We start from the raw sequence: 49,086 nt of genomic DNA, 5'->3' as shown, positions 1-49,086 counted from the left end.
GCGATAAAATCAGATCACAAACGAAGCCTTTTTTATATCTATTTCAATTGGTTGCCGCTAAAGATCCTGTACATGAGGCTCGATTAGCGAAGCGTAATCGGACGCTCGCGATACAAATATTTCGTGATATTGCCAGTTGCCTTTAGATTCCGACTTTCACCCACAAAAATCCCCCGTTACCGGGGGATTTTTATTTCTATCGGTTATCTCAGCTCGGCGGCTTAACCCACCAAAAACGCCCTTAACCGGGCAAACTCCGCAGGCAAATTAACGGAGAGCAGCGGCAGCTCGGCATGCTTGGCCAGCGGGCCGGGCAGCGGTACATCCAGACTCAGGATCTCGTCCACCGACTCCTTGAACTTGGCGGGATGGGCGGTGCAGAGGAACACCCCCACTTCGTCCTCGGCCAGCTGTTCCCCCAGCAGATCCCAGGCAATGGCGCCATGAGGTTCGCACAGGTAATCCTGCTGGTGCAGGCGCTTGAGTGCATCGCGGGTCTGGGCATCGTCACGCATGCCTGACCCCAGGGTCTCCAGCGCCCAACCCTTGCGACGGCAAAGCTCTTCCACTCGCGGCCAGTTGTTGGGGCGACTGACATCCATGGCGTTCGACAGGGTTGCCACTGTCTGGTGCGGCTCCCACTGACCGGTTTTCAGGTAGCGCGGCACGGTGTCGTTGGCATTGGTGGCGGCGATAAAGCGCTTCACCGGCAGCCCTAGCGCCTTGGCAATCAAGCCTGCGGTGAGGTTGCCAAAGTTGCCGGACGGCACGCTGATCACCGCCTTGGCGCGATCGGCTTTCGGCAACTGGGCCACCGCCTCGAAGTAGTAGCAAACCTGCGCCAGCAGACGGCTGATATTGATGGAGTTGGCGGAGTTGAGGCCAATAGCCTTTTTCAGTGCCTCGTCGTCAAAAGCCTGTTTCACCAGCGCCTGACAGGCGTCGAAGTCGCCGTCAATGGCGATGGTGCGGATATTGCCGCCGAGGGTGCAGAAGAGCTTCTCCTGCAGGGGGCTGATCTTGCCCTTGGGATAGAGGATCACCACCTCGATCCCCTCCAGCCCGTAGAAGGCATGGGCCACGGCGGCGCCGGTGTCGCCGGAGGTGGCGGTGAGGATGGTGATCTTGTCATTTGTTCTGAACGCCGCGAGGCACTGGGCCATAAAGCGGCCGCCGAAATCCTTGAACGCCAGGGTCGGGCCATGGAACAGCTCAAGGGCATAGGTGCCATCCTTGAGTTTCACCAGCGGCGCCGGGAAGGTGAAGGCGGCATTGATCAGCTCGCTCACTTTCGCTGCGGGCACTTCGTCCCCCAGCAGGTGGCTCAGGATGCGAGCAGAGCGTTCGGCCAGCGGCAGATCGAGCAGGGCATCCACATCGGCAAGCGGCTCGAGTTGTTCGGGGAAGAAGAGCCCCTGTTCGCGACCCAAGCCCTGACGCACCGCCTGCGCGAAGCTCACCTGTTCGCTGTTGTCCTTGATGTTGTAGAGATTCATAGCTCGCTTCCTGTTACCCGTGCCCCGGCCATGTCCAGTTTGCAGACCCGGGCAAATCCATCTTCGTTCTGCACGAAATGTGCTTCCATCCAATCTTTCATCCGCTCGGCCTGCGCCAGATCCTTCATCACCACAAATACGGTGGGACCGGAGCCGGAGATGCCGGTAGCCAGCGCCCCGTTCTGGGCCGCCTGCGCCCGCACCTCGTTAAAGCCTTCGATCAGCGCCGCGCGGTAGGGTTCGGCAATCACGTCTTTCAGTACGCTCGCCGCCAGCCCCTCCTGCCCGGTGTAGCTGGCGTGGACAAAGGCAGCCAGCCGACGACCGTAGGTGAGGCAATCCTGACGGCGATATTGGGCCGGCAGGATGGCGCGGGCGGCTGCGGTGGAGACCACAGTGCCCGGGTAACAGACCACCCAGTACCACTGATCGAACACCGGAATGCCCTGACTGATAACGCCGTGCTCTTCCAGCACCAGCTGCATGCCGCCGAGATAGCAGGGGGCCACGTTGTCGTAGTGAACGGAGCCGGAGATCTTGCCTTCCATCTCCCCCATCAGCAGCAGCATGTCGTGCTCATCAAGCGGCTCGCCGTGGAAGGCGTTGAGCCCCTCAAGGGCCGCCACCACGCTGCAGGCGCTGGAACCCAGACCCGAGCCCACCGGCAGGTTCTTCTCCAGCACCATTTCAAGCGGCTTGAGTTTAAGGCCGCGCTTCTCCAGCGCCTCGCCATAGGCGACCCAGCAGTCGAACAGGATATTCTTTTTCGGATCGTCCGGCAGCTTGTGGGCGTAGCGGCCCACGGCTGAGAGGGCGAACGGAACGTCTGCCACTTTCACCTGCACCCGATCGCCGAGCAGAGAGCCATCCACGGGGGCGAGCGCAGCCCCCAGTACATCAAATCCCACGCTCAGGTTGGCGCTGGAGGCGGGCGCATAGGCGACCACGCTGCCGCCTTCACTCATATAAGAGGGGTACATGTCTGAACTCATGCTTACAACTCCTGCTTCCAGTTCTGGGTGCGCAGCACGTCGGCAAAGACGCCCGCCGCGGTCACTTCGGTACCGGCGCCATAGCCGCGCAGCACCAGCGGGATCGGCTGGTAGTAGGTGGAAAAGAAGGCGAGCGCGTTCTCCCCGTCTTTGACCTTGAACAGCGGCTCGTCGCCACCGACCGCCTTGATGGCGACCTTGCACTTGCCACCCTCGATGGAACCCACGTAGCGCAGCACCTTGCCTTCACGCTGGGCCGCGGCGAACTGGTCGCGGAACCAGCCGTCGGCTTCGGGCAGGCGGGCCATAAAAGACTCCACATCTTCGCTGGCATCACCCTCTTTTACAAAAGATGGCGGCAGCGCCTGCTCCACCTCCACATCGGAGAGCTCCAGCGCCATGCCGGCTTCACGAGCCAGAATGAGCAGCTTGCGCGCCACATCCATGCCGTTGAGATCGTCGCGGGGATCCGGCTCGGTAAAGCCGTTGCTGCGAGCGATTTGAGTCGCCTCGGAGAAGGCCATCCCCTCGTCCAGCTTGCCGAAGATAAAGGAGAGGGAACCGGAGAGGATGCCGTCGAAGGCACGCAGCTTGTCACCGGCCTTGATGAGGTTCTGCAGGTTCTCGATAACCGGCAGGCCCGCACCCACGTTGGTCTCGTACAGGAACTTGCGGCGAGTCTGACGAGCAGTGCGGCGCAGCGCCTTGTAGTAATCGAGCGAACCGGTGTTGGCCTTCTTGTTCGGGGTGACCACATGGAAACCGGCGGCCAGGAAGTCGGCATACTGCACGGCCACCGCCTCGGAGGAGGTGCAATCGACGATCACCGGGTTGATGATATGGCTATCTTCCACCAGCTTTTTCACCCATTCCAGCGAGAAGCTGTCGCGGGCCTCGACCAGCTGTTCGCGCCAGTTGGCGAGGTTGAGGCCATCCTTGTTGACCGCCATCTGGCGGCTGTTAGCGATGCCCACCACCCGCAGGCCAGTGCCCTGCTCGGCCAGTACCGGTTGCTGGCGGGCAATCTGATCCACCAGCGCGGCACCGACGCCGCCGACCCCGACCACAAAGAGGTCGATAAAGTGCTGGCTACCAAAGAAGTTCTGGTGACACGCCTTGATGGCTTCCGCCACCTTGCGATCCCGCACCACCGCCGAGATGGAGCGCTCGCTGGAGCCCTGCGCAATGGCGACGATATTGATGGAGGCTTGCGCCAGCGAGGTGAAGAAACGGGCTGCCATCCCTTTGCTGGTGCGCATGCCGTCACCGATGAGGGAGATGATCGCCAGATCGCTGATGATATCCAGCGGCTCCAGCAGCTGGTTTTTGAACTCCAGCTCGAACTCGCGCTCCAGCACCTTGCGGGTCTTCTCACTGTCGTAGCTGTGGATACAGAAGCTGACGCTGTACTCGGAAGATGACTGGGTGATCAGCACGATACTGACCCCGGCGCGGGAGACGGCGGAGAAGATGCGACCGGCCATGCCGACCATCCCCTTCATACCGGGGCCGGAGACGTTGAACATGCACATGCCGGACAAGTCGGAGATGGCCTTCACTTTCAGGTCATCGTCGCCGCTCTCGGGGCCGATCAGGGTGCCCGGACCTTGTGGGTTGAAGCTGTTCTTGATGAGGCAGGGAATATGGAACTGGGCCACCGGCGCGATGGTTTTCGGGTGCAGCACCTTGGCGCCGAAGTAGGAGAGTTCCATCGCCTCCTTGTAAGAGAGGGTTTTCAGCAAGTAGGCATCCGGTACCAGACGGGGGTCGCAGCTGTAGCAGCCCTCGACGTCAGTCCAGATCTCGCAGCACTCTGCATCGACACAGGCGGCCAGCACGGCGGCGGAGTAGTCGGAGCCGTTACGGCCCAGCAGCACGGTTTCGCCCTTGTCGCTGCCGCCGGTAAAGCCCGGCATCAGGTAGAGGCAATCGCTACGCAGACCCTTGGCGGCAAAGCGCAGACGGGAGGCTTCGATATCGACGTGGGCTTCCAGATAGCCGCCGTCGGTGACCAGCAGCTCTTCCGGTATGATCAGCTCCAGATCCAGACCGCGCACCCGCAGCAGTTCGTGCATAAAAGCGATGGAGAGGTTCTCGCCACGGCTCAGAATGCGCGCCTGCACGTTGTCCGGGCAGAGGCCCAGAAGACGGATGCCCTGCATCAGCCGCTCAACCTGATCCAGCTCGGCGGTGAGACGGGCCAACAGCGCCTTGTCATCGAGCGCCGGATAAGCCGCCTTCAACCCGGCCAGCAGGCGGGAGAAGATGCCGTTGACTTCAAACAGGGTGGAACTGGCATCCATGCCGCGACTGGTCTGTTCCACCAGCGCCACCAGATGATTGGTCACCTTGGCAGGCGCAGACAGCACCAGGGCTACCTGAGATTGGCCGTGGGTATTGACCGCGATATCGGCCACCCGTAAAAAACGCTCTGCATCGGCCAGTGAAGACCCGCCAAATTTCAACACTCTCATCGCTTTCTCTCCCTGTAAATCTATGAAATTCAATCTAAAAACCAATCCAACAAAAAGGCCCGTACTGGGTGGGTACGGGCCTTTTCTGATTTCTGTGCTTGTTCGTCAGCGCATCAACCGGCCCCAGTGCCACCTGTGGTGGTACCGGTAATAATGGTGGTGGTGATGACGTTGGTGAATAACTGCATGACGAACACTCGTTGACGAAGCTGGCTTTTAGCAATACCGCGGCGGGCGATGGGCTGTCAACTTAAACCTCTTTGCTACTCACGCCCAAATCGGCGCGCAAGGTCTTTGCAGAGCAGATGGAGCATGTTCAAATCCCGCTGCGGCAGCATGGGCACCCGGTCCATCACCCATTGATGCAGTTTTTCATCCTGCAAAACTCCTAGTTCACCAAGCAATTCTGCTGTTTTGCTTTTCAGCACCCGAACCTGCCCGGCGTTATCAAAATTTTCTGCTACCGCAGCGGCGCCGTCGGCGTTCAGCTCATCCACCAGCTGACTCATCTCGTAGGCGTAGAGCATGATCGCCTGCCCCAGATTGAGCGACGGGTAGCTCACCTTGAGCGGCAGATAGCTGATGAGATCGACCTCGGCCAGCTGTTCGTTGGAGAGCCCCGACTCCTCGCAGCCAAAGACGATGGCGACCTTGCCGAGCGATGGCTTGGCGCGGATCTGCTCGCGGATCTCCCCCGGCGTGAGGTAGTGCTGGTAGCGACCGCGCTCACGGGCGGTAGTGGCGATCACCAGATCCATGTCCGCCAGCGCCTCGGGCAGGGTGTCGAACGCCTCGGCCTGAGTCAGGATCTCCTGGGCGCCGTGGGCCACCCAGCTCGCCTCCTCCTCTTCATGTACCCGGCTCGCCACCAGTCGCATGGCATCGAATCCCATGGTTTTCATGGCGCGGGCAGCCGCCCCCACATTCGCAGGACGGGCAGGTGCCACCAGGACAAAATAGAGCTTCATCGGGTTTCCTCACAGGCCGGACGGCCTCTTGAACAGTCGCAAAAACAGGGGCGCAATCTACCGTTTATCCCCGAAAATTGCCACTTGAACAGACGTTTCAATGTTGCGATAGTGGCCTGACGTGTGAACAAATGACACCTAATCCTTCGCGCTATCGGCCCGACAGATCACAAGGAAGAGAGAGATGCAGCAGCCATTGGAACAGGCCGTCGCCGAGACGATTCTGCAACGCTTCGAGTCGTTTTACAGCCGGTTTCTCGAGATCACCCAGGGCAGCAAGAGCCGCTTCGAGAACAGTGACTGGCTGGGGGTGCAGCTCGCGGGGCGCGAGCGTATTCGCCTCTATGACCACCATGTGGGGGCCACCGCCAGCTCGATCCGCCAGATGATGGGGGAGCACCACGCCACCCAGGCGCTGCTCAAACAGGTCAAGAGTGCCTTCAGCGATCTGCTGCCAAAATGCGAAAACTTCGAGGTGGCGGAGTCTTTCTTCAACTCCGTCTATCGCCGGATCTTTCGCCATCGCAACATCCGCGACGAAAACCTCTATATCCACCCCTTTGTCAGCCGCGGTGAAAAACCGGATTTAAGCGCCCTGCTGCGGGTCTATCGCACCGATCTGGCCCATTTGCCGCAGACCCTGAGCCAGCTTTTGGGGGATTACAGCTTCACCCTTCCCTACGAGGACAAGCAGCGGGATATTGTCGACATCCACCGCCATCTTGCGGAGAACGGCCCGCAAATCCTCCATGACGAGCCGTTTGCCATCGAGCTGCTCAAAGAGGTGTTCTACCGCAACAAGGGGGCCTATCTGGTGGGGCTGATCCGGGCCCGGGATCAGGTCTTCCCCTTTATCCTGCCCCTGCTCAGCACCGGCCACAGCATCTATGTGGACACGGTGATCTTCGAGCCGGATCTCGCTTCCATCGTGTTTGGCTTCGCCCGTGCCTACTTTATGGTCTATGCCCGTGAACCGGCACTGTTTGTCGCCTTCCTGCGCCAGATCATGCCCCATAAGCCCGATTACGAGATCTACAACGCCATCGGTTGCCAGAAGCATGGCAAGACCGAGCTCTATCGCCACTACCGCCACCATCTGGCCCAGAGTCGGGATCAGTTCATCATCGCCCCCGGCATCAAGGGGATGGTGATGAGTGTGTTCACCCTCCCCTCCTACGATGTGGTGTTCAAGGTGATCAAGGACGAGTTCACGCCGCCCAAGGATGTGAGCCACGAGCAGGTGAAGGCAAAGTACCGGCTGGTAAAACAGCACGACCGGGTTGGCCGCATGGCCGATACCCAGGAGTTCACCAACTTCGAGTTTCCGCTGGACCGCATCTCGCCGGATCTCCTTGCCGAGCTCAAGACGGTGGCACCGTCGGCCCTCACCATCACGGACGACAAGCTGGTGATCAAGCACCTCTACACCGAGCGCAAGATGATCCCCCTCAACCTCTATCTGGACAAGGCGGACGAGCAGCAGACCCGGCTCGCGCTGGAGGAGTACGGCAACGCCATCAAGCAGCTGGCGGCGGCCAACATCTTCCCGGGGGACATGCTGTTCAAGAACTTTGGCGTCACCCGCCACGGCCGGGTGGTCTTCTACGACTACGACGAGATCTGTTACATGACGGAGTGCAACTTCCGCCAGATCCCGCCGCCCCGCTACCCCGAAGACGAGTGGAGCGCCGAGCCCTGGTATTCGGTGGCCCCCAACGACATCTTCCCCGAGGAGTTCGCCACCTTCCTGCTGCAAAAGCCGCAAGTGCGGGAGATCATGCTGCAGCTGCACAAGGAGATGTTCGACGCCAACTACTGGAAGATGCTGCAGAGCAACATCAAGGTGGGGGTATTCGAGGATGTCTACCCCTACCGGCGCAAGAAGCGTTTCAAGTACCAGCGCGGCGGCTGATCCCGCTGGCCCAGCGCGAATGGCAGCAACGAAAACGGGGTGGCCAAAGCCACCCCGTTTTGCTATCCGCTTTGCGCCTTAACTGCCGCGACGGCGGATCACCCCCTCCTGCATGGTGCTCGCCACCAGCATGCCGTCACGGGTAAAGAACTGGCCGCGCACCAGACCGCGACCGCCGCTGGCGCTCGGGCTGTCTACCACGTAGAGCAGCCAGTCGTCGAAGCGGAAATCCCGGTGGAACCACATGGAGTGATCGATGGTAGCCACCTGCATATCCGGCTCCCAGTACGACACCCCGTGGGGCTGCAGGGAAGTGAGCAGGAAGTTGAAGTCGGAGGCGTAGGCCAGCAGGTATTTGTGGATCCGCAGATCATCCGGCATCTGGCCATTGGCCTTGAACCAGACGTGACGCACCGGATCCTGCACCGTTGGGCGAATAGGGTCGACCAGGGTCACCGGGTGCATCTCGATGGGCTGCTCGCAGAGGATCTTGTCGCGCAGGGAGGGCGGGATCAGGTTCTCGTAGGGACGCACCAGTTCCAGCTCGCTCTTGAGCGCTTCCGGCGGGGTGATGCCGGTGGGCATCTGCGCCTGATGCTCGAAGCCGTCGGCCGGCACCTGAAACGAGGCGTTGAGATAGAAGATGGGCTTGCCGCCCTGAATCGCCTTGACCCGGCGGGTAGAGACGGTCTGACCGTCGCGGATATTCTCCACGTCATAGACGATGGGGCGGGTCACATCCCCCGGACGCAGGAAGTAGGAGTGAAAACTGTGAACCTGACGGCCGGTCTCGACCGTCTGCTTGGCGGCTGACAAGGCCTGCCCCATTACCTGTCCGCCAAACACGGCCCGCAGACCGAGATCCTGGCTCTGGCCCCGAAACAGGCCCTCCTCGATTTTTTCCAGCGCCAGCAACGCCAGCAGCTCATCAAGTACCTTGCTCATCGTTCACTCCTCTATCAGAGCCGCACAGGCTAACAAGCTCACCGGAGCAGAGCAACCATGGCGACGAGTCTGCGGGCGATCAGACGACAGAAACGCCACTCAACCTCTTGCCCGCCTCCCCTTTTGCAAGCGATGGGAGGTCATTTGATACAAAAAAAGCCCGCACCATCTGGTGCGGGCCTTTCTATTGGCCGACTGCGCGCTATTTGACGGCGCGCAGTACGCAACGGGTTGTCGGCTTACTTGCTGCCGGTACCTGAGTTACGGGTAGAGGCTTGCGGCTTGCGACGGGCGGTGGTAGCGCGAGCGCGCGGCTCTTTGCCCTGCATCTCTTTGTGACGCTGCACGGCGCGACGGATCTGGGCGGCCTGCTTGTGACGGCTGGTTTTGCCATCTTGCTGCAGATCGACCTTGGATTCTGTCTCCGGCGGCAGGTTGACCAGACCGCGCAGGTAGTTCACTTCCGGCAGTTTCAGCTCTTGCCAGCCGCCGCGCGGAATGCCGCGGTCCAGCTTGACGTCGCCGTAGCGGATACGCATCAGGCGGCTAACCTGCACTTCCTGGGATTCCCACAGGCGGCGTACTTCACGGTTGCGACCTTCGGTCAGGGTGACGTTGAACCACTGGTTCAGACCCTCACCGCCAGCCGGTTTGATCTTGTTGAACTTGGCGGTGCCATCTTCCAGCTGCACGCCCTTGCGCAGACGCTGCAGCATGGCTTCGGTGATTTCGCCAAACACGCGTACCGCGTATTCCCGCTCCACTTCATGGCTCGGGTGCATCAGACGGTTGGCCAGCTCACCGTCGGTGGTGAACAGCAACAGACCGGAGGTGTTGACGTCGAGGCGGCCGACCGCGATCCAGCGGGCACCTTCCATCTTGGGCAGACGATCAAACACGGTGGGACGACCTTCCGGATCGTGACGGGTACACATCTCCCCTTCCGGCTTGTGGTAAGCCAGTACGCGGCAGATCACTTCCTCTGCCCCGCGGGTCTTGACCTGGTGACCATCCACCCGGATCACGGCGTTCACTTCGACGCGATCCCCCAGTGTGGCGACCTTGCCATCCACACTGACCCGACCTGCGGTGATCAGGGCCTCCATCTCACGACGGGAGCCGTGACCCGCGCGGGCCAACACTTTTTGCAGTTTTTCACTCATCGGGGTTACCTGATTGTTGATCGCTGCCCACTGGTCAAAGGGGCAACGGGGTTAACTGTAACAAACGCCGGTTGAAGCGCTCGCCACAGTTGAAAAATGTACATCTCGGTGAAATCGGCACGCTTGGGCGCCATTCACCGGGCATCGCTCTCCCCGTCCACCACCGAGGGCAACAGGGGTTGCAGCTCCGGATCCAGCTCGGGGAGCTGCTCCAGACTCTGCAGATTAAAGTAATCCAGAAACTCTCTGGTGGTGGCGAGCAGTTCGGGACGACCCGCGACCTCTTTGTGGCCAATGCTGCGCACCCAGCCACGCTCTTTCAGGGTATTCACTATCTGGCTCGACACCGCCACCCCGCGGATCGCTTCGATCTCGGCCCGGGTGATGGGTTGGCGATAGGCGATCAGGGTCAGCGTCTCCATCACGGCGCGCGAATAGCGCGGCGCCCGCTCGCTCCAGAGCCTTGAAAGCTCTTCGGCATACTCCTGACGCGCCTGAAAGCGCCAGCCGGAGGCGACCTCTTTGAGCTCGACGCCCCGTTCGCTGTAATCTTGCCTGATCTCGGCCAACAGCAGCTGAACATAGCGACTGGTCACCGGATAATCGGCCAGCACGCTGCTTTTCAGCTCGCTGACGTTGAGCGGACGACCAGCCACGAACAGCGCAGCTTCGATCAAGGTCTTGAGTCGTTCAGTGGGCAGCGCCACGGTTGCCCTCCTCGCTCTGCTCGGCCAATGCAAAATGGATTGGACCCAAGGGTTCTGCCTGCAGGATCCAGATCAGTTGCTCCTTGCACAGCTCCAGCAGGGCCAGAAACGTCACCAGTACCCCCATGCGTCCCTCTTCGGCGCGCAGCACCTGCTCAAGGCGCAGGGTCTGCCCCAGCGTGAGCATGGCGAGGATCTCCGCCATGCGTACCCGGGTCGGGATCTGTTCGCGGCGGATCTGGTGATGTTCGAAATGAGTCGCGCGTTTTACCACACTTTGCATGTAAAGGGCGAGCTCAACCAGCGAAACATCGGGCGCCAGTGGCTTGAGAGCGCCAAAATCGGGGGGCAAGGCGGCGGCGATAAAGATCTCCCGCTCCACCCGTGGCAGCTCGTTGAGGCGCTCGCCTCCCACCTTGTAGCGCTCGTACTCCTGCAGGCGGCGGATCAGGGTCACCCGCGGGTCTTCCCCCTCCTCTTCATCCTCCAGCTCCGGCGCCTTGGGCAGCAGCAGGCGGGATTTGATCTCCGCGAGCCAGGCCGCCATCAACAGATACTCCGCCGCCAGCTCAAGGTTGAGCCCCTGCATCAGCTCCACGTACTCCATGTACTGGGCGGTGATCTGCAGGATCGGCAAATTGAGGATATCGAGCTGCTGGCGCCGGATCAGGTAGAGCAGCAGATCGAGCGGCCCCTCGAAGGTATCGAGGAACACCTCCAGCGCATCGGGCGGGATGAACAAGTCCTGGGGCAGCTCGTGATAGGGCTGCCCCAGAACCCGCGCGATGGGGGACGGGATGGCGTGGGAGAGAACGGACTCCCCCGCTGACTCCGCGACCGGTGCGCCCGCCTGGGGCGGGGCCGTCACGGAAACAGGGTCGGCAGACTCACTCAAACGGGGTCGGATCCCCTGCGCCGCGACGACGCAGCACCGGCTCGTCGTCAGAGAAATCGACAACGGTGGTGGGCTGCTCGCCCAGATAGCCGCCGTTGACCACCAGATCGATCTGCTTGCCCAGCTTGTCGAAGATCTCTTCCGGGTCAAACTCGGCCATCTCGGAGTCCGGCAGGATCAGGGTGGTGGAGAGCAGCGGCTCACCGAGGGCCTCCAGCAGCGCCTGGGCGATCTTGTTGTCCGGGATACGGATACCGATGGTCTTCTTCTTCTCGTTCATCAGGCGGCGCGGCACCTCTTTGGTCGCCTTGAAGATGAAGGTATAGGCGCCCGGGGTGTTGTGCTTGATCAGGCGAAACGCACCGTTGTCGACCTTGGCGTAGGTCGCGATCTCGGAGAGATCGCGGCACACCAGGGTGAAGTCGTGAGTCGCATCGAGGCGACGGATGCGGCAGATGCGCTCCAGCGCCCCCTTGTCACCCATCTGGCAACCCAGCGCATAGCCGGAGTCGGTCGGATAGACGATGACGCCGCCGTTCTGGATGATCTGTACCGCCTGACCGATCAGACGGGCCTGGGGGTTTTCCGGATGTACGTAAAAATGCTGACTCATAGCTTGTTCTCGCAATGGGGGCAGCAATACCTGCCCGCTCGTATGGTCACGGATCAAAGACCCATGACACTACCTTAACCTGTTTGTGACCACTTCGCTGGTGCCGTTAGCGGCTCGCCAGCAGCTCGGCATGCTGTTCGGTGGTAAGCCCAAAGTGGCCCGGATAGGCCAGCCAGACCGGCATGCCTTCCTTTGGCAACCAGAGGTGGCGGCCCAGCTCGGTCCAGTTGGACGGAAAGTGAAAATCCGATCCCACCGAGATGTACAGATCGTGTTCTTTCGCCCACTGACCCAGATTGGCCCGCTCCTGTGGGCTCTGCTGGGGCAATGACACCTCCATGGCATCGCCACCGGCCGCTTTGAACGCCACCAGCAGCCGCTTGATCCACTTGGCGGTGAGATCGTAACGGCTGGGGTGAGCCAGCACCGCCAGCCCGCCCGCGGCGTGAATGGCTGTGATTGCTTCGCTCATCTCGGGCCACTCGGCCGGGGCATACCCTTTATTGCCACGACTCAGGTACTTTTTGAATACCTTCTGCATGTTGTCGGCTACCCCGCGCGCCACCAGCACCCGGGCGAAGTGGGCACGGGTCACAGCCGCATCACCGGCCAATGCCTTGGCCTCTTCATAGGTGCCGGGGATCAGACACTTCTCCAGACGGCGCCCGATTTCCAGTGCGCGAGCCTCGCGGCGAGCCCGTTGTCCGGCCAAAAACGCCACCAACTGCGGATTTTTTTCATCCACCCCCAGCGCCACGATATGAATTTCGTGATGCTCCCAGCCGGTGGAGATCTCGACCCCGCTCACCAGTCGCAGCGGCAACTGCTCGGTCTCGATGGTGCGGCGCACCTCATCAAGCCCGTCAAGGGTGTCGTGGTCAGTAACCGCTAACACCTCAACCTGTTTTTCAGCGGCGCGGCGCACCAGTTCGGCCGGGCTCAGCACCCCGTCGGAGGCAGTGGTATGGCAGTGAAGATCGAATCTCATCGGCTTGTTTCGCTCTTGTCTTGGGGCCCGCTTGAAAAAAAGAAGGCTAAAAAGCGACTTGACTTGGCCGCGGCTTTATCGTTTTCTGTAGGCACTTCATTGCAAACATCTTTTTACAGGACTTTATCATGCAAACGACTTCCATCCTGACCATCTGGTGGTGGCACACTCCCTGACATGCGGGCGTGTGGTCGTTGCTGTACCTGTAATCTGACAGCAAATTAAGAACCCAAAGAAAAAGCCCGCTGACCCCAGCGGGCTTTTTTATTATCCGGCAAATGGACCTGTGATGAAACCGAGAATTCAGACAAGCGCAATGACCTGGCGATGGCGACCCTACTGAAACCGCCCGAACCGACCCAATTTCCAAAGCATTTTTACGGGATTAGACGCATGAACATCGGTAAACCGCATCACACGCAAGGGAACGCACTATGACAGCCACACATCGCCTTCCTCTGGGTGAATTCGATACCCTCAAACTCAACGCCCCTTATGTGGCCGATCCGCTGGCGCTCTATACCCGCCTCTGTCAGGGTCGCCCCAACAACCTGCTGCTTGAATCGGTGGAGATCGACTCCAAGGCGGGCAAACAGAGCCTGCTGCTGGTCGATGCCTGCCTGCGCATCGAGTGCCGTGGTCGCACCGTGCGGGTTCGCACCCTCAACGACAACGGCGCCCAGTTGCAGAGCCTGCTGGCCGAGCGGCTGCCTGCGGTGGTGGCTCGTTCGCTGGTAGGTGGCGAGCTGCAGCTCGATTTCCCGGCCTCCGATCGGGAGCTGGACGAAGATTCCCGCCTCAAGGGGTGCAGCGTGCTGGACGTGCTGCGCACCCTGCAGCGAGAGCTCGATTGCCAGCTTGGTAAAGAGGCGCTCTTTATGGCGGGCAGCTTCGCCTATGACCTGATCGCTTCCTTCGAGGATCTGCCCGAGGTGCCGGAGGGGAGCAACCACTGCCCCGACTACTGCTTCTACGTGGCCGAGACCCTGATCACCATCGACCATATCGAACGCACCACTCAACTGCTGGCCTGCATCTTTGGCGGCGACAGCGACGAGAGCCAGGTGGAAGACAGATACACCCGCCTGACCGAGCGACTCACCGACTTCAAACAGCTTTGCCAGCAACCCCTTAGCGCCGAGCTGACCACCCAGCCCCTGAGCGGCGGCATGAGCGTGGACAAGAGCGACAAGCAGTTCTGTGCCGAGGTGGAGAAGCTCAAGGGCTTTATCCGCCGTGGCGACATCTTCCAGGTGGTGCCGTCCCGCTGCTTCTCCCTGCCCTGCCCCAGCCCCTTGGCCGCCTATCGCCGCCTCAAACAGACCAACCCCAGCCCCTACATGTTCTACGTGCAGGATGAGGGCTTCACCCTGTTTGGCGCCTCGCCGGAGAGCGCGGTGAAGTTCTGCGCCGCCAGCCGCGACGTCGAGATGTACCCTATCGCCGGTACCCGCCGCCGTGGCTTCAACCCCGATGGCAGCATCAACCGGGATCTCGATGGCCGCATCGAGCTGGAGCTGCGTCAGGATGAAAAAGAGGTGGCCGAGCACCTGATGCTGGTGGATCTGGGCCGTAACGACATCGCCCGCATCTCCGAGCCCGGCACCCGCTACGTCAAGGAGCTGCTGAAAGTGGATCGCTACAGCCACGTGATGCATCTGGTCTCCAAGGTGGTCGGTACCTTGCGCGCCGACCTTGACGCCCTGCACGCCTATCAGGCCTGCATGAACATGGGCACCCTCACCGGCGCACCCAAGATCCGCGCCAGCGAGCTGATTCGCATGGTGGAAGGCAAGCGCCGCGGCAGCTACGGCGGCGCCGTCGGCTACATCAACGGTGCAGGCGAGATGGATACCTGCATCGTCATCCGCTCCGCCTTTGTGAAAGATGGCATGGCCCATGTGCAGGCCGGTGCCGGGGTGGTCTATGACTCCAAACCGCAGGCCGAAGCGGACGAGACCCGCGCCAAGGCGGCCGCCGTGCTGGCCGCCATCGCTGCCAGCCATGGCACCTCCCTGCAAGCACTGAACGCCCAGCAGGAGCAACATAAGGACGTGAGCCATGACTAACATCTTCCTGCTCGACAACTTCGACTCCTTTACCTACAACCTCGTCGACCAGTTCCGCTCCCTCGGCTATCCGGTGAGGATCTATCGCAACAGCCTGCCGGCCAGCCGCATCATGAGCGAAATCGCCGCCTGTGAAGGGGACGCCGTGCTGGTGCTCTCGCCGGGGCCGGGCGCCCCCCATGAAGCGGGTTGCCTGATTGACCTGATCAAGCTGGCACGCGGTCAGGTGCCCATCCTCGGCATCTGTCTCGGTCATCAGGCCCTGTGCGAAGCCTACGGTGGCACCGTCGGCGCGGCGGGCGAAATCGTCCACGGCAAGCGCTCCCTGATTGAGCACAACGGCCACGGCGCCTTCGCCGGTCTGCCGAGCCCGCTGCCGGTGGCCCGCTACCACTCGCTGGTCGCCACCTATGTACCGGAAGAGCTGACGGTGATTGCCCACTATCAGGGCATGCCCATGGCCATTGAGCAGCAGGATGAGCGGGTGCTGGGATTCCAGTTCCACCCGGAATCCATCATGACCTCGGAAGGGGCCCGTCTGCTGACTCAGGCGCTCGCCCATATCACCCGCCCAGAAAGCAGCGTGCGTTAAGGTAAGGAGACCAACATGCATCAACATCTCAACACCCTCTATCAGGGTCAGTCTCTGAGCCGTGAAAGTACCCGCGACGCCTTCGGCCAGGTGGTACGTGGCGAAGTGGATCCCATTGTGCTGGCCAGTCTCTTGACCGCCCTCAAGATCAAGGGGGAGACCCCGGAGGAGATCGCTGGCGCCGCCGAGGCTCTCTTGGCGGAAGCGCGCGACTTCCCGCGTCCAGACTATGCGTTCTGCGATATCGTCGGCACCGGGGGCGATGGCCTCAACACCATCAACGTCTCCACCACCTCGGCGCTGGTCGCCGCCGCCTGCGGCCTGAAAGTGGCCAAGCACGGCAACCGCTCGGTCTCGAGCAAGTCAGGCTCCAGCGATCTGCTGGACAAGATGGGCATCAAGCTCGACATGAGCCCGGCGCAGGCACGCCACTGTCTGGATGAACTCGGCATCTGCTTCCTGTTCGCCCCCCAATACCACGCTGGCGTGCGCCACGCCATGCCGGTGCGTCAGGCCCTCAAGACCCGCACCCTGTTCAACGTGCTGGGGCCGCTCATCAACCCCGCTCGTCCCACCTATCAGCTGATGGGGGTCTATGCCCCCGAGCTGGTGCGCCCCATCGCAGAAACCCTGCTGGCACTGGGGCTGAAAACCGGTATGGTGGTTCACGGCGCCGGGCTCGACGAGATTGCCATCCACGGCCCGACCCAGGTGGCCCAGATCCGTGACGGCGAGATCCGCGAATTCATGATCACCCCGGCTGACTTTGGCCTCGAGACCTATCCGGTCAGCGCCATTCAGGGCGGTGAGCCTGAAGAGAACCGCGCCATCACCGCCGCCATTCTGGAAGGACGTGGCACCCCGGCCCACAACGCCGCCATCGCCGCCAACGTGGCGCCACTGCTGCTGATGGCGGGCAAGGCGAAAGATCTCAAGAGCGCGGCGGCCGAAGTGCTGGCGGTGCTGGCAAGCGGCAAGACGGCAGAGCTCGCTGCCAAGTTGGCCACCCTGAGCCATCAGGAGGCATGATGTCAGCCAAGAACCAGCACGGCACTCACTCAGGCACTAGCTCAGATCGCCCGCAGGGCAGTACCCAGTTTCGCAAGGATAACGAGATGTCAGACCTTATTGCCCCCCATGCTTTTCTGAACATGGCCTCCATCAGCCAGACCATTCTCGGCAAGATCGTGGCGGCCAAGCAGGAGTGGGTTGCCGCCCGCAAGCTGGCCCAGCCGCTGGATAGCTTCCAGAGCGCGCTGACCCCAAGTGATCGGGATTTCGTCGGGGCGCTCAAGGCGGGCTCCACCCGCTTTATTCTGGAGTGCAAGAAGGCCTCCCCCTCCAAGGGCTTGATCCGCGACGACTTCAGCCCGGAGGCCATCGCCGACATCTATGGCAAATACGCCACCGCCATCTCGGTGCTGACCGACGAGAAGTTCTTTCAGGGGGATTTCGCCTTCCTGCCGCGGGTTCGCAGCCGTGTTCAGCAGCCGGTGCTCTGCAAGGATTTTATGATTGACCCCTATCAGGTCTATCTGGCCCGCCACTATCAGGCGGACGCTATCCTGCTGATGCTCTCGGTGCTCACCGACGAGGGGTATCGCGCCCTGTTCGCGGTGGCCAAGGAGCTGGGCCTTGGCGTGCTGACCGAAGTGAGCAATGAAGAGGAGCTGACCCGTGCCATCGCGCTGGGGGCGCCGGTCATCGGCATCAATAACCGGGATCTACGCGACTTGAGCGTCGATCTCAACCGCACCAAACAGCTGGCTAAAGATATCCCGAGCGATCGGGTGGTGATCAGCGAATCCGGCATCAACCACCGCGCCCAGGTGGCGGATCTGCGCCACCACGCCAAGGGCTTTCTGGTGGGCTCATCCCTGATGGCCGAGCCGGATCTGGAGGCTGCTGTGCGCAAGCTCACTCTGGGCCAGAACAAGGTGTGCGGCCTGACCCGCGCCGACGATGCCGCCGCCGCCCATCAGGCGGGCGCGGTGTTTGGCGGCCTTATCTTTGTGGCAAAGAGTCCGCGCTATGTGGACATCCCCGCCGCCCGCGCCGTGATGGCGGGTGCGCCGCTCGCCTATGTGGGGGTGTTTCGCAATGCCCAGCAAGAGACCATCGCCAAAACGGTGGAGGCGCTCGGGCTCGCCGCGGTGCAACTGCATGGGGATGAAGACGCCGCCTATATCGACAACCTGCGTCCGCTGTTGCCGGCGACCTGCCAGATCTGGAAAGCCATAGGCGTCTCTCTTGGCAAAGAAAGCGGCGAGCCGCTGCCCGCCCTCGACTATCCGGCGGATCGCCTGCTGCTGGATACAAAAGTGGGCAGCCAGAGCGGCGGCACGGGTCAGGCGTTCGACTGGGCCATGCTGGCCCATCTCGACAAGAACAAACTGATGCTGGCGGGGGGGCTCAATCCCGACAACGCCCTGCAGGCGGCGCAAGTGGGCTGCCTCGGCCTTGATTTCAACTCCGGGGTAGAGAGTGCCCCGGGCCAGAAGGATACACACAAGATTGCGGCCGCGTTTGCCGCCCTGCGCACTCTGTAACGCAACCCTTTTTGATGTTTCGATTTAGCTAATACAAGGAAGAAGCCATGACCCTGCTCAACCCGTTTTTTGGTGAATTTGGCGGTATGTACGTACCCCAAATCCTTATCCCCGCCCTGCTCCAGCTGGAGAAAGCCTTTGTCGATGCCAAGGATGATCCGGCCTTTATCGCCGAATTTCAGGAACTGCTGACCGAGTATGCCGGTCGCCCGACCCCGCTCACCCTGACTCGTAATCTGACCAAGGGCACCAAGACCCGCCTCTACCTGAAGCGTGAAGACCTGCTGCACGGCGGCGCCCACAAGACCAACCAGGTACTGGGTCAGGCGCTGCTGGCCAAGCGGATGGGCAAGAGCGAGATCATCGCCGAGACCGGCGCCGGTCAGCACGGCGTTGCGACCGCACTGGCCTGCGCCCTGCTCGGCCTCAAGTGCCGGGTCTATATGGGTGCCAAGGATTGCGAGCGCCAGAAGCCCAACGTCTTTCGCATGAAGCTGATGGGCGCCACCGTCATTCCGGTGCACTCCGGCTCCAGCACCCTGAAAGATGCCTGCAACGAGGCGCTGCGTGACTGGGCTGCCAACTACGAGTCGGCCCACTACCTGCTCGGCACCGCCGCCGGCCCGCACCCCTTCCCCACTATCGTGCGGGAGTTCCAGAAGATGATCGGCGAAGAGGCCAAGGCCCAGTGCTTCAAGAAAGAAGAGCGGCTGCCAGATGCGGTGATCGCCTGCGTCGGCGGCGGGTCGAATGCCATCGGCATGTTTGCCGACTTCATCGACAACAAAGAGGTGCGCCTGATCGGGGTCGAGCCGGGTGGTCACGGTATCGAGAGCGGTGAGCACGGTGCGCCGCTCGGTCACGGCAGCAAGGGGGTCTTCTTTGGCATGCACTCCTACCTGATGCAGGACAAGCAGGGGCAAATTCAGGAGTCCTACTCCGTCTCGGCGGGGCTCGACTTCCCCTCCGTCGGCCCGCAGCACGCCTATCTGGCCGCCATCGGCCGCGCCGAGTATGTCTCCATCACCGACAAGGAGGCGCTGGACGCCTTCCAGGAGCTGGCCAAATCCGAAGGCATCATCCCGGCGCTGGAGTCCTCCCACGCGCTGGCCCACGCCCTCAAGATGGCCCGCAGTGAACCGGAGAAAGAGCAGGTACTCATCGTCAACCTCTCCGGCCGTGGCGACAAAGATATCTTCACCGTCGCTGACATTTTCGAGAAAGAAGGAACCTTGTCATGAACCGTTACGCACAACTCTTCTCCCGTCTGGACGAAGCCAATCAGGGCGCCTTTGTGCCGTTCGTGATGCTGGGTGACCCCACCCCCGAATTGTCACTGGCCATCGTCGATGCGCTGGTCGCAGGGGGCGCCGATGCCCTCGAGCTCGGCATTCCCTTCTCCGATCCGGTAGCGGATGGCCCCACCATTCAGGGCGCCGCACTGCGCGCCTTTGCCAGCCACACCACCCCGGACGACTGCTTTGAGCTGCTAGGCCGCATCCGTGCCAAGTACCCGCAACTGCCCATTGGCCTCTTGGTCTACGCCAACCTGGTCTATGTACGCAAAATCGACGGCTTCTACGAGAAGTGCCAGCAGGCAGGCGTGGACTCCGTGCTGGTCGCCGACGTGCCGGTGCAGATGTGCGCCCCCTACAAGGCGGCGGCCGACAAGTTCGGCATCGACAGCATCTTTATCGCCCCGCCCAATGGCGACGCCGAGACCCTGAAACAGGTGGCGGAGCTGGGTAATGGTTACACCTATCTGGTGAGCCGCGCCGGTGTGACCGGTGCCGAGACCAAGGCCGGCATGCCGGTGGAGGGGCTGATCAATACCCTGCGCGAGTTCAATGCGCCCCCCGCCCTGCTCGGCTTTGGCATCAGCGAACCGGCTCAAGTGCGTGAAGCCATTGCCGCCGGCGCCGCCGGTGCCATCTCCGGTTCCGCCGTGGTGAAGATCATCGAGACCCACCACCAGAATCCGGAACATATGCTCACTCGTCTGAAGGAGTTTGTGGAAGGGATGAAGGCCGCGACCAATCGTTAAGGCGGCATGGGTCACATGCCATTGGCCGTAGTGATCCGGCTGCGTATCCACATTACGCATAGCAGCCATCGTTGCATCACCATATCAAAGGGAGTCTGACCGGCTCCCTTTCTTTTTATCTCGCTTGCACCCGCTTGCAGCTCCCGGCTGTTTGCCCCCTCTCCCTCCGGGAGAGGGCTGGGGTGATGGAAGCTTTACATTCTCTGCCAAATGAGTTGAGCTCCAACCGCTAACTAATTTATTGATCCAACACAGATTCCCGCCAAAACATGCTTCTCAACGCCCAACCCTTGCCATTAAGATAGCCAAACGACAATCCCTCTCTCGGGAGCGCACCATGGCTGCAATTGTTGCTATCTCGCAGGTTAACAGCAGCGAACTGGGAGCTGTCACTCAGGGGCGGTAGCGTGGTTTTTATCGGTTGACGCAGCGTGTAGCGAAGCCCAACAGGCGAACATTATTTCGCCAACCAAATCGGGATAAACAAGGATGTGGCGGATTCGTAAAACAGCTTTCAGATATATTCGCGGTAAACGTTGGGCTTCACTTCGTTCAGCACCAACCTACGCTTTTTAGCCCAACATACGGAATAGCCAAAAAACTATGACAACAAGATGCGTCACAAAAAAATACAAGGCAGGCTCTGGACGCGGTACAGGAAAAGAACAGATTGTTTGTGTTTTACTAACTAGTCCAGACGACGTACTGCAAGCAAAAGACAACCTGGTTTTGAAATACCTTAATAATGCTGGCGTGTCAGCTTCACTTGGCATCTATTTTTATCGTTTTAAGAACAACGCAAAACCATTCATAAAAATTGGAGAGTGCACAAGAAAAGATGGCATCGCCGTAAGATTCAAGCGCGGCTGGCATGGCGCCGAAACTTACTCGGACACATATCTAAAAAAGAAAAATAATGGCAAATATGTAAAAAGCCAGTTCCTTCTTGAAATAGAAAAAATATCAAGTGAAAACCCTGCTTACTTTGTCTTCTATGAGCAGTCTACTATCGACTCACATCCAAAAATAGATGAAATTTTTGCTTATCGAATGCACAAGAGACTATTTAAATGTGGAACAAAAAGCCCTGAGCGCATGAACAGCAACCCATTGCTAGCGAGGCGTTTGGTTTGGCATAAGCGGGCCTTTTCCGAGGTTGTACGTTGTGAATTTCCTGATGGCACAAAATATGGCTAACAAAGCCGCAAACACGGGCAAGCGACAAAGTAGAAGACCTACCTTTCTGAGCCGCTGTTATCGAGCATTATTGCGCCAACCAGATCGGGATAAACAAAGATGTGGCTGATCCGTAAAACAGATCTTCAGATTTATTCGCGGTAAACGTTGGGCTTCACTTCGTTCAGCACCAATCTACGATTTTTAGCCCAACATACGAGATACGCTTTTGGCCGCCCTTTAACCAAACATTAGCCACAAGCAAGAGAGAACGATATGCAACAATTCTTAGAAAGTAACTGGCTGTCAATTCTGTCTATCCTTATAGGTATCGTCGTAGCATATATCTTTTACCGACTACAGAAAAAAGATGCTGCATCTGCATCTGCTGAACGTAAGAAGCACGCTACATATGAGCTATTGGATGTTGTTGAAAGTTACATAATTAATAAGCAGCGACTATCGGAACATGTGATTGAAAATCTGATATATGCGTCTGAACGAGATCACTCAGTTGCATTACGACCAACATGCACTGCAATTTCACTTCTTCAAGATGTAGCCCTGCGTTTACAACGAAGCAGACATTTGGATATACCGCAAAAGTCGGAATATTCCGAAAAAATTGAAGAACTAATACGTGAGACACGCGAGCATCGAGAGCCTACTCGTCTCAATGAATTGAACACAGAACCAGATGAAATCATTACCGCTCTTGAAGCAATGTTGATACCTGAGCGGAGAGAAGATGCGAGAAAAATTCTTGATTCACTAGCAAGCATTGTTGAAAGGAAAAGCGAGTTCTCATTGAAGAATGAAAAGAGCAAAGAGCTTACCATGATAATGGCTACAACTCTTCTTGGTGTGTCTACCGCTCTAGCAACATCATTAATCGGCAGTAAAATTTTCGATTCAGTCACAACTTCACCAATAACTTCAATATTCAGTAAGCTTTTCCCGCTCATGGGGGCACTTCTAGCAGTTGTGGTTGCACTTCAGGTTACAGTTACTGCACTTCGAATCAGGAGGCGTGATTCTAAAAATAGTGATGAAAAGCAAAACATAATGGCTAACTCATCATTCAAACGGGACGCCTAACGGCCCCCTTAATTCAAACGTTATGCGTCAGAGATAATTTATGAATCCAGATATCTTTTTAGATGATTTTGAAATTACAGAAAACACACAAGAACTACATGCAATACTCGGACGTTGCTTGATAGTTGCAACTCATTTTGATCACTTGTGCGACCATACATCGAAATTCTTTGAACTAAAAAATTCGTATGTAAAGGCTGCTGTTGATCTTCATCAATTCGAGGATTACGCGATAGAGTTAATGTGTAAATACCAACCCCTACATCAAAACATAGAGTCATTATCAGTTAATGATGACGTAAAGCATATACTCCTTGCTGCGAAAAAAGCTAGAAATGAAATAGCTCACAGTTTAGCCACTGGTCTAATAGGATGCTTGGATAAAAAAATAGATGAAAGCGAATTTAAATCTCACTTAACTCAACTTATTCAAGATGTAGCTGCTGGCGATTATTTTATTTCTTCTATTTTATCACTGGGTAACAATGACCCTTTGTTTCAATTTTCATACAATAAATATCAAGAAAAAATAGTAGCATGGGTGCTTGGAAAGTGAATTGAAGCCGCATGACAAACGCTTTAAGAGTGACTTCCAATGCGTAGCTTTTTCAGCAATTCTATTAGGCCATGGTTATTACAGTTGTTGTGTTTAGGTTTAGTTTTAGTTTTTATGCGTTGTAACCCCCTTAAGCGGGCGTTATGCCTCAGGAGATTAAACACCTATTGCAACAATAAGTTTGGGACACCCATCATTCTATAAAACAAGTTATATCGCCAAAACATAAATAAAGGGTGACCGAGTTTTTATTTTTACTCAACCACGATATATCCAACAACCCTTTCCAACCCCACCACTAACGCCTTCTTCTCCACACCCGCCATCCCATCAACACCAGCATCAATACAACCCCCGGCAGCCAGACCCAGTAGAGTTCGGAGAGGATCACCGCCTCACCTCGGGCGGTGAGATAGGCCTCCAGCTTGAAGGGGGCGACCCGGATCACCTGCCAGGGAGCAAAGAATCTCTCATCCCGCCACGGCCAGAGCCAGCCAACCCCCTTGCCGCCGGTGGTGAGCGAATCGAGCAGGCTGTGGGAGAGCAAAGATACCAGCAAAAACGACCAGACAGTGGCGGCGCTGGCCCTAAGCTGGCGGTGAAACAGCATGGCCAGTGTGGGCAGAGCAAAGGCAAACAATAGGGAGTGGGTAAAGCCACGGTGGCCAAAGACATGGCCGTAGGCTACCCCCAGTTTGAAGGCGAGCACGTCGGCATCGGGCAGCATGGCGATGACAACCCCCGCCAACAACAAGCGCGGCGGAATAATCCGGCTGCCAAACCCGAGCCCAAGACAGAGAGGGACGGCGGCGTGAGTGACTATGGTGGGCATAGAATGAAGCTCCAACTGCAAACGTGCGTCTACCCTACCCCCGCTCGGTGAAGTGAACGTGAAGTGCACTACGGCTCTGCAAGCGAGTCCATCCCTGCCCCTCGGCCATCCTCCAGATCATCCCTCACCACCTTTTTTCTCTAAAAAGTGAACTTATCTACACTTTTATCTCGTAACCAGCACCGAGAACATCAAAAGTGCACCATCGTACACTTTTTATTGCTGTTTGCTCTTACCATGAGTTAAGGTGTAACAACCTACACTTTTTCCGTAATCATGATGGCAGACACATCGTTGCAAAGCACCCCGAAAGCACTGGATCCCGCCTCGCTGGGGCTGGCGATCCGCGAGAGACGCAAGGCCGCCAAGATGACGCAGGAGGTGACGGCCTCACTATGCGGCATCTCCAAGAAGACCCTGATCAAGATCGAGAAGGGGGGAGATGTCTACCTCTCGACCCTGCTGCAGGTGATGAACACACTGGGACTGCGGTTGCAACTGGTACAGGAAGCGGGATCACAGGTAACGAGCGACAACAGCCAATCAGAGGTCGGTGATGATGAGTGGTTCTGAGCACCATCAGCTTGAACTTCGGCTGGGTAACCAACTGATCGGTCATCTTGAATATGACTCCCAACGGGATACTTTTCAGCTCGGCTATACACCTGCATGGCAAGCGCACGGCTTCCCGCTCTCACCGCCGCTGACGCTGGATGGTTCGGCCAGCAGCGCCCAGATCCGGGCGTATCTCGGCAACTTGCTGCCAGAAAACCGCGGGCTGGAGCACCTGATTGAGGCACTCTCCGTTTCGCGCAGCAATCTCTTTGCCCTGATCCACGGCATCGGCCGCGATGTCTCCGGGGCGGTCACCTTTACCCTGCCCGCAAAGCCCGATATTGCCACCCACTTTCGCCCCATCACCCCGGAGGAACTGTTGCTGCGCCTCGATCAGCCCGAGCTCTGGCCGCTGGAAGTCTGGGATGGTCGCCCCCGCCTCTCGGTTGCGGGTGTGCAGGCCAAGCTCAACCTGCTGCGACTCGAGGGGGCGCTGGGGTTTGGCGAGGGCGAGCTCTGTTCCACCCACCTCCTCAAGTTCGAGCATCACCCTCATCTGGTGATCAATGAGTTCGTGACCATGCGGCTGGCCGCGTTGCTGGGCATGCCGGTGGCACAGGTCGAGCTGCACAGGGTCGGCCAAGGCGATAAGTCCCACCGAGGTTTGCTGGTGGAACGCTTCGATCGGCGCCTCGACGAGGATGGCGCGAGGGTGCGCCGTCGTCATATGATCGATGCCTGTCAGGGACTCGGGTTTCCCGTCACCCGAAAATATGAACGCAACTTCGGTGATGGGCGGGATGTGGCCCATATTCGGGAAGGGGTGAGCCTGCCACGGCTGTTCAGTCTCAGCGCCCTCTGCGTCAATCCGGCGCAAGCCAGATTGAACATGCTGCAATGGCTGCTTTTCAACCTCTGCGTCAACAACCATGATGCCCACGGCAAGAACTACAGCTTCTTCGTATCAAAAGCAGGGCTGACGCCCACCCCCTGGTACGATCTGGTCAATGTGGGGCTTTACCCCGAGTTCAACCAGCATCTGGCCATGGCCATCGGTGACGAGTTTGCCCCCGAGGCGATCAACGCATGGCAGTTGCTGGAGATGGCCGAGGCGTGTGACCTGCCCAAACGCCTGTTGCAACAGACCTTGCACAAGATGACCAACGACATCCTCCTTCATCTGGATACCGCCATCGCCATGGTTGAGACAGACAATCCCGCCGAGCTGGCTTATCTGGCACGCTACCGAGACGACGTTGAGCGTCGCTGCCGCCATTTTCAAGAACAGGCTGCGCTGTTACCCGACCTGCATCTGTAATCAATCCAACGAAAAAGACCCCCTCTTGCCCAGCGGCAAGAGGGGGTCTTTTTGTTTGTGCCGCTGACTAACCGGCTATTACATCGAGCTCTCAGGCCAGCGAGACAAAGATCCCGGCCAGGGTGGCGCTCATCAGGTTGGCCAGGGTCGCCGCCAACACCGCCTTGAAGCCCATATTGGCCACATCGTGGCGGCGCTCCGGTGCCATGGTGCCGATGGAGCCGAGCTGCACCGCAATGGAGCCCAGATTGGCGAAACCACAGAGGGCGAAGGTAATGATGATCTGGGTGTGGGCGCTCAGATCGGCCTTGATATTGGCAAAGTCCAGATAGGCGACGAACTCGTTCATGATCACCTTCTGACCAATCAGCGATCCTGCCGCCATCATCTCGCTGGCGGGCACACCAATCAGCCAGGCCACCGGGGCAAACAGATAACCCAGCACCTGCTGCAAGGAGAGATCGGCCCAGCCGAACCACTCGCCCACCGTGGTGAGACCGGCGTTGATCATGGTGATGACGCTGACAAAGGCCAGCAGGATAGTGCCGATGGCCACGGCGATCTTCATGCCGCTCATAGCGCCGCCCGCCAACGCGTCGATGGCGTTGCTGTAGTCGCTCTTGTCGAGGGTGATCTCGGCCTGATCGCTCACCTGTTGCTGCTCTGGCACCAAGAGTTTCGCCATCAAGAGACCACCCGGCGCCGCCATAAAGGAGGCGGCAATCAGGTATTTAAGATCCACACCCAGACCGGCGTAACCGCCCAGCACAGAGCCCGCCACCGAGGCCATGCCGCAGGTCATCACCGCAAAGAGCTCGGAGCGAGTCATTCCGGCGAGGAAGGGACGAATAAGCAGCGGCGACTCCCCTTGCGACAGGAAGATATTGCCGGTAGCCACCAGGGATTCGGCGCGGCTGGTGCCGAGCAGGCGATGCACTGCGCCGCCCAATACCCGGATCACCCACTGCATGATGCCGAAGTGGTAGAGCACGGCGATCAGCGCGCTGATAAAGATCACCAGCGGCAGCACCCGCACGGCGAAGATAAAGCCGTTGCTGGCCAGATCGCCAAACACGAAACGGATGCCGCTGTCGGCAAAGCCGAGCAGGGCTGAGACGCCATTGCTCATGGCACCGAGCATGATTTGTCCGGGGGGGAAATAGAGCACCAACGCAGCAAAACCGGTTTGCAGGGCGAGCGCACCCAGCACGGTTCGCCAGCGGATGGCTCGGCGGTTTTCACTGGCCAGCCAGGCGATAAACATCAGGGCCAGCATACCGACCAGACTCAATAACAGTGTCATCTTGCACCTATGAAGAGAGGAGTTTCATATGGCAAGTCTGCAGACAGGCGTCGCGGGTGATCTGGCGGGAGAGGTGCCGACCCACGCGACACGCAGACCACAAACCTACAGGTTAGTGGCGGGTCCCATCCTGGGGTCATTCACGTTCCGGGTGACAGCATGTATCGGGTGACGCCAGCGCCGTCGCAGGGGGAGATGCGGCCGTGTGGCAGGTCGGGCGGCGATGGTACAGTGATCCCCGTCACAGAAAAAGCGGTAAAACGATTGGCCGGAGCAACTTTTCATGTCATTGACCGAAATGGTCAAACAAGCAGCGAGCGGCCGGGTTTGCTCAGGCAGAAGATGATTGTCGTTTGCAGCCCATTTGACCCGCAGGTTAAATATGCAACAGCGAGCGACAGAAAAACCGGTTTAAGGATACAGATCACAGTGTTACCAGCATATATTCCACTGGACACTCTATTAACATTCACCCTGCTGACTACTTATTCATATCATCAACACCATCGTCATTGGGTTTGAAAGCTTATTTTCTCGCGCATGTTAATAATCGGTATATAAATAACAAAAAATCCCCATCGAGCTGTCATTTTTGGCCAGTGACTTTCCCCACCACCCCGGCTAAAAACGACGACTTCTTATAAACCAGCTCTATAAAACTGATATCTCAACGAATTTACTCTCGCTACCATAAAAGCAAGGATGAGATAAAAACGTTTTTCACATTAAACGCCTTTAAATTTCTTTATCGCGAATTCAACTTCGAAGTGCAATTCCCGATTAAAAATCAGGCTGCTTTCAGAAGTTCGTCAAAAACCACCTGTGGCTGTTTAAATCCCAAGCATTTGCGCGGCCTGAAGTTCAGCCGCTTTTCGACGGCTGACAGTGCCTCTGCTGTCACCACACTCAAATCACTGCCTTTGGGCACATATTGCCGCAGCAGACCATTGCTATTCTCATTCTGTCCCCGTTCCCATGCACTGTATGGATGCGCAAAGTACACCTGCGCTTCCAGCTCTGCTGCAACACGTTCATGTTCGACAAACTCGCTACCATTGTCAGCTGTGATGGTATGGACATGTGCCTGGTAGGGTTTCAGCATGCTGATAATGGTGTCCGCCACCGCGCTGGCTGTTTTGCTGGGAACGTATTGAACCAGGTAGAGCCGGCTCTTACGCTCCAACAGACTCACTATTGCACCGCTGCCTTGCTTACCCAACACGGTATCGACTTCCCAATCTCCCACACGGCTCCGCTCATTGACTATCGCAGGGCGTTCATCAATCGATACCGGATTGGGAATGACACTGCGTTTGCTGTTCTTACCCTTGCGATAGCGTTTGTGACCCTGACGCAGATGCCGGTATAGCGTGCCACCGTTGGCCTTGTCGCGTGCCACATAGCGGTATATCCACTCGTGGCTAACCGGGCAGTTAATCATGTCTCCAACGCCACTGATTTGCTCGGGACTCCAGTCCGCGACCAGCGCCATGCAAACAAAGTCGATGGTATCAGACGGGACAGTACGCTTCTGACTCGTCAGCCGTCGTGCCGTGGCAAGTTGGTGAGCCTGCTGCGGCTGATAGGCCTGCCCAGCACAATTACGACGAAGCTCACGACTGATAGTCGATGGATGAACCCCGAGCTGTTTGGCAATGCGGGCCTGTGACAGGCCATGGTCACGGAGGCAGGCAATCTGGTATCGTAGCCCCTCGGTCAACTGCTGGTATTTCATGGTGTATCGCTTTGTTTCTTTGGCGAGAAGAAGCGTACCCTAACTGGTAGTTGACCGCCTCTCTCCTATGCACCATGGGCATTGCACTTATTATCTGAATTCACGATTCTCATTAAAAAATATAAAGTCGTTCATATGAGTAGCGCTCTTAATACGCTGACTTTAACCCGATAAAGACTATCACCCAATACAATTAAAATAACCCGCAGAACAACAATAAACTCAATTAAATCATGGCAATACATTAATTCCACCAGCGAATCAGTTAATAGAAATATATCATCAATAAGTCGTTTGATTATTTAATGCACTCTCCTTAGCCTTGGGCGGAATAATTAGTATAAAAACTATAAATTTATCAGTTCAAACTATTAGGAACACACGCAACATGCACAAAATCCTGCTCGATCAAGCAATGGAATCACTAAGGCTCAAGGAGAGTGCTGGATCGTTTTAAAAGATGGCTCAATCAAAGCCGTTAATGTCGGCGATATGCTTCCTAAGGGTGTGCTACTGGTATCCCCTGCGGAGGTAGAATTGACACCGCCAGCAATGGCGAGTGCGGATAACACTATTCCAGACGACACCATTCCCTCCGATGGGGATGAAATCGACCCCGCCGTTGAGCAAGAACTGGCCGCCATCCAGCAAGCTATTCAGGATGGGCAGGATCCGACCGAAATCGCCCAGGCAACCGCCAGCGGCGGTGATACCGCAGGAGGCCTCGCAGGCTCCGGTAATGCGGGCGTCATCGTCACCGAACGTACCGCCAGAGCGACCATTTCCGAAGCGGGTTTTGATACGACCCATAACAGCCGTGACCCGCAACGCCTGGATGCGCTGCCGGGTGACGAGATCGCCGGCAAGATAGCGCATCCGCCGGTTGCCTTTGATCAGCAGCAGATCATTTCTGAAGACACGCCGACCCTGTTCGCTCAGGTTCCGACCGCGCAAGATCCCGATAGCGACGGCATCAATCCGCAGGGTTACACCCTGGTGAGCGGCGTACAGAGCGGTCAACTGACCCTCAATGCCGATGGCAGCTACCAATATATTCCCTCCCCCGAGTTTCAATCCCTGCGAGAGGGTGAGACACGACAGGTCTCCTTTACCTATATTGCCACCGATCCGAGTGGCAACCAGAGTGCCCCGGCCACGGTGATCATTACCATCACCGGCACCAACGACACCGCCACCATCGGCGTTGCCACGCCGGGCGCTGACCAGGGTGCCGTCAAAGAAGATGTGACCCTCACCACCAATGGCAAGCTGGTCGCCACCGATGTCGATCACGGCGAAGCGGTGTTCCACCCCCAGACTCAGGTCAAGGGTGACCACGGCACCTTCACCATCGATAAAGATGGCAACTGGACTTACACACTCGACAACGATGACCCGCAGGTGCAGGCCCTCAAAGAAGGGGAATCCCTGCCCAACGAAACCTTCGTGGTCAAGAGTGCTGACGGCTCTGCCCAGCACACCGTCACCGTGACTATCACCGGTACCAACGACATCGCCACCATCGGCGTCGCGACCCCGGGCGCTGACCAGGGTGCGGTCAAAGAGGATGTGACCCTCACCACCAACGGCAAGCTGGTCGCCACCGATGTCGATCACGGCGAAGCGGTGTTCCACCCCCAGACTCAGGTCAAGGGTGACCACGGCACCTTCACCATCGATAAAGATGGCAACTGGACTTACACACTCGACAACGATGACCCGCAGGTGCAGGCCCTCAAAGAGGGGGAATCTCTGCCCAACGAAACCTTCGTGGTCAAGAGTGCCGACGGCACCGCCCAGCACACCGTGACCGTCACTATCACCGGTACCAACGACATCGCCACCATCGGCGTTGCCACGCCGGGCGCTGACCAGGGTGCCGTCAAAGAAGATGTAACCCTCACCACCAATGGCAAGCTGGTCGCCACCGATGTCGATCACGGCGAAGCGGTGTTCCACCCCCAGACTCAGGTCAAGGGTGACCACGGCACCTTCACCATCGATAAAGATGGCAACTGGACTTACACACTCGACAACGATGACCCGCAGGTGCAGGCCCTCAAAGAGGGGGAATCTCTGCCCAACGAAACCTTCGTGGTCAAGAGTGCCGACGGCACCGCCCAGCACACCGTCACCGTCACCATCACCGGCACCAATGACATCGCCACCATCGGCGTCGCGACGCCGGGCGCTGACCAGGGTGCGGTCAAAGAAGATGTGACCCTCACCACCAACGGCAAGCTGATCGCTACCGATGTCGATCACGGCGAAGCGGTGTTCCAGCCCCAGACTCAGGTCAAGGGTAACCACGGCACCTTCACCATCGATAAAGATGGCAACTGGAGCTACCAGCTCGACAACGATGACCCGCAGGTGCAGGCCCTTAAAGAAGGGGAATCCTTGCCCAGCGAAACCTTCGTGGTCAAGAGTGCCGACGGCTCTGCCCAGCACACCGTCACCGTCACCATCACCGGCACCAACGAGGCCCCTGATGCGCAGGATGACGGCCTTGTCAGCGACAAGACCGTCACGCTCGATGCACAGAACTGGGATATCAGTGGCGATATCAAGGTCGATTACTATGTCATTGATGCCACAACCGGGCAGAAAGTGGCCGATGCCGAGAAATCCGATTACACCGGCGATGGCGACCACCGCTTCGGGGTGAAATCCGGTATCGAGCAACCTGGCGCAGACAGCGTTCAGGCAGGACAGATCGGCTACCTCGACAGCGCGAACCAGAGCGAAGCCATGCGCTTCACCTTCCAGCAGGGTCAGGTTGCCGACCATGCCACCATCGAGGTCAAAAACCTGTGGCACGACCAGGCGCATGGCGGCTGGGAGCCCGGTGTCGAGCGGGGAGTCTGGAAAGCCTTCTACAAGGGCGAGCTGGTGGCGACCGGTATCTTTGAAGGCAACGCTGGCGGTAAACAGAATGTGCAGATCGATGCCGGTGGCCGCTACTTTGACACCATCGAAATGTCAGCCCTCGGCTATAAGGACGGCATCGTCGATCCGCAAGGCTCGGAGTACTTTATTACCAAGGTCACCGCTGATCTGACTCGCTTCGATCAGTCTTATCAGACCAATGAGACCGGCGTGCTCTCCCTCGACGTATTGAGCAACGACTCCGATCCCAACGGGGATGCCATCTCCATCGTGCCGGGGAGCTACCCGGACTATGTCACCCTGGTCAATGGCAAGCTGCAGTTCGATGCCGCCAAGTACCTGCTGACGTTGCCGGAGGCTGAACGGGATTTGGTCGCGGGCGAGGCCAAAGAGATCAAGTTTGAGTACGCGATTCGCGACTTTCACGGTGCTACCGATCACGCCAATGTCACCATCACCTTGATCGGTGAGAGCTTGCCCGCACCGGCTCCCCTGCATGTGACTGTGCAAGAGGATGGACTGGCAGGCGGCGCGCATGCCCACAGCCAAGGCTCACTGCCGGGCGCTCAGGATGCCACACCCCACGACTACCAGTTTGCAACCCGGCAGACAGGTACGGCAGTCAACAGTGGTGGCAAGCCACTGAGCTACGAGGTGAGCAACGATGGTCTAACCCTGACCGGCTTTATCACGGAGGCGGGCCAGAAGGTCAATGTGCTGACAGCACAGCTGAACTCGCAGAACGGCACTTATGAGCTGGATCTGTTCCGCCCGCTCGATCATGGTGCTGCCGGCAAGGACACCCTCTCTCTGCCGTTCGAGCTCGATATCAAGGTTGGCAACCAGCACACCAAGGGAGAACTGGTGATCGATGTGATCGACAGCGCCCCTGCGCCTGCCCACCTGACCCTCACCACCGGGGATATGGCACCGCAATCCAACTCCGTCATCATTGCGCTGGATATGTCCGACTCTATGAATGACCCCGTCCAGAACGCAAATGGACAGTGGACAACCCGCTGGTCACTTTCGCAACAGGCTATCAAGGCGATGTTCGATCAGTACGACAAGCTGGGGGATGTGCAGTTCAAGATTGCCACCCACGCAGGCAACCCGGATGGGCAGATTTCTGGCTGGCTGCACTCCCTGGCCGACATCCAGCAGTTCTTCAGCAAGCTGAGCCCGGGAGGCTGGACCCCCTACACTCAGGCACTTAACCAGCTAGATACGATTCTGTCAGATAGTCAGAATCAGCAGGAGATGGCGGGAAGCAGCAAGCAGTTCTACTTCCTCTCCGATGGCGCCCCCTCGGATTTCAGCTACTGGATGAACGGTACATACAAATCAGACATGTTCCGCGAGCGCCTGATGAAGGGCATCAGCCCGGATGAAGTGGGTGGTGAGCAGCACTATCAGGACCTGCTCACTGGCCGGGTCGCACCGACCCATGCCGAGCAGTTGCTGATCCTGGGCGAGTCCATGGAGCACATTCTGGATCAGCATGGCAACCCCTTTGACAACGTCAATATGCTTGCCATCGGCCAGAGCTCCTCGCTGGAGTATCTGGCGCCCATGGCGGGTCAGGATGGCACCGCCATCAAGGTGGAGAAGGATGCCGACATTATCAGCACGCTGACCGAGTCGGTCCCGGGCCAGCTGCACGGGGATCTCACCGGATCGTCGATCGAAGGGGAGTGGGTCGAGAGCCTGACCCATGATGGCCAGGCCTATTTCTACGATCAGCAGAAAAACGGCATCTTCGCCCACCACAGCGATAGCGACATCAAGGTGACCGATGGCAGCAAGCTGACGCTGGATACCGCCAATGGCAAGCTGGCGCTGAACTTTGAAACCGGGCAGTACGACTATCAGGCCAAGGATGTGCATGGCGATGGAGAGGACAAGTTCCTCCTTACCCTGCGCGATGGTGATGGGGATACCGCGGAAACCAACCTGGATATCGCCGTTCAGGATCTGGCTGGCAGTGTTGCAGCCCCAATCAGTCTGCGCATGGCGGCCGCGCCGACAATGACCAGCGAGACAGTCAGCGACGAGGATACGAGCAGCCAGGCCACCCACGACGAGATGCAGGATGAGCTGATTGATTTCAGTGCACTCAGCCTGGCGGCACCCCAGAGCGGCGAACTGCAGAGTCCGCCCGGTGCGACGCTGGCGTTCAGTGAGCTACTCGATAGCGGCGATAGCGAACTGGATGACCTGCTGGCACAACTGGACTCGGCAGTGCAAGGTGTCGCAACGAACAACGGGAGCGATCCTTACAGCTCATTTGCGGATCACAGCATGCCCAATCTGAATGGCGCGTCCATCCAGGATCAGCTGTTTGATGAACTGGCGCTGCATCAGCAGTTCGTACAGTAACCCCTCGTCATCCCGAGATAGTCAAAACCCCGCTCCGGCTGATACCGGAGCGGGGTTTTCTTTTCTCTGCCGGTTCAGATAACACATATGACCAAAAGGGGGATGTGTATGGGCACGCAGTGCCAGATACACAGACGCCCTCCACAGGGAGGGCGTATCAGAGCGTTTGACCCGCCAGCGCAGTCAGCGCTGACTGGGTTGTCAGACGAACGGCGTGCCTTATTTGGCGGCAGGCACGGCGTTGAAGGTGAGCAGGGCTGCCTTGTTGGCGTCGCTCAGGGTCAGCTGGTTGCCGTTGATGGAGTAGGTGGCCACCTTCTCAAGTTTTTGCAGGTACTCCATCTCTTTGTTCATCTCATCGCCGATGCACATCATGCGAGTGGAGCCCATAGCCCCCAGCGTCAAGACACCGTCACCCTGCTTGGTGATACCGCCAAAATAGCGATTGCAGCCGCCCTTGCCCGCCACCTTGCCATCGACCACTTGCAGGGTGAAAGTATCACCGGTGGCGCCTTGCAGCTGCCAGCCGGATGCTTGCAGTTGAGCCATGCTGGAACCTGTTGCCATTGCGCAGCCTCCCAGTGCCAGCGCGGCCAGCAGAGTCAGTTTCTTGTTCATGGATTCACCTCTTAATGATTAGAGCCATCAATACGGCAGCCTGTTTATCATGGCTGGCGCCCACGCCAAAGGATTTTATTGTGATCTCGCTTCACTTTACTACCAGCTGGCATGTGCCATGCTTGTGCCATGCTTAAGCTCAGTTCCGGACCTAGGGAGGGGAAAAGAATGACCAAGGCGCTTCTCATCACACTGCTTGCATCCTGCGCCAGCATGGCCGTACAGGCCGCCGACTGGGCAGTGGTTCAGCCGCAATCCAACCCGTCTCTCTATGTCAAAAGTTACTCGGGTGTGCTGCTCAATGGCCATAGCCATCACAGCGACAGTTTTGATCTCTGGCTGGTCAATAGCGGTTATCAATATCCGGTGGTGGATGATGTGACCCTCTTTATGGAAGCGGGCCCGGCGGTGGCGGATCAGAATCGCACATCCGGTTTCAATATGAGCTCGGGGGTGCGCTATCAGCTCTCTCCGGCATTCAATATCGGCAGCCAGATCAAGCATCTCGATCTCAACAAGGCCAGCACCCTGCTGGAGCTCAACTCCAGCCTGCTGCTGACCCCCAGACTCTCCCTTACCGCCAACTACGGCGTCAGCGCCATCACCGCCGATCAGGCGCTGAGTCTGGGCGTCGGCTTCAACTTCTGATGCTCACAGCAACGGCGTAGCGCTCACCACCACGCCGTTGCGATCCGCATAGACGTAATCCCCTTCGTGGATGGTCACGCCGGCAAAGCTGACCACCGCCCCCAGCTCACCCAATCCCCGCTTCTCGGTCTTGACCGGACAGGCGGCCAGCGCCTTGACCCCGAGCGCCAGTGTCGCCAGGGTGCCCACATCCCGCGCCGCGCCGTGGATCAGGATCCCCTCCCACCCCTGCTCCACCGCCTTGACCGCCAACTGATCACCAAGCAACGCCCGGCGCAACGAGCCGCCGCCATCGATCACCATCACCTTGCCGTGGCCGGGACGGGTCACCAGATCCCGCACCAGACTGTTGTCTTCGTAGCAGGAGAGCGTCACGGCGCGACCATAAAAGAGGGGCTTGCCGCCAAAATCCTGAAACACCGGGTCGGCCACTTGCAGCAAGTCGCCATGTTGATCGCAGAGGTCGGGCAGGAGATCCAGCATGATTTGATTCCTTTCAGATGCATGAAGGTGTTCATTCTTTCATCAGGCGAGGCTTCTGGCAATCCAGAAGGATTCAATATTGCCCAGACAAACTGCTGATTTATCAGTCAATACCGACACCAGCCAGAGCTGGCCATCCTCCACCCAGTAGAGGGCATTCTGGCCAAAACGCGTGGCCAGCTGACGGGCTTGCGGCAGGGAGAACGCCACCGCCAGCGATGACTCCTGCCAGCGCTCGTTGGGGTCAGATCCCCAAAACGGCCCCACCACGGGCACCTGCAAATCCACGGTCAGATGGCGCCACAATGCCCGCTCCCGCCGCCGATTGCGCCGTTCGCCGACCCACTGGCTGGCCGGGTTCCAGGCGGTAATGATGGCAAAGGCAGACCAATCAGGTGGCTCAAATGGCGCGATAAAGCAGATTTTCTTGTAGTTTTCCCACAAAATCATGTCAATCACATGTTACATTCCATTACATTTTATAGGGGCTAAAACCCGGTTAAGGCCAAGTATCATGCAGCTGTGCCAGGGTTTGACCTATATCAAAACAGAGTTAAAAAGTTGCTATCTGACGGCAAAGAGTGTTGTTATGCTCCTGTTAACTGATAAAATGCGGCAACTTTCGTAATGGACGACCTTTCCAGGCTCTGCTCGACCAGACTTGTCGGGAACCTATAAGTGGCACAGGGATACTTGCCGGTACTGATGCCTAATTCGCGATATTCCGACCTGACTCTCATACCCAGGATGACGTAATAAATTTTCAGGATCAGTCAGGAAATCGGTTTGTAACGCCAAAGAGTGTTAAATTTAAGATAATTAACTGATAAGAATCTGGGAATACTCATGCAAACACCACACATTCTGATCGTCGAAGACGAGCTGGTCACACGCAATACCCTGAAAAGCATTTTTGAAGCGGAAGGCTACATCGTGCTCGAAGCCAATAACGGCGACGAGATGCATCAAGCCCTCACTTCCCACACCATCAATCTGGTGATCATGGACATCAACCTGCCGGGCAAAAACGGCCTGCTGCTGGCCCGTGAACTGCGTGAGAACGACAACATCGCCCTGATGTTCCTGACCGGTCGTGACAACGAAGTGGACAAGATCCTGGGTCTGGAAATCGGCGCCGATGATTACATCACCAAGCCGTTCAACCCGCGCGAACTGACCATCCGTGCCCGCAACCTGCTGAGCCGCACCATGAACGTGGCTGCCGGTGGCGAAGAGAAGAAGCTGGTTGAGCGCTACCTGTTCAACGGCTGGGCGCTGGATATCAACAGCCGCGCACTGGTCAGCCCGACTGGCGACATGTTCAAGCTGCCGCGCTCCGAGTTCCGCGCCATGCTGCACTTCTGCGAAAACCCGGGCCAGATCCAGACCCGTGCCGAGCTGCTGAAGAAGATGACCGGCCGTGAGCTCAAGCCCCACGACCGTACCGTCGATGTGACCATCCGTCGCATTCGCAAGCACTTTGAAAGCGTCAACGATACCCCGGAGATCATCGCCACCATCCACGGCGAAGGCTACCGTTTCTGTGGTGAGCTGGAGCAGGAATAAGCTCTCGCTACGCTGCTGATCTGAAAAGGCGCCTCGGGCGCCTTTTCTGTCTCTGCGGTTTGCATTATTAAGGCAGAGATAATACAAAAACACGGTGATCGTTGCGTCACACGCTGAACAAGATGCAAAACAAAAAGCCCACTCGCAGGAGTGGGCTTTTTGTTTTGAAGCTGGAGCGGGCAGCGGGAATCGAACCCGCATCATCAGCTTGGAAGGCTGAGGTAATAGCCATTATACGATGCCCGCCTGGCATCTGAAATTTGGAGCGGGTGATGGGAATCGAACCCACGTATGCAGCTTGGGAAGCTACCGTTCTACCATTGAACTACACCCGCGTCAGGGCTCCTACTATATGCATTTTGCCGCCGAGCGCAATGGCGCCTTTGCCACTTTTTTCAATAAATCAATCTGTTCGGACAAGGATTGAGCAGACGGTTGCTTTTTCAATCAAACATTTTCAACACAGATAATTTACAAGGTTGCCAAGGCCAAACGGCAAGGATAGTCTTGCGCCACTCGACGCGAGGATGGTGGTAATGGATAAAAAAACGCAAAAACGTCTCTATGGCTGGTTGCGCAAGCAATCGAGTCACGGTCGCCGCTGGATCACGATATCCATCGCTTTTGGCCTTGGCCAGGGCATTCTGATGGTGGCGCAAGCCTGGCTGCTGGCGACCCTGTTGCACGGCTTTATCATCGAAGGCTCAACCCCCGAGCAATCCATCACGCTCTTTATTACCCTGCTGCTGGTGACCCTCGGCAAGGCGGCGCTGGCCTACGGCCGCGAAGTGGCCAGTTTCAAGGCGGGCAGCGCGGTACGCCAGACCATCCGCCAACTGGTGCTCACTCGTTTAAGCCGTCTCGGTCCTGCCTATATCCAGCGCCGCCCGGCCGGTAGCTGGGCCAGCCTGTTGCTGGAACAGATTGAAAACATGCAGGATTTCTTCTCCCGCTACCTGCCACAGATGGCCATTGCCGTCTTTATTCCGGTGGTCATTCTGGTGGCCGTGTTCCCGGTCAACTGGGCCGCGGGCCTGATCCTGCTGGGCACGGCTCCGCTTATCCCCATCTTCATGATCCTGGTCGGTGTCGGTGCCGCCGATGCCAACCGCCGCAATTTTCAGGCGCTGGCCCGTCTCTCCGGTCACTTCCTCGATCGCCTGAAAGGGCTGCGCACGCTGCAGCTCTTTATGCGTACCCAGGCGGAAGGTGACGCAATTCGCGACGCCTCGGAAGATTTTCGTGAGCGCACCATGGAGGTGCTGCGCCTGGCGTTTTTGAGCACCGCCGTGCTGGAGTTCTTCGCCGCCATCTCGGTAGCGCTGGTCGCCGTCTACTTCGGCTTCTCTTATATCGACCATCTGAACTTTGGTAGCTATGGGGTCAAGGTCACCCTCTTTACCGGCCTGTTCGTGCTGTTTCTCGCCCCCGAGTTCTACGCCCCGCTGCGAGAACTCGGTGCCCACTACCACGCCAAGGCGCAGGCTATCGGCGCTGCCGAGCAGTTGCTGGAGTTCCTTGAAGCCGAGGTGAGCGAACCGGCCGCGGGCACGGCGCCGTTCCATGCCGACAGCCCGGTCAAGGTAGAAGCCAAAGGTCTTGAAGTGCTGAGCGCCGAAGGCAAGGTGCTGGTCGGCCCCATCGACTTCACTCTGGAAGCCGGTTCGCGCACCGCCCTCATCGGCGTCAGCGGCGCCGGCAAGAGCTCGCTGGTCAACGCCCTGCTCGGCTTTGCTCCCTATCGTGGTGAGCTCAAGGTCAACGGGCAGGAGCTCGCCAGCCTCGACATGAGCCAGTGGCGCCTGCAGCTGGGCTGGCTCTCGCAAAACCCGCAGCTGTTCCACGCCTCCTTGCGCGACAACCTGCTGCTGGCCAAGCCAACGGCCAGCGATGCAGAGCTGGAAGATGCCCTGAAACGGGCGCAGGCGTGGGAATTTGCCATGGAGAAGGGGCTCGACTATCCGGTCGGCGATCAGGCGGGCGGCCTCTCGGTCGGTCAGGCCCAGCGCCTCGCACTGGCCCGCACCCTGCTCAAATCAACCCAGCTGATGGTGCTCGACGAACCGACCGCCAGTCTGGATCGCCACTCCGAGCGCGCCATCATGACCACCCTTGAGCAGGCGATGGCTGGCCAGACCCTGCTAATGATCACCCACCGCCTCGACCAGCTCACCAAGATGGACAAGATAATGGTGCTGGCGCGCGGACAGCTGGTGGAGCAAGGCAGCTTCCAGCAACTTAGTTCTGGGCAGGGGCCTTTTGCCCGCCTGCTCTCCCAACGTTCCGGAGGTTCTCTCGATGAGTGATCTGTTGCCGTTTCTGCGCCTCTATCGCCAACACTGGCTCAGCCTCACCATTGGCTTGCTGCTGGCGCTGGTGACCCTGGCCGCCGGCATGGGGCTGCTCTCCCTCTCCGGCTGGTTCCTCTCCGCTGCCGCGGTGGCGGGGATGACCGTTGCGACGACCCATGCCTTTAACTACATGACCCCCGCGGGTGGCGTGCGCTTCTTCTCCATCATCCGCACCGCCGGTCGCTGGGGTGAGCGGGTGGTGAGCCACGATGCCACCTTCCGGGTGCTGACCCGGTTGCGAGTCTGGTTCTGGCAAAAACTCTCGCCGCTCTCCACCGGAACCCTGGCCGGTTTCCGTCAGGCGGATCTGCTCAACCGGCTGGTGGCCGACATCGATGCGATGGACCACGTCTATCTGCGGCTGATCACCCCCATCGGCGCGGCCCTGCTCAGCACTGCCGGGCTGGTCTTCTTCCTGTCGTTTTTCGACAGTCGCCTCGCCCTCACCCTGGGTGCCATTCTGCTGTTTGGCATGATCGCCCTGCCGCTGGTGTTCTACTTCCTCGGCCGTCGCCCCGGTCAGGCGCTGATTGCCGAAAAATCGACCCTGCGAACCCGGATGGTGGACTATCTGGATGGGCAGGCCGAACTGCAGATGTTTGCCGCCGCCCCCAAGGCGCTGGTTGAGCTGCAACAAGCCGAACAGGCGCTGCTCACCGCGCAGGCCCGCATGGCCAAGGTGAGCGGGCTGGCCAACTTCTCGGTGCAACTGCTGAGCGGCTGGACCCTGACCCTGATGCTCTGGCTGGCCGGTCATGGGGTGGCCGGTGCTGCGCCCGACCCCATTACCGCGCTGATGGTGTTTGCCACGCTGGCAAGCTTCGAGGCACTGATGCCGCTGGCGGGGGCTTTCCAGCACCTCTCCACCAGCCTCACCTCGGCTCGTCGTTTGAACGAAATCCTGCAAGAGGCAAAAGCCCCCGTGTGGGGCGACGAGCAGACTCACGCCAACGCTGGCGCACTGCAAATCAACGACCTCTATTTTGGCTACCCCGGCAACCCCCAGCCGGTGCTGCGTGGCTGCACTCTGCAGTTGCACGCCGGTGAAAAGCTGGCGCTGCTGGGCCAGACCGGCTGCGGCAAATCGACCCTGATGGGGCTGCTGACCCGGGAGTGGAGCCCGCAGGCAGGCAAGATCCTGCTCGATGGCAAGCCGCTCACCGACTACAGCGAAGGGGCGCTGCGCGCCTCCATCTCGGTGGTGAGTCAGCGGGTGCATCTGTTTGCCGATACCTTGCGGGGCAACCTCAAGCTGGCCGCCCCGACCGCCACTGACGCGCAGCTGATTGCGGTACTGACCCAGGTCGGGCTGGCCAATCTGCTGGAAGATGAAGCCGGCCTCAACGCCTGGCTCGGTGACGGCGGCCGCCCCCTCTCCGGTGGTGAGCGTCGCCGTATCGGCATCGCCCGCGCCCTGCTGCACGATGCGCCGCTCTGGTTGTTGGACGAGCCGACCGAAGGGCTCGACAGTCAAACCGAGCGGGAGATCATGGATCTGCTGTTCCGGCTCGGGGCAGATCGCACCTTGCTGCTCATCTCCCACCGCCTGCTGGGGATGGAGCATATGGACCGGATTGCCCTGATGGAAGAGGGACAGATCCGCCTCTGCGCCCCTCACAACGAGCTGCTGGCGGATGATTACTATCGCAGCCTTTACCAACGGCTTGCTGCTGTCTGATATCAGGCTGATGGGGGTCACACCCTGACACCCGGGCGCAAAACGGGGCTGGTCGCCGCAGGCGGCTGGCCCCTATAATGTCCCCCTCATTATTCAACAAGATGCCGACATGGAGCGCCTGCGCATTTCTACTGTCCTCATCACCGACACAAGATACGAGACGATGAAACGCCTGATCCTGATGATGCCCCTGATTGCCTCCGGCTGTGCCAACTACGCCTTCAACAGCAATCTGGATAAAGAGAACTTCGACGAATATTTCAAACCCGGTAGCGTGCGCATCTACGAACAGGATGAGCTGGCTGACCTCAACTACCTCTACCTCGGCACCATCGAGGGTGAATCCTGCCAGGCCGATGCCAACCAGCCGGTGCCCAACGCCGGTGACGCACGCACCCTGGCCCGCCGCCGCGCCGCCGACATGGGTGGCAACGGCGTCACCATCGACAAGTGTGCCGAATTCAGCGACACCCCGGGCTGCCTGAAACAGGTGATCTGCTACGGGCAGGCGCTGAAAGTGGCCGAAGAGAAGTAAGCCGTAGCCATGGCCCTCGCCATCGTTCGCCTTGGCAGCCCGCGCCTGCCGGATGAGGGGCTGCGCATCGGCACTGTGCGCCGCCCGCCCCGCGGCGTCCCCAAGAGCGAATTTGCCAGCCAGCATTGGTACGACGTCTGGTTCCCCAACCTCGCCCCCAGCAGCGAGACCATGAAACTGGGTCAGGCTGCCGAGACACCCGCCCAATGGGCGGCGTTTGGCAAGCAGTACAAGGCCGAGATGGCGCAACCTGCTGCCAGGCACGATCTGGCGCTGCTGGCCGCCCTCTCCCACACCACCAATCTGTCGGTGGGCTGCTACTGCGAGCAGGAGTCCCGCTGCCATCGCGCCATTTTGCGCGACTTGCTGGTAGCCGCGGGTGCCACCATTCGCTAGCGCGGCGAGCAAGGGCGGTGCGATAGGGAATCGCGTCAACCGGTATTTGGCAGCCATCAGGTATGGATAGACAGAGAGGGCATCCCGCGGGATGCCCTCTCGTTATGTTCGCGCCGCTGCATTCTCGGCAGCAACACTATGATCCCGCCACTCTTTCCTATTGCAGACTGGGTGCCAGCAACTGCTGACGCAGCGAGGTCTCCCGGGCATGAGTCATGGCATCCGCCGCCACGCCAGCGATGGGCTCGATGACCAGCCAGTGGGCAAGATCGGCGGCGGTCTCCTCCAGCGGCCGGAAGTTCAACCCCTTGACGATGGCCGCCTCGGCACTGATAAAGCCGTAACCGGCAAACTCCGCCTGCGCGCAGGGCAGCAGGGTGGGATAGCTCTGCCAGGGCTCGATACCGGCCGCCATAAGGGTCGGCCATGGCAGCCACTCGGGCTGGATGGGGCTGACTGGCAGCAAGCGGGCGCTCAGCCGCTCCAGCCAGTCGCAGAGGGTAATGCCGGGCTTGAGCAGGTTGAAGATGCCCGACAACTGCTGCTCGGCTGCGCGCAGCACAAACTCGGCGCAGTCGCGCACATCGAGATACTGCAAGCGATCCTCGCCACTGCCCGGCAACAACCAGGGCCCGCCCTGCTGCACCCGCTTAATCCACCACGCCATGCGACCAGTGGGATCATGGGAGCCGCACAGCACGCCCGGGCGCAGGATGCAGAGCCGATCGCCCCAGCGGGCGTGATACTCGGCCTCGCACAATACCTTGAGGGGACCGTAGTCAGAGGGCATTTCGCCTGCGGGGATAGCATGCAGCGGCGCCGACTCATCCATTCCGGGCAGTGAGAAATCGCGATAGACGCTGATGGTGGAGATAAAGATCAGCCGCTCGCAGCGCCCGAATAAGGCTGCCGAGAGGCTCGCCGCCTGCTCGGGGCGATAGCAGCAGGTGTCGATGACGAGATCCCACTGCAACCCGGTCCCTTGCAGGGCGCTCAGGCTCTTGTCCCTGTCGCCGGTGAGCTGCAGCAGATCGCGCCAGTCCGGATGCTGGTGCAGGCCACGGTTGAACAGCGTCACTTCATGGCCCCAATCCAGCGCCAGCGCGGTGAGATGGCGCCCCAAAAAGCCGGTGCCACCGATAATCAGCAGTTTCATCCCTCTCCCTCCCTTCGGCGCGAATGCGCACATTGCATCCTGATGCGCCCGTTGCCTCCACCCTACGCAACTTGGCGCGCGGGCACAGCCCCCGACTGGCCGGGATGGGACAGGGATCACGGCAGCGCAGCAGAAATGGGCGTAGTGAGGCCAAGCCTGCGTTTTGGGGCTGCCTGTGCTAAATTGCCGGGGTTTTCAGTCAGGATCCGCCATGAAGTTTGAAATCAACACCCTCGGGATCATCCGCTCTCCCTACAAGGAGAAGTTCGCCATCCCCCGCCAGCCCGGTCTGGTCAAATCGGCTCGCGCCCGCCTCGAGCTGCTCCCCCCTTACGATCAGCCGGATGTGCTGCGCGGCATCGAGCAGTTCTCCCATCTGTGGCTCAGCTTCGTCTTTCACCAGACCATGGCGCAGGGCTGGCACCCGACGGTGCGCCCGCCGCGCCTTGGCGGCAACGAGCGGGTCGGCGTCTTTGCCACTCGCTCCACCTTCCGCCCCAATCCGCTCGGCCTCTCGGTGGTCGAACTGCACGGGGTCGGTCGCGAACGGGGCAAGCTGTGGCTGGAGCTGGGGGCGGTGGATCTGCTCGATGGCACCCCCATCGTCGATATCAAACCCTACATTCCCTATGCCGACAGCCTGCCGGATGCCCGTGGCGGCTTTGCCCCCGATGCCCCCACCCCGCCGCTGGCGGTGCGTTTCAGTGCCGAGGCCGAGCAGCAATTGCAACCCTGGCTCAAGGCCCATCCCGAGCTGCGCCAGCTGGTGAGCGAAGTGCTGGCGCAAGATCCTCGCCCCGCCTACAAGAAGGGCAAGCCGGATGAGAAGGAGTACGGGGTACGGCTGTTTGACTGCAACGTCCGTTTTCGCATCAACGAACCGGATTGCATGGTGCTGGCCATCGAGCCCGCCTGATCCCCGGCGTGAAGCCGTCATTGGCCCCACTGACGCAATTTCACACCTTTATTTCACGCTGCCTTCACGTCACAAGGTGCTTAATAAGCCTGTGAATTGTGTGGCATTGATCAGACTATCCACCCGGTTGCCAGTGATACCATGCAGAGAGTAGAGGGATTTTTCTCTCCGACTGCCGCCCGTTTCAGGCTGCTGGCCACTGGCAAGTGGTAGCAGCACGGCAGTTGCCGCCAAGGGATCCGGCCTCGCTTCGATATGCTGTTCAGCGGGAATGCCACACGGATGTGACAACCAATCTGAAGGAACAAACCTATGCTGATGAACAGTGAACAACGTTACGGCACCCTGAACATCGGGCTGCACTGGCTGACCCTGTGGGCCATGATCGCCGTCTACGCCCTGATCGAATTTCGCGATATCTTTCCCAAGGGCGACCCTGGCCGGGATCTGATGAAGGAGTGGCACTTTATGCTGGGGCTGCTCATCTTCGCTCTGGTATTTGTCAGACTGGCGCTGCGCTGGATGAGCCCGACACCCCGTATCGTGCCCGAGCTTTCCCCGGTCATGCACAAACTGGCAAAACTGGCCCACCTCGCCCTCTACGGCTTTTTGATGCTCACCCCGCTGTTTGGCTGGCTGCTGCTGAGCGCCGCGGGCAAGCCCATTCCCTTCTTCGGGCTTGAGCTGCCAGCCCTGATCTCCCCAAGTCCGGACCTCAAGGGACTGATCAAGGAGGTGCACGAGACGCTGGGTAATATCGGTTACGCGCTGATCGGCCTGCACACGGTGGCGGCCCTCTATCACCACCATATTCTCAAAGACAACACCCTCACCAATATGCTGCCGCCGCGCCGCAGCTAACGGGTAACGGGGAAACGCAGAGGGGGCCATCGTGGCCCCCTCTCTGTTTCCCTGAACAACCGTCATCTGCACGGCTGGCAAACGGCATCACGCCTGCTTGGCCAGCTCCTCGGTCGCCTTGCCTTTCGGCTCGTGCGGCAGCTTCTTCACATTGTTCTTGTTCTCTGGCTGCTTGCTCTCGGGCGATCGGTTTTCAGACAAGGCTTGCAACACGGGATCGGCCTTGCCGGCCACGGTGGGCTGGGACTGACCGACAAAGTTGCCGCCCTTGCAGATGGAGAGGCTGCCCCCCTTGAAGATCCCCTGCATCTTGCCGCTCTCCAGGATCTCCACCTCGGCGGAGGTGCAGGTGCCTTCAAGCAGACCATTGATGATCACGTGGGGCGCACTCACGTCACCCTCGACAGTGCCGCCCTGCATGATGCGCAGCACACCGCCGGTGAGCTGGATGGTGCCATTGACGTGACCGCGCACCTCCAGATCCCCCTCGACCTGCAACTCGCCCTTGAAGCGGGCACCGGCAGCAATGACCGTTGCCCCGGCTGACACACTGGCCGCCCCATCACGTTTTTTTCCAAACATCCCGACTCTCTCCATCAACCAGACAAGCAGAACCAGCGGCATCGGCGCCACTGGCCACAGAAAACAGGGTGACCCCAGCACATAGAGCAGCAGAGCTGCTCCCCAGCAGAGCCAGACAATATAGAGGAAGTCGCTGCGCTCCCGACCCTTCAGCCGCGCCAGCCACGTTCCGGCTACCTTTCTCATTTCGTCAAACCTTTCGCAGCATGGCGATCAGCATTGAACTGACCAAAGCGCCATCGACAACAACGGACAATGGATAAACGACCAGTTGCCGCAAACTCTGAAGCCCCCTGATTCAGTCCCGATACAGGAGTGGCAAGATAGGATTCGAATTGACTCGAAGCGACATTCACTTTCTAATTGACAGCCTGGATCCCTATGACCGTTCACATCATGAAAATTCTGTTGGTCGAAGACGACAAGCTGCTCAATCACCACCTCTCCTCCCTGCTGACCGAAGCCGACAATCAGGTCTACAGCACCGACAAGGCCGAGATTGCTCTGCACTATGCCGTTGACTACCCCATTGATGTGGCGATCATCGACCTCGGTCTGCCCGATATGGATGGCCTGCAACTGATCCGGCGACTGCGTGAACGGCAGATCCCCTTCCCCATCATTGTGCTGACCGCCCGTGGCAACTGGCAGGACAAGGTCGAAGGACTGGAAGCCGGTGCTGATGACTATCTGGTCAAACCGTTCCAGAAAGATGAGCTGCTGGCCCGCCTCAATGCGCTGGTGCGTCGCAGTGCCGGTTTTATCTCGCCCAAGGTGAAGGCCGGTGATTACGAGCTGGATCTCTCCCGCAAGGAGCTGACCATCGCCGGTGAAGTGGCAGTGCTCACCAGCTTTGAATACCTCATTCTGGAGTACCTGATGCGCAACGCCCGTCAGGTGGTCTCCAAGCAACAACTGCTCGACCAGCTCTACGGCGACGGCGAAGGGGACCCCAACACTATCGAGGTGATGGTGAGCCGCCTGCGCAAGAAGCTGGATCCGGAAGGGACGATTCAACCCATCTCCACCATCCGGCGCCAGGGCTACATCTTCAACCTGTCGTGTAACTGATGCAGTTTCATCTGCCGCGCCCCATCAAGATGATCCGCAGCTCCCTGCACATCAAACTGCTGCTCAGCTCGCTGCTGGTCATCGCGCTGATCATGGGGTTTGCCGTCTACGCCCTCTACCTCGGCCATATCGAGGAGCAGACCCAGAAGGCCAGTGCCCGGATGCAGGAGAATCTGGCCAAGCTGTTCTCCTCCACCGAGCCGGACGACAAGGGCCCCACTGTCGAACTGGGGCGGATGTCCCGCGATGCCAGTGACAGCAACCTCGACACCCTGATCTGCCGCGCCGATGGCGAGCTGGTCTGGTCGAGCCTCCATATGCCGGAGGTGATCAAGGCCAAACAGACCATCTGCGGCGATCTGATGAAGTATCTGGGGGGGATGGATCTCGACTACTTCTTCAAGAAACACACCATCAAGAACGGCGAGAGCTACTACGTCTACAGCCTGCGTTTTATCCGCAATCCTGGCAGTGGCACCACCGCCTACTACGTAGTGATGATCGACTCGGCCAAACGCTATCACGAAGAGTCGCGCACCTACCTCTACCAGACCGCCCGTCAGGCGCTACTCGCCTACCTGCTGCTGGCCGGACTGCTGCTGCTCACCACCTTCTGGAGCCTCAGCTCTCTGCGCACCATCGCCCGCCAGATCGACGATATCCGGGCTGGCAAGCGCGATGCGCTGTCAAACGAATTCGAACGGGAACTGGCCCCGCTGACCGACTCGGTCAACCAGCTGCTGGAAAACGAACGCCAGCAAACCCAGCGCTACCAGCACGCCCTCAACGATCTCGCCCACAGCCTGAAAACCCGGCTGGCGCTGATCCAGATCACCACCCGCGAAGTGCAACTGGGGCGGGAGATCCACGACAACATCAACGAGCAGATCCTCACCATGGATCAGATGATCCAGTATCAGCTCAGACGCGCCGTTACCGGCCGCCAGCGCCTTGCCAGCAAGGGCACCGAGCCGGTGCCGCTGATTGAAAAACTGCTGGCCAGCCTGACCAAGGTTTATCGCCACAAGAAGCTGCAAACCCATTTCAAGTTCGATGATGACGCCCTCTTTCACGGCGAACAGGGCGACCTGATGGAGCTGATGGGCAACCTGCTCGACAACGCCTGCAAGTTTGCCATCAGCGAAGTGAAGGTGACGGTGCGCCGCCATCTCGAACGGCTGCGCATCGAAGTGGAAGATGATGGCCCGGGTATCGACCCGGCCAAATCGGAGCAGATCTTCCAGCGTGGCGTTCGCGCCGACAGCTCGCCGGGTCAGGGCATAGGTCTGGCGGTGGTCACCGAGATCGTCCACAGCTACGGCGGCCAGATCCGGGTCGATGAATCCCCCCTCGGTGGCGCCCGCTTTACCCTGGACTTGCCCTGACCGACATTGCCCTGCTCAGCCTCACCAGTGATGGCGCTATCACAAGGCCCCCGACATCGGGGGCCTTGTCGTTTCAGCACTTTGAGCGCCTTAATTTATTGATCCGGCACAGATTATCGCCCCTCAGCCCTTCCACAAACGGCCTCAATCGGTATCATGGTCGCGCGGTAGCGTTGGCTTGATTAACTTGGCGATACACCTTATTTACTTGTCGGTGCTGATACCCATGAAGCCCAACAGACAATAATTTATAAAAGACTTAGTTCAAGGATGGTAAACTCAATGGGTGAAAAAGAGATAAGTATTACAACTGATGGTCTTGTACTTAAAGGCGATATTGTTGATGCTGTTTCAGCACCTATTTCAACCATGTGCAAAACTGCAGACACGATATTGAAGGTTGTTGACAACCTTGTTGGTTTACCTGCAGATTTTTTAAATTTTCATTTAAAAACATTTCGAGATACTTATGCTGAAGGGTACGAAAAAATACCTCTTAAACAGCGTATAGAGCCAAGGAAGGTGCGAACAAGTCCCTGATATGAGATCATGTTTGTCATCTGGAGCCATGAAAAAGGGTTCATCATGAGTC

The 49,086-nt window shown here is 58.7% G+C and carries 42 protein-coding genes and 2 tRNA genes; 24 read left to right on the top strand and 20 right to left on the bottom strand.

Annotation, left to right across the window (positions count from 1 at the left end):
- Window positions 1-221 precede the first annotated feature (221 nt).
- From thrC to OKC40_RS13770, 4 genes are all read right to left on the bottom strand, one after another.
- A complete protein-coding gene (thrC, locus tag OKC40_RS13785; protein ID WP_064338409.1) occupies window positions 222-1,496 on the bottom strand; it encodes a threonine synthase in 1,275 nt (424 codons plus the stop codon).
- The gene (thrB, locus tag OKC40_RS13780) at window positions 1,493-2,488 is read right to left on the bottom strand and encodes a homoserine kinase (protein WP_270660053.1); all 996 of its coding nucleotides are present in this window, start codon (window positions 2,486-2,488) and stop codon (window positions 1,493-1,495) included. The genes thrC and thrB overlap by 4 nt, the downstream gene beginning before the upstream one ends.
- A gap of 2 nt (window positions 2,489-2,490) precedes the next feature.
- Window positions 2,491-4,962: a bifunctional aspartate kinase/homoserine dehydrogenase I gene (gene thrA, locus OKC40_RS13775; protein WP_270795577.1), complete on the bottom strand. Its 2,472-nt coding sequence runs from the start codon at window positions 4,960-4,962 to the stop codon at window positions 2,491-2,493.
- A gap of 263 nt (window positions 4,963-5,225) precedes the next feature.
- A complete protein-coding gene (locus tag OKC40_RS13770) occupies window positions 5,226-5,930 on the bottom strand; it encodes a tRNA/rRNA methyltransferase (RefSeq protein WP_270795576.1) in 705 nt (234 codons plus the stop codon).
- 184 nt (window positions 5,931-6,114) lie between these two features.
- On the opposite strand from OKC40_RS13770, the gene aceK reads away from it, so the two are divergent.
- The gene (aceK, locus tag OKC40_RS13765; RefSeq protein WP_270795574.1) at window positions 6,115-7,842 is read left to right on the top strand and encodes a bifunctional isocitrate dehydrogenase kinase/phosphatase; all 1,728 of its coding nucleotides are present in this window, start codon (window positions 6,115-6,117) and stop codon (window positions 7,840-7,842) included.
- A gap of 78 nt (window positions 7,843-7,920) precedes the next feature.
- Here aceK and tesB read toward each other — a convergent pair whose 3' ends face one another.
- The 6 genes from tesB to rnm all read right to left on the bottom strand — a co-directional run bounded on the left by tesB (window position 7,921) and on the right by rnm (window position 13,153).
- Window positions 7,921-8,787 carry an acyl-CoA thioesterase II gene (gene tesB, locus OKC40_RS13760; protein ID WP_064338413.1) on the bottom strand — a complete coding sequence of 289 codons (867 nt, stop codon included), beginning with the start codon at window positions 8,785-8,787 and terminating at the stop codon, window positions 7,921-7,923.
- Between the two features lie 239 nt (window positions 8,788-9,026).
- A complete protein-coding gene (gene rluB / locus OKC40_RS13755) occupies window positions 9,027-9,950 on the bottom strand; it encodes a 23S rRNA pseudouridine(2605) synthase RluB (RefSeq protein ID WP_270795572.1) in 924 nt (307 codons plus the stop codon).
- A gap of 134 nt (window positions 9,951-10,084) precedes the next feature.
- A complete protein-coding gene (gene scpB, locus OKC40_RS13750; protein WP_127008394.1) occupies window positions 10,085-10,657 on the bottom strand; it encodes an SMC-Scp complex subunit ScpB in 573 nt (190 codons plus the stop codon).
- Entirely contained in the window at window positions 10,641-11,552 is a 912-nt protein-coding gene (locus OKC40_RS13745; RefSeq protein ID WP_232099208.1) for a segregation and condensation protein A, read from the bottom strand. Before OKC40_RS13745 ends, scpB begins: the two co-directional genes overlap by 17 nt.
- Entirely contained in the window at window positions 11,545-12,165 is a 621-nt protein-coding gene (locus OKC40_RS13740; protein WP_058053104.1) for an L-threonylcarbamoyladenylate synthase, read from the bottom strand. The genes OKC40_RS13745 and OKC40_RS13740 overlap by 8 nt, the downstream gene beginning before the upstream one ends.
- Window positions 12,166-12,271: 106 nt before the next feature.
- Entirely contained in the window at window positions 12,272-13,153 is an 882-nt protein-coding gene (gene rnm / locus OKC40_RS13735; RefSeq protein ID WP_075112437.1) for an RNase RNM, read from the bottom strand.
- Window positions 13,154-13,587: 434 nt separating this feature from the next.
- On the opposite strand from rnm, the gene OKC40_RS13730 reads away from it, so the two are divergent.
- The 9 genes from OKC40_RS13730 (at window position 13,588) to OKC40_RS13690 (ending at window position 23,237) form a co-directional block, all read left to right on the top strand.
- The gene (locus OKC40_RS13730; RefSeq protein ID WP_270795568.1) at window positions 13,588-15,222 is read left to right on the top strand and encodes an anthranilate synthase component 1; all 1,635 of its coding nucleotides are present in this window, start codon (window positions 13,588-13,590) and stop codon (window positions 15,220-15,222) included.
- Window positions 15,215-15,814, top strand: coding sequence for an aminodeoxychorismate/anthranilate synthase component II (locus OKC40_RS13725; RefSeq protein WP_005359135.1), 600 nt, complete (start codon window positions 15,215-15,217; stop codon window positions 15,812-15,814). The genes OKC40_RS13730 and OKC40_RS13725 overlap by 8 nt, the downstream gene beginning before the upstream one ends.
- Before the next feature lie 15 nt (window positions 15,815-15,829).
- Window positions 15,830-16,843: an anthranilate phosphoribosyltransferase gene (gene trpD / locus OKC40_RS13720; protein WP_058053107.1), complete on the top strand. Its 1,014-nt coding sequence runs from the start codon at window positions 15,830-15,832 to the stop codon at window positions 16,841-16,843.
- A gap of 86 nt (window positions 16,844-16,929) precedes the next feature.
- Window positions 16,930-18,363 (top strand): bifunctional indole-3-glycerol-phosphate synthase TrpC/phosphoribosylanthranilate isomerase TrpF, encoded by a 1,434-nt coding sequence (gene trpCF, locus OKC40_RS13715; protein WP_270795582.1) that lies wholly within the window; start codon window positions 16,930-16,932, stop codon window positions 18,361-18,363.
- Between the two features lie 47 nt (window positions 18,364-18,410).
- The gene (gene trpB / locus OKC40_RS13710; RefSeq protein WP_270795566.1) at window positions 18,411-19,604 is read left to right on the top strand and encodes a tryptophan synthase subunit beta; all 1,194 of its coding nucleotides are present in this window, start codon (window positions 18,411-18,413) and stop codon (window positions 19,602-19,604) included.
- Window positions 19,601-20,407 carry a tryptophan synthase subunit alpha gene (gene trpA / locus OKC40_RS13705; RefSeq protein WP_005350211.1) on the top strand — a complete coding sequence of 269 codons (807 nt, stop codon included), beginning with the start codon at window positions 19,601-19,603 and terminating at the stop codon, window positions 20,405-20,407. The genes trpB and trpA overlap by 4 nt, the downstream gene beginning before the upstream one ends.
- A 603-nt stretch (window positions 20,408-21,010) precedes the next feature.
- Window positions 21,011-21,604 (top strand): hypothetical protein, encoded by a 594-nt coding sequence (locus tag OKC40_RS13700; RefSeq protein ID WP_270795563.1) that lies wholly within the window; start codon window positions 21,011-21,013, stop codon window positions 21,602-21,604.
- A gap of 255 nt (window positions 21,605-21,859) precedes the next feature.
- Window positions 21,860-22,681 (top strand): hypothetical protein, encoded by an 822-nt coding sequence (locus OKC40_RS13695; protein WP_270795561.1) that lies wholly within the window; start codon window positions 21,860-21,862, stop codon window positions 22,679-22,681.
- 40 nt (window positions 22,682-22,721) lie between these two features.
- Window positions 22,722-23,237 carry a hypothetical protein gene (locus OKC40_RS13690; RefSeq protein ID WP_270795559.1) on the top strand — a complete coding sequence of 172 codons (516 nt, stop codon included), beginning with the start codon at window positions 22,722-22,724 and terminating at the stop codon, window positions 23,235-23,237.
- A 298-nt stretch (window positions 23,238-23,535) separates the two neighbouring features.
- Here OKC40_RS13690 and OKC40_RS13685 read toward each other — a convergent pair whose 3' ends face one another.
- Window positions 23,536-24,069, bottom strand: coding sequence for a metal-dependent hydrolase (locus OKC40_RS13685; RefSeq protein WP_270795557.1), 534 nt, complete (start codon window positions 24,067-24,069; stop codon window positions 23,536-23,538).
- A gap of 294 nt (window positions 24,070-24,363) precedes the next feature.
- On the opposite strand from OKC40_RS13685, the gene OKC40_RS13680 reads away from it, so the two are divergent.
- Together OKC40_RS13680 and OKC40_RS13675 are read left to right on the top strand one after the other, a co-directional pair.
- Window positions 24,364-24,642, top strand: coding sequence for a helix-turn-helix domain-containing protein (locus OKC40_RS13680; RefSeq protein WP_234605491.1), 279 nt, complete (start codon window positions 24,364-24,366; stop codon window positions 24,640-24,642).
- On the top strand, window positions 24,626-25,942 hold the full coding sequence (locus OKC40_RS13675) for a HipA domain-containing protein (protein ID WP_182970672.1): 1,317 nt from the start codon (window positions 24,626-24,628) through the stop codon (window positions 25,940-25,942). Before OKC40_RS13680 ends, OKC40_RS13675 begins: the two co-directional genes overlap by 17 nt.
- Before the next feature lie 91 nt (window positions 25,943-26,033).
- Here the strand turns inward: OKC40_RS13675 and OKC40_RS13670 are convergent, their stop codons facing one another.
- Both OKC40_RS13670 and OKC40_RS13665 read right to left on the bottom strand, forming a co-directional pair.
- The gene (locus OKC40_RS13670; protein WP_042060226.1) at window positions 26,034-27,245 is read right to left on the bottom strand and encodes a NupC/NupG family nucleoside CNT transporter; all 1,212 of its coding nucleotides are present in this window, start codon (window positions 27,243-27,245) and stop codon (window positions 26,034-26,036) included.
- A gap of 787 nt (window positions 27,246-28,032) precedes the next feature.
- Window positions 28,033-28,980, bottom strand: a complete 948-nt coding sequence (locus tag OKC40_RS13665; protein ID WP_012564931.1) for an IS30-like element ISAeca1 family transposase — start codon at window positions 28,978-28,980, stop codon at window positions 28,033-28,035.
- Window positions 28,981-29,400: 420 nt separating this feature from the next.
- Between OKC40_RS13665 and OKC40_RS13660 the strand changes: the two genes are divergently transcribed.
- Window positions 29,401-34,248, top strand: a complete 4,848-nt coding sequence (locus tag OKC40_RS13660) for a retention module-containing protein (RefSeq protein ID WP_270795580.1) — start codon at window positions 29,401-29,403, stop codon at window positions 34,246-34,248.
- Window positions 34,249-34,467: 219 nt separating this feature from the next.
- On the opposite strand, the gene OKC40_RS13655 is transcribed toward OKC40_RS13660, so the two are convergent.
- Window positions 34,468-34,866 carry an META domain-containing protein gene (locus OKC40_RS13655; protein WP_201933738.1) on the bottom strand — a complete coding sequence of 133 codons (399 nt, stop codon included), beginning with the start codon at window positions 34,864-34,866 and terminating at the stop codon, window positions 34,468-34,470.
- Between the two features lie 168 nt (window positions 34,867-35,034).
- Between OKC40_RS13655 and OKC40_RS13650 the strand changes: the two genes are divergently transcribed.
- A complete protein-coding gene (locus tag OKC40_RS13650) occupies window positions 35,035-35,514 on the top strand; it encodes a hypothetical protein (protein ID WP_058053116.1) in 480 nt (159 codons plus the stop codon).
- Window positions 35,515-35,517: 3 nt separating this feature from the next.
- Here OKC40_RS13650 and OKC40_RS13645 read toward each other — a convergent pair whose 3' ends face one another.
- Window positions 35,518-35,997, bottom strand: a complete 480-nt coding sequence (locus OKC40_RS13645) for a putative 4-hydroxy-4-methyl-2-oxoglutarate aldolase (protein WP_042657514.1) — start codon at window positions 35,995-35,997, stop codon at window positions 35,518-35,520.
- Between the two features lie 42 nt (window positions 35,998-36,039).
- Window positions 36,040-36,447 (bottom strand): DUF3293 domain-containing protein, encoded by a 408-nt coding sequence (locus tag OKC40_RS13640; RefSeq protein WP_201933870.1) that lies wholly within the window; start codon window positions 36,445-36,447, stop codon window positions 36,040-36,042.
- 396 nt (window positions 36,448-36,843) lie between these two features.
- Between OKC40_RS13640 and arcA the strand changes: the two genes are divergently transcribed.
- The gene (arcA, locus tag OKC40_RS13635; protein WP_005338193.1) at window positions 36,844-37,563 is read left to right on the top strand and encodes a two-component system response regulator ArcA; all 720 of its coding nucleotides are present in this window, start codon (window positions 36,844-36,846) and stop codon (window positions 37,561-37,563) included.
- Between the two features lie 171 nt (window positions 37,564-37,734).
- On the opposite strand, the gene OKC40_RS13630 is transcribed toward arcA, so the two are convergent.
- Window positions 37,735-37,809 (bottom strand) — tRNA-Gly (locus OKC40_RS13630).
- Between the two features lie 15 nt (window positions 37,810-37,824).
- Window positions 37,825-37,898: transfer RNA gene (locus tag OKC40_RS13625), tRNA-Gly, on the bottom strand.
- Window positions 37,899-38,099: 201 nt separating this feature from the next.
- On the opposite strand from OKC40_RS13625, the gene cydD reads away from it, so the two are divergent.
- The 4 genes from cydD (at window position 38,100) to OKC40_RS13605 (ending at window position 42,523) form a co-directional block, all read left to right on the top strand.
- Window positions 38,100-39,869, top strand: coding sequence for a heme ABC transporter permease/ATP-binding protein CydD (cydD, locus tag OKC40_RS13620; protein ID WP_201933746.1), 1,770 nt, complete (start codon window positions 38,100-38,102; stop codon window positions 39,867-39,869).
- Complete coding sequence (gene cydC, locus OKC40_RS13615; protein ID WP_270795555.1) at window positions 39,862-41,592, top strand: heme ABC transporter ATP-binding protein/permease CydC; 1,731 nt, start codon at window positions 39,862-39,864, stop codon at window positions 41,590-41,592. Before cydD ends, cydC begins: the two co-directional genes overlap by 8 nt.
- A 163-nt stretch (window positions 41,593-41,755) precedes the next feature.
- A complete protein-coding gene (rcsF, locus tag OKC40_RS13610; protein WP_042657518.1) occupies window positions 41,756-42,127 on the top strand; it encodes an Rcs stress response system protein RcsF in 372 nt (123 codons plus the stop codon).
- 9 nt (window positions 42,128-42,136) lie between these two features.
- Window positions 42,137-42,523, top strand: a complete 387-nt coding sequence (locus OKC40_RS13605; RefSeq protein WP_201933753.1) for a DUF488 domain-containing protein — start codon at window positions 42,137-42,139, stop codon at window positions 42,521-42,523.
- Window positions 42,524-42,680: 157 nt separating this feature from the next.
- Here the strand turns inward: OKC40_RS13605 and OKC40_RS13600 are convergent, their stop codons facing one another.
- Window positions 42,681-43,679, bottom strand: a complete 999-nt coding sequence (locus OKC40_RS13600) for an NAD-dependent epimerase/dehydratase family protein (protein ID WP_201933754.1) — start codon at window positions 43,677-43,679, stop codon at window positions 42,681-42,683.
- Window positions 43,680-43,890: 211 nt separating this feature from the next.
- Between OKC40_RS13600 and tsaA the strand changes: the two genes are divergently transcribed.
- Together tsaA and OKC40_RS13590 are read left to right on the top strand one after the other, a co-directional pair.
- Window positions 43,891-44,595, top strand: coding sequence for a tRNA (N6-threonylcarbamoyladenosine(37)-N6)-methyltransferase TrmO (tsaA, locus tag OKC40_RS13595; RefSeq protein WP_201933763.1), 705 nt, complete (start codon window positions 43,891-43,893; stop codon window positions 44,593-44,595).
- A 312-nt stretch (window positions 44,596-44,907) separates the two neighbouring features.
- Window positions 44,908-45,456: a cytochrome b gene (locus OKC40_RS13590; RefSeq protein ID WP_042657522.1), complete on the top strand. Its 549-nt coding sequence runs from the start codon at window positions 44,908-44,910 to the stop codon at window positions 45,454-45,456.
- An 87-nt stretch (window positions 45,457-45,543) separates the two neighbouring features.
- Here OKC40_RS13590 and OKC40_RS13585 read toward each other — a convergent pair whose 3' ends face one another.
- On the bottom strand, window positions 45,544-46,224 hold the full coding sequence (locus tag OKC40_RS13585; RefSeq protein WP_201933774.1) for a bactofilin family protein: 681 nt from the start codon (window positions 46,222-46,224) through the stop codon (window positions 45,544-45,546).
- A 210-nt stretch (window positions 46,225-46,434) separates the two neighbouring features.
- Between OKC40_RS13585 and OKC40_RS13580 the strand changes: the two genes are divergently transcribed.
- The 3 genes from OKC40_RS13580 (at window position 46,435) to OKC40_RS13570 (ending at window position 49,034) form a co-directional block, all read left to right on the top strand.
- Complete coding sequence (locus tag OKC40_RS13580; RefSeq protein WP_042063363.1) at window positions 46,435-47,109, top strand: response regulator; 675 nt, start codon at window positions 46,435-46,437, stop codon at window positions 47,107-47,109.
- On the top strand, window positions 47,109-48,494 hold the full coding sequence (locus OKC40_RS13575) for an ATP-binding protein (RefSeq protein WP_182970659.1): 1,386 nt from the start codon (window positions 47,109-47,111) through the stop codon (window positions 48,492-48,494). The genes OKC40_RS13580 and OKC40_RS13575 overlap by 1 nt, the downstream gene beginning before the upstream one ends.
- A gap of 282 nt (window positions 48,495-48,776) precedes the next feature.
- Complete coding sequence (locus OKC40_RS13570) at window positions 48,777-49,034, top strand: hypothetical protein (RefSeq protein ID WP_270694235.1); 258 nt, start codon at window positions 48,777-48,779, stop codon at window positions 49,032-49,034.
- The last annotated feature ends 52 nt before the right edge of the window (window positions 49,035-49,086 follow it).

It is taken from the genome of Aeromonas sp. QDB11, from assembly GCF_027705265.1.
GTDB lineage: Bacteria > Pseudomonadota > Gammaproteobacteria > Enterobacterales > Aeromonadaceae > Aeromonas > Aeromonas allosaccharophila.
This window is presented reverse-complemented; position numbering and strand designations above follow the sequence as displayed.

What these genes read in the sequence shown, in the direction of transcription:
- thrC (WP_064338409.1), bottom strand. Translation starts at nt 1,496, where the DNA reads ATGAATCTCTACAACATCAAGGACAACAGCGAACAGGTGAGCTTCGCG.
- thrB (WP_270660053.1), bottom strand. Translation starts at nt 2,488, where the DNA reads ATGAGTTCAGACATGTACCCCTCTTATATGAGTGAAGGCGGCAGCGTG.
- thrA (WP_270795577.1), bottom strand. Translation starts at nt 4,962, where the DNA reads ATGAGAGTGTTGAAATTTGGCGGGTCTTCACTGGCCGATGCAGAGCGT.
- OKC40_RS13770 (WP_270795576.1), bottom strand. Translation starts at nt 5,930, where the DNA reads ATGAAGCTCTATTTTGTCCTGGTGGCACCTGCCCGTCCTGCGAATGTG.
- aceK (WP_270795574.1), top strand. Translation starts at nt 6,115, where the DNA reads ATGCAGCAGCCATTGGAACAGGCCGTCGCCGAGACGATTCTGCAACGC.
- tesB (WP_064338413.1), bottom strand. Translation starts at nt 8,787, where the DNA reads ATGAGCAAGGTACTTGATGAGCTGCTGGCGTTGCTGGCGCTGGAAAAA.
- rluB (WP_270795572.1), bottom strand. Translation starts at nt 9,950, where the DNA reads ATGAGTGAAAAACTGCAAAAAGTGTTGGCCCGCGCGGGTCACGGCTCC.
- OKC40_RS13740 (WP_058053104.1), bottom strand. Translation starts at nt 12,165, where the DNA reads ATGAGTCAGCATTTTTACGTACATCCGGAAAACCCCCAGGCCCGTCTG.
- rnm (WP_075112437.1), bottom strand. Translation starts at nt 13,153, where the DNA reads ATGAGATTCGATCTTCACTGCCATACCACTGCCTCCGACGGGGTGCTG.
- OKC40_RS13730 (WP_270795568.1), top strand. Translation starts at nt 13,588, where the DNA reads ATGACAGCCACACATCGCCTTCCTCTGGGTGAATTCGATACCCTCAAA.
- OKC40_RS13725 (WP_005359135.1), top strand. Translation starts at nt 15,215, where the DNA reads ATGACTAACATCTTCCTGCTCGACAACTTCGACTCCTTTACCTACAAC.
- trpD (WP_058053107.1), top strand. Translation starts at nt 15,830, where the DNA reads ATGCATCAACATCTCAACACCCTCTATCAGGGTCAGTCTCTGAGCCGT.
- trpCF (WP_270795582.1), top strand. Translation starts at nt 16,930, where the DNA reads ATGTCAGACCTTATTGCCCCCCATGCTTTTCTGAACATGGCCTCCATC.
- trpB (WP_270795566.1), top strand. Translation starts at nt 18,411, where the DNA reads ATGACCCTGCTCAACCCGTTTTTTGGTGAATTTGGCGGTATGTACGTA.
- trpA (WP_005350211.1), top strand. Translation starts at nt 19,601, where the DNA reads ATGAACCGTTACGCACAACTCTTCTCCCGTCTGGACGAAGCCAATCAG.
- OKC40_RS13700 (WP_270795563.1), top strand. Translation starts at nt 21,011, where the DNA reads ATGACAACAAGATGCGTCACAAAAAAATACAAGGCAGGCTCTGGACGC.
- OKC40_RS13695 (WP_270795561.1), top strand. Translation starts at nt 21,860, where the DNA reads ATGCAACAATTCTTAGAAAGTAACTGGCTGTCAATTCTGTCTATCCTT.
- OKC40_RS13690 (WP_270795559.1), top strand. Translation starts at nt 22,722, where the DNA reads ATGAATCCAGATATCTTTTTAGATGATTTTGAAATTACAGAAAACACA.
- OKC40_RS13685 (WP_270795557.1), bottom strand. Translation starts at nt 24,069, where the DNA reads ATGCCCACCATAGTCACTCACGCCGCCGTCCCTCTCTGTCTTGGGCTC.
- OKC40_RS13675 (WP_182970672.1), top strand. Translation starts at nt 24,626, where the DNA reads ATGATGAGTGGTTCTGAGCACCATCAGCTTGAACTTCGGCTGGGTAAC.
- OKC40_RS13670 (WP_042060226.1), bottom strand. Translation starts at nt 27,245, where the DNA reads ATGACACTGTTATTGAGTCTGGTCGGTATGCTGGCCCTGATGTTTATC.
- OKC40_RS13665 (WP_012564931.1), bottom strand. Translation starts at nt 28,980, where the DNA reads ATGAAATACCAGCAGTTGACCGAGGGGCTACGATACCAGATTGCCTGC.
- OKC40_RS13655 (WP_201933738.1), bottom strand. Translation starts at nt 34,866, where the DNA reads ATGAACAAGAAACTGACTCTGCTGGCCGCGCTGGCACTGGGAGGCTGC.
- OKC40_RS13650 (WP_058053116.1), top strand. Translation starts at nt 35,035, where the DNA reads ATGACCAAGGCGCTTCTCATCACACTGCTTGCATCCTGCGCCAGCATG.
- OKC40_RS13645 (WP_042657514.1), bottom strand. Translation starts at nt 35,997, where the DNA reads ATGCTGGATCTCCTGCCCGACCTCTGCGATCAACATGGCGACTTGCTG.
- OKC40_RS13640 (WP_201933870.1), bottom strand. Translation starts at nt 36,447, where the DNA reads ATGATTTTGTGGGAAAACTACAAGAAAATCTGCTTTATCGCGCCATTT.
- arcA (WP_005338193.1), top strand. Translation starts at nt 36,844, where the DNA reads ATGCAAACACCACACATTCTGATCGTCGAAGACGAGCTGGTCACACGC.
- cydD (WP_201933746.1), top strand. Translation starts at nt 38,100, where the DNA reads ATGGATAAAAAAACGCAAAAACGTCTCTATGGCTGGTTGCGCAAGCAA.
- cydC (WP_270795555.1), top strand. Translation starts at nt 39,862, where the DNA reads ATGAGTGATCTGTTGCCGTTTCTGCGCCTCTATCGCCAACACTGGCTC.
- rcsF (WP_042657518.1), top strand. Translation starts at nt 41,756, where the DNA reads ATGAAACGCCTGATCCTGATGATGCCCCTGATTGCCTCCGGCTGTGCC.
- OKC40_RS13605 (WP_201933753.1), top strand. Translation starts at nt 42,137, where the DNA reads ATGGCCCTCGCCATCGTTCGCCTTGGCAGCCCGCGCCTGCCGGATGAG.
- OKC40_RS13600 (WP_201933754.1), bottom strand. Translation starts at nt 43,679, where the DNA reads ATGAAACTGCTGATTATCGGTGGCACCGGCTTTTTGGGGCGCCATCTC.
- tsaA (WP_201933763.1), top strand. Translation starts at nt 43,891, where the DNA reads ATGAAGTTTGAAATCAACACCCTCGGGATCATCCGCTCTCCCTACAAG.
- OKC40_RS13590 (WP_042657522.1), top strand. Translation starts at nt 44,908, where the DNA reads ATGCTGATGAACAGTGAACAACGTTACGGCACCCTGAACATCGGGCTG.
- OKC40_RS13585 (WP_201933774.1), bottom strand. Translation starts at nt 46,224, where the DNA reads ATGAGAAAGGTAGCCGGAACGTGGCTGGCGCGGCTGAAGGGTCGGGAG.
- OKC40_RS13580 (WP_042063363.1), top strand. Translation starts at nt 46,435, where the DNA reads ATGAAAATTCTGTTGGTCGAAGACGACAAGCTGCTCAATCACCACCTC.
- OKC40_RS13575 (WP_182970659.1), top strand. Translation starts at nt 47,109, where the DNA reads ATGCAGTTTCATCTGCCGCGCCCCATCAAGATGATCCGCAGCTCCCTG.
- OKC40_RS13570 (WP_270694235.1), top strand. Translation starts at nt 48,777, where the DNA reads ATGGGTGAAAAAGAGATAAGTATTACAACTGATGGTCTTGTACTTAAA.